A 57,671-nucleotide genomic window follows, 5' to 3' on the forward strand; every position below is an offset into this window, starting at 1 on the left:
AGGCACAATCAAGTTTCGCTTTTTACAGGTATAACCCTACTTCGCTCGGCACATTGCAACGTCTCTACGGTGCGTAACAAATATATTTATTATTAATAAACATAATTATACAATGGCAAACAGAAATCGCAAATTACAGGTCTTTGTATCTTCAACTTTTATTGATTTACAAGAAGAAAGACAAGCGGCTGTACAATCGATTTTGAATGCTGGACATATTCCTGCGGGAATGGAGTTATTTACAGCAGGGGATGAAAGTCAATGGACTATTATAAAACGTTGGATTGAAGATTCGGATGTTTATATGCTTTTATTGGGAGGGAGGTATGGTTCGATTGAACCAAAATCAGGCAAAAGTTATACTCATTTGGAATATGAATATGCTGTTAACCTTAAAAAGCCTCTTTTTGCAATCGTAATGCAAGAACAAGCCCTTGATGAAAAAGTAAAAGAGAAAGGAAAATTTATACTTGAATTGGATAATCCACAAGGTTTAAAAGAGTTTAGGCGAGTAGTAACAGGAAATATATGCTCTTTTTGGAGTGATTTGAAAGACATAAAATTAAGTATAAATGATTCCATAAGAGATATAGAATATCGCTATGAAGGTTCTTTAAAGGGTTGGATAAAAGATGAAGGTATAAATTTTAGTTCAACGTTGGACGAATTAACACGGTTAAGTAAAGAAAACAGTGAGTTAAAACTGGAGTTAGCGAACTACCAAAATAGCGGAGAAAAGATTAATGGTGTTGAGATAGAGAAATTTGCTGAATTACTTAAAAACAAAAAATTGAACCTTTCTCTTTCTTTAGGATTTGATGCTGAAACTCTCTTGATAACCAATGTTTTATCACTTTTTTACCACTATATGAATCAAAGAGATGTGTATTTTACAATCTATAATGCCATAGGCTACGAGATTGAAAGGAATGAGTTGGAAAAATATAATTTAATTATAAATGGAAAACCATCAGAGATAGGTACAAAGCTATTTGTCTATCTGGAAATGAATAAACATCTTTTGGAAATTTAAAATGAAGTCTCATAGTCACTCAGCGAGTAAAGACTGTCAAAAGACTTTATGTCGAAAACAAAACGCATTAAAACAATTAAAAAAATATGTCAGCACCAAAATCATTATTTGACAAAGTATGGGATGCCCACGTTGTTCGTAACATCGAAGACGGGCCCGACGTTTTATTCATCGACCGCCACTTCATTCACGAAGTAACGAGTCCAGTTGCCTTTTTGGGTCTCGAAAGTCGTGGTTTGGGTGTACTTTTCCCAAATCGTACATTCGCAACTGCCGACCATAATACACCAACAATCAACCAACATTTACCAGTTCAAGACCCACTTTCGGCCAATCAGTTGAAAGCTTTGGAAACAAACTCGGCTAAATATGGCATTTCTCACTGGGGATTAGGCCACGCAAAGAATGGTATCGTTCACGTAGTTGGGCCTGAAAATGGTATCACACTTCCAGGAATGACCATCGTTTGTGGCGACTCTCATACTTCTACGCACGGTGCTTTTGGTGCAATTGCCTTCGGAATTGGTACTTCTGAGGTAGAAATGGTACTTTCTTCGCAATGTATCATGCAGCCAAAACCAAAGAAAATGCGTGTAACAATCAATGGTAAATTGGGCAAAGGCGTACTACCAAAAGACGTAACACTCTTTATTATTTCAAAGCTTTCGGCAGCAGGTGCAACGGGTTATTTCTGCGAATATGCAGGCGAAGTTTTTGAAAATATGAGCATGGAAGGACGTATGACGGTTTGTAATATGTCAATCGAAATGGGTGCGAGAGGTGGCATGATTGCTCCTGACGAAACTACTTTCGCTTACTTGAAAGGCCGTGAGCAAGCTCCAAAAGGCGAAGCTTGGGAAAAAGCCTTAGCTTACTGGAAAACCCTCAAAACCGACGAAGGAACAGTTTTCGATATTGAATATACTTTCGATGCTGCTGAAATTGAGCCACAAATCACTTACGGAACAAACCCAGGTCTCGGAACAGGTATTTCTCAAAATATCCCACAAGCTGCCAATGTATTGGATGGTGCTGCTTCTTATGCAAAATCATTGAATTACATGGGCTTTGCAGAAAACGACCAAATCATTGGTAAACCAATTGATTATGTTTTCTTGGGAAGCTGCACAAACGGTCGTATCGAAGACTTCCGTGCTTTTGCTTCAATCGTGAAAGGACGCAAAAAAGCGGATAACGTAACGGCATGGTTAGTACCAGGTTCGCACATCGTAGAATCTCAAATCAAAGAAGAAGGGATTTTGGATATTTTGACTGAAGCTGGTTTTGCTCTTCGTCAGCCAGGTTGCTCGGCGTGTTTGGCGATGAACGATGATAAAATTCCTGCTGGAAAATACGCAGTTTCAACATCAAACCGAAACTTTGAAGGCCGCCAAGGACCAGGTGCAAGAACGCTTTTGGCCTCTCCGTTAGTGGCAGCAGCCGCCGCGGTTACAGGAAAAGTTACTGACCCAAGAGAGTTTTTATAATCAATTTTAAAATTCACCACGAAAGATACTTAAAATACTAAGTTCACCTCTGTGAAACTACGTGTTCTCCGTGCTTCCGTGGTAAAAAATATTCTAAAAAAATGGCTTACGATAAGTTCACTATATTAAAAAGCACCGCAGTTCCGATGCCAATCGAAAATGTGGATACTGACCAAATTATTCCTGCACGCTTCTTGAAAGCAACAAGCAGAGTAGATTTCGACAAAAACCTATTCAGAGACTGGCGTTATAACGCTGACGATACTCCGAAAGCAGATTTCGTATTAAATAACCCTATCTACTCTGGAAAAATCCTTGTAGGTGGCCGTAACTTCGGTAGTGGTTCAAGCCGTGAACACGCCGCTTGGGCAATCTACGACTACGGTTTCCGTTGTGTAGTGTCGAGTTTCTTTGCTGATATCTTCAAAGGAAATGCCCTAAACATCGGTATTCTTCCAGTACAAGTTAGTCCAGAGTTTTTGCATAAAATCTTCACGGCTATCGAGGCAGACCCAAATACTGAACTTGAAGTAAACCTTCCTGCCCAAACTATTACGATTTTGGCAACGGGTGAGTCGGAGAGTTTCGGCATAAACGGCTATAAAAAGAACAACATGATTAACGGCTACGATGATATTGATTATCTCCAGTCTATGAAGTCAGAGATTGCTACTTTTGCTGATAAGAGTCTTTATTAATTTTGAATGATTAAATGAATGAATGAGTGAATGGGTTAAACCATTTTATTATTCTATCATTCTATCATTCGCACATTCAAAATTGAAGATGCGACACATTGAAATAATGGATACAACGCTCCGTGATGGTGAACAAACCAGCGGAGTATCTTTTTCAGCTACCGAAAAACTGGCAATTGCCCAGATGCTACTCACCGAAGTAAAGGTGGATAGAATCGAGGTGGCTTCGGCTCGTGTTTCGGAAGGCGAATTATTGGCAGTACAAAAAATCACAAATTGGGCAAAAGAACACGGTTTACTTGATAAAGTAGAGGTTTTGACTTTTGTTGATGGCGAAGCTTCAATCAACTGGATGCAACAAGCAGGGGCGAAAGTAATGAATTTATTGACCAAAGGCTCGATGAATCATCTGACGCACCAGTTGAAAAAAACTCCCGAACAACACTTTGGCGAAATTGCCCAAGTTATTTCTTTGGCAAAATCAAGAGGTATCGAAGCAAATGTTTATCTCGAAGATTGGAGTAATGGAATGCGAAATTCACAAGAATACGTTTTCCAATTTCTCGATTTTCTGAGTACACAGCCAATCAAACGGGTGCTTTTGCCCGATACATTGGGGGTTTTGACACCTTACGAAACCTACGATTTTATCAAGGCTATTGTAGAGCGTTATCCAAATCAGCATTTCGATTTTCATGCTCATAATGACTATGATTTAAGCGTAGCCAACGTCATGGAGTCCATTCGTGCGGGTGTACAAGGTTTGCATTTGACCGTAAATGGTATGGGCGAACGCACGGGAAATGCTCCATTATCGAGTGTTATTGCGGTTATCAACGATTTCATTCCCGATGTAACTACTTCGGTTGTTGAGCAGTCGCTTTACACGGTCAGTAAGATTGTAGAAACCTTTTCGGGTTTTGGAATCCCTGTTAATAAACCTGTTATCGGTGAAAACGTATTTACGCAAACGGCGGGTATCCATGCCGACGGCGATAATAAAAATAATCTCTATTTCAATGATTTGATGCCTGAGCGTTTCGGACGTACTCGAAAATATGCTCTCGGCAAAACATCAGGCAAGGCCAATATTGAGAAAAATCTCCAAGAAATTGGTATTTCTCTTTCGCCCGAAGAAATCAAGAAAGTTACGCAAAGAATCATCGAACTCGGCGACCGCAAGGAAGTTGTTACGAAAGAAGATTTGCCATACATTATCTCCGATGTGCTTGATAGTGAGGCAGTTGCCGAGCGTGTGCATGTGCTTAATTATGTGATGACTCACTCGAAAAATCTTCGCCCTTCGGCCACTTTAATGGTAAAAATCGACGAGGATATTTTTGAAGAAAACGCCCAAGGCGATGGACAATACGATGCGTTTATGAATGCCTTGAAGAAGATTTATGTGAAGAAAAAACAAAGTCTTCCAACGCTGACAGACTATGCCGTAAGGATTCCACCGGGAGGAAAAACCGATGCACTTTGTGAAACCATCATTAGTTGGGAATACAACGGAAAAAGTTTCAAAACTCGTGGTTTAGATTCAGACCAAACTGTTTCAGCAATCAAAGCTACTCAGAAGATGCTGAATTTGATATAGTTTTTATTTTTTAACCACGGAGATTCACGGAGTTATGGCACTGAGTTACACTGAGAATAATGAGTTAACAGGAGTAATATTGAGAGAAGCATATTCTGTTCATACTGCTTTGGGAGCTGGTTTGCTTGAAAGTGCGTATAAAGAGTGCCTATTTTATAAACTTCAAAAAGCTGGGTTATTTGTTGAAAAAGAAAAAGCAATGCCATTGGTTTTTGAAGATGTAAAGCTCGACTGTGGTTATAGAATTGACTTATTGGTCGAAAATAAAATTGTTTTAGAATTAAAATCAGTTGAGGCGTTGAATGATGTTCATTCTGCTCAGGTACTGACTTATATGAGGCTTGGAAAGTTTAAAATTGGGTATTTGATGAATTTTAATGTAACAAGCCTTAAAAATGGAATAAAAAGATTCGTATTATAAACCCCGTGAAACTCTGTGTTTAACTCAGTGTAACTCCGTGGTTAAAACAATAAAAAATGAAAAAACATATTCTAATCGTCCCAGGTGACGGAATTGGGCAGGAAGTAACTGCCGTAGGTAAAAAAGTAGTAGAGAAAATCGCTGCAAAATTTGGTCATGAATTTACTTATGACGAAGCACTCATCGGTCATGCTGCCATCGAAGCAACTGGCGACCCGCTTCCAGAAGAAACACTCGTAAAAATGAAAGCCTCTGATGCCGTTTTATTCGGTGCAGTTGGTCATCCAAAATACGACAATGACCCTTCGGCAAAAGTTCGTCCAGAACAAGGTTTATTGAAAATGCGTAAAGAATTAGGTCTTTATGCCAACCTTCGACCAATCAAACTTTTTGATGAATTATTAGAAGCATCGAGCATCAAACCAGAGCTATTGAAAGGTGCAGATATTTTGTTCTTCCGTGAATTAACAGGTGATGTTTATTTTGGAAAACGTGAGCGTATCGACGAAGGAAATACCGCTTACGACACAATGATTTATTCAAAATACGAAGTTGAGCGTATCGCCCGCAAGGCATTTGATGCGGCAATGACTCGTGGCAAAAAATTGATGTCGGTTGATAAAGCAAACGTACTCGAAAGTAGCCGTTTATGGCGTGAAGTGGTGCTTGAAGTAGCAAAAGATTACCCAGAAGTACAACTCGAACACCAATTTGTTGACGCAGCTGCCATGCTTTTAATCAAAGACCCTCGTAAATTTGATGTAGTTGTAACAGGAAATCTTTTCGGAGATATTTTGACTGACGAAGCCTCTCAAATCGCTGGTTCGATGGGAATGTTGGCTTCAGCTTCAATCGGTGATAGCACGGGCGTTTACGAGCCAATTCACGGTTCTGCTCACGATATTACTGGAAAAGGAGTTGCGAATCCATTGGCGTCGATTCTATCGGCAGCTTTAATGTTGGATATTTCGTTTGGCTTAAAAGCTGAATCAGAGGCGATTATTGCAGCCGTTGATGCCACTTTGAAAGCTGGTTACCGCACAGGTGATATTGCTGATGCTTCTACTCCGAAAAATATGATTTTGGGAACAGATGCAATGGGCGAGCAAATCTTGTCAAGAATATAAGTAGTCTATAAATAGAACATGTGTGGCATACCTCGAAGGTATGCCACACATCGTTTCACAAAGAGAGGCGGGTTTTTACTCGTCTTTTTTGTTTTTGGCAAAAAATATTCCGTAATTTTGATTAAAAAATCACCAAAACCAAACTAATGAAAAAATCAGTTTTTATCGCTATTATATTATTAATCAGTCAATTAGGGTTTTCTCAAACAGCCAAGCCAGCCACACAAGGACTAAAACTTGCTTATGTTTATGAAGATTATATCCTTCAAAACCTTAATGAAATAAAGAATTTACAGGCCGAAATCGCCTCAAAAAAGGTAAGTCTTGAGACAAAATTGGAGCAAAAAGCCAAAAAATATCAAGAAGAATATGTCGAATATCAAGCAATGATGAAGGATATTACTGGCCTGACGACTGATTCTTTGAATGCAAAATTGAAACGAGTGCAAAACATCAAGAAAGATGCTGATGATTTTCAAGCAAATTCAGAGGCCGAACTTCAAAAAATGATTCAAGATAAGTTTTTGGCAATTCGTGAGAAAGTAAACGCTACTATCAAAACCGTAGCTGCCGAAAAGGGTTATAAGATTGTGTTCAGAAGAAATGCCGATGCATCTAACAACGAATCAAATACCGTAATGCTCTATTCTGCCGATAATGGAAAAGACGACCTTACTGATGCTGTTTTAATCAAGATGGGAACAGTTCCGCCGAAAAAATAACATTCAGTTAAGCTAAAAAATCCTCAAATGCTACATCATTTGGGGATTTTTTTGTTGAACAATTCTCACTAAAGCTAAATCTCAAATGTTTTATTTATATTTGATTATCAACTAAAAACACTTCTATCAATGAACAAAAAGTTTACTAATTATTCACTTTTATCGCTCTTCACTGCAAGTACCTTAGCAATACTTTCTTTTACATTAGTAGTAGGAGCTGTTAATGGGAAAAACTCTTTTGATAAACATTTTCTGAGCGACTCTCTAAAAAAAGACACCACTCAATATGTTCGTTACAAAGATTTACCTTTGAAAGCAACTCGAAAATTCAAATACACCACCTCTGAAGGTACGTGGCTCTCGGTGGATGTGAGTCCCGATGCAAAAAACATTGCTTTTGACTTGGTTGGAGATATTTACACAATCCCATTCGGTGGTGGAAAAGCAACAACTATTACCAAAGGCTTGGCATACGATACGCACCCAAGATATAGTCCAGATGGCAAAAAGTTATTATTTATCTCCGACAGAAGTGGTTCTGATAATATCTGGTACATTGATTTTGATAAAAAAGACACCATTCAAGTAACAAAAGACCGTGACCAAAACTATGCTTCTGCTGATTGGACTCCCGACGGAAATTATATTGTTTTCTCAAAGGGTCGAATGAATGTGCAACTTTGGATGGTACATCAAGATGGCGGAGGAGGCGTACAACTCATCGACCAGCCTGAAAAGTTAAAAACAATTGACCCTGCTGTTAGCCACGACGGTCGATATATTTATTTTTCGCAACGAACAGGGGCTTGGAATTACAATGCCATGATGCCCCAATACCAAATTGGTATTTATGACCGTGAAAATGCCAAACGTACCACAATTACATCAAGATATGGCTCTGCATTTACGCCTACACTTTCGAGCGATGGTAAATGGCTGGTTTATGGCTCACGCTTTGAAGATAAAACAGGTTTGGTTTTAAGAAACTTACAGTCCGGTGATGAAAAATGGCTGGCTTATCCAGTTCAAAGAGATGAACAAGAGTCAATCGCAACTATGGGTGTTTTACCTGCTATGTCTTTCACGCCAGATAATCAAAACCTTATCGTTTCTTATGGTGGTAAAATTTACAAAGTTGCCATTAATGGTGGTAGCTCTACCGAAATTCCATTTGATGTAAACATGGAACTTGAAATGGGGCCTCAGCTCGAATTTAAGTATCCAATCTCTGATACAACCCACGCACTTGTTACCCAAATTCGTGACGCCGTTCCTTCTCCCGATGGCCGTAAATTAGCTTTTACAGCACTCAATCGAGCTTATGTGATGGATTTTCCGAATGGTACTCCTCGACGTCTTAGCAACAATGACTTTACAGAAGCCAATCTTGCTTGGTCGCCAGATGGAACACAATTAGTATTTACAACTTGGACACCAGAAGGTGGAAATCTTTACAAAGCCAATGCAATCGGAGCGGCGAATTTACAAAAACTAACATCAGTTCCTGCCCTTTACAGCCAACCTGTTTGGACACTTAAAGGTGACAGAATTGTATTTATTCGCAGTAAATTACAAAGTTATCGTGAATCTATCGGGCCAGTAGCTAATAATGCCGAAGATGAAATTTGCTGGATTGATGCCAATGGCGGAAATATCACTATCATTGATAAAGCTCGTGACCGCAGTAATCCACACTTTGTAAAAAATGAAGACCGTATTTATTTAAGTGGCAACGAAGGTGCTATTCAATCTATCAAATGGGATGGAACTGATGAAAAAATTCACGCCAAAATTACAGGAATCACTACCTACGGTATGAGTATCGAAGGAGAAGAATTTGTGCATAATTGTATGCTTTCGGAAAAAACTGCCGAAGCAATGGAAGTTAATAAACCTTCGCCCGCTTCGCAAACTTTGATGTCACCAGATGGCGAAAAAGCCTTGGCTCAAATCAATAATGAAATTTATGTAGTGAATATTCCTAAAACAGGTAAAACCGTTAACATCTCTGTTTCTGAGCCTTCGGCTTCGCAGTTTCCTGCAAAAAAGTTAACCGAATTAGGAGGGGAGTTTCCTGCATGGTCGAGCAATGCTCAAAAAGTACATTGGTCTTTGGGGCGTTTTCATTTTGTATATGATTTAGAGAAGTCAAAAGCATTTGATGATAGTTTGAAAACTGCCAAAAAACTGCAAGAAAAACAAAAATCCGATTCACTCAATAAAGCCAAAACCGATTCAGTGAAGCTAAAATCCGATAGCTCGAATGTAAGTAAAAAAGCTACTCCAAAGAAAGAAGACCCTAAATACAAAATTCAAGAAGTAGAAATCAAAATTTTCTATGCAAAAGATGCTCCGACTGGAAATGTTTTATTGAAAGGAGCAAGAATCATCACAATGAAAGGCGATGAAATAATTGAAAATGGAGATATTTTGATAGAGAATAATCGAATCAAAAGCTACGGAAAAAGCGGAACACTCAAGAATACTAATGGGGCAAAAGTAATTGATACTAAAGGGAAAACTATTATTCCAGGTTTTGTCGATACGCACGCTCACATGTGGCCGCAATGGGGCATTCAAAAAAATCAGGCGTGGGTATATTCTGCCAATCTTGCCTATGGAGTTACAACTACTCGTGACCCTCAGACCGCTACCACAGACGTGCTTACCTATTCGGATATGGTAGAGGCTGGCAAAATGGTTGGTCCAAGAGTTTACTCAACAGGCCCAGGAGTTGGGTATTGGTCATATAATATCAAAGATTCAACGCAGGCTATCAATGCTTTACGTCAATACAGCAAATACTATAATACTAAATACATAAAAATGTATTTGACTGGAAACCGCCAAATTCGTCAATGGATTATAAAAGCGGCCAAAGGACAACAATTGATGCCAACAACGGAGGGAGGTTTGAACTATAAGCTAAACATGACCAATATGCTTGATGGATACCCTGGCCATGAACATGCCATTCCTGTTTATCCACTTTATAATGATGTAGTAAAAGCGATTTCTTTTTCAAAAATGTGCGTTACGCCTACGCTTTTAGTTGCTTATGGTGGACCTTTTGCTGAGATTTTTTATTTTGAAACCGAAAATCCTTACCACGATAAAAAGATGCAAAACTTCATGCCTTATGAAGAATTGGCCGAAAAAACTCGTCGTGTGCCAGCTTGGTTTATGCCAGAAGAGCATGTATTCCAAAAACATGCCAAATCAATGAAATCAATGGTTGAAAGTGGAGCTTTAGCAGGAATTGGTAGTCACGGAGAATTCCAAGGCCTGGGCTATCATTGGGAGTTGTGGTCGATGCAAAGTGGAGGAATGAAAAACCATGATGCACTTCGTACTGCCACGATTTTGGGAGCAACAGCTCTTGGACTTGACAAAGATTTAGGAAGTATCGAAAACGGCAAGTTGGCTGATTTACTAATTTTAGATAAAAACCCCTTAGAAAATATTCGTAATTCTAATTCGGTTAAAATGGTTATCAAAAATGGCCGAATTTATGATGGAAATACCCTTGACGAAATTTATCCGACACAAAGAAAACTCGAACGTAGTGAATGGAGTTTTGAAAAACCAGCCCTTAATACTGGTTTGAAAGAATAAAAAATCAAAAAACGCCCAGTTATTTTTCAATAGCTGGGCGTTTTACTAACGACTGCTGTCAGTGGACTATCGACTTATTTAGCTTCTTTCACATATTTCTTCAACCATTCATTTTGCTCCCAAAGCATGTGAAGTAGGTTTTCTTTACCTCGGTAGCCGTGAGCTTCGTAAGGTAAAAACACAAAACGTACCGTTCCGCCGTGCCCTTTGATAGCCGCAAACATACGCTCACTATTAATTGGGAATGTACCAGGATTATCATCAGAGTCGCCATGAATCAATAAAAGTGGTGTTTTGATTTTATCGGCGTAGCTAAACGGACTCATTTTGTAATACAAATCAGGGGCTTCCCAGTAAGTTCTGTCTTCGGCCTGAAAACCGAATGGTGTCAATGTTCTATTGTATGCTCCGCTTCGTGCAATTCCTGCTTTAAATAACTTTGTGTGGCTCAATAAATGGGCAGTCATAAAAGCACCGTAGCTGTGTCCGCCAACTGCCATACGATTTCTATCACCTACACCCATTTCTGCCAAATGATTAACCGCCGCTTCGGCATTTAGTGTGAGTTGCTCAATAAAATTATCGTTTGGTTTGGTATCGCCACCTTTGCTCACGATTGGCATTTCGGCATTATCAAGCACTGCAAAACCTTGCGTTACATAGTAAATCGGGCTTCCCCAAGCAATTGTTATAAACTTATTCTCACTTCCACGCACTTGTGCGGCATCAGCCGCATTATTGAACTCTCTCGGATACGCCCACATATATACTGGCAATGGGCCATCTTTCTCTTTGTTATAACCTTTTGGCAGATACAAATCTCCAGTAAGTTCGATACCATCCTTGCGGGTATATTTTACTTTTTGTTTCGTTACACCCACCAATGCAGGATAAGGGTTTGTAAATGCCGTTATTGGCATATCAGCAATGCGTAATTTCAAGTTTTTGATATAAAAATTAGGCACATCAGTTTTTGATTCTTTACGAGTGATAAACGTCAAGTTTTTAGCATCTAAAACATCTACTATAAACTCATACGTACCTTCGCTGCAACGCCAAAGTTGTTCGGTTTTCTTGGTGTCAATATCAAAAAGGCTCAAAAATGGTAAATCTCCTTTTGGCGAAGAACCAACCACATTATTCAAGAAAATTTTGCTTCCCTCTACCAAAATCACCTGTTTACCAAAACTATTTTTTTCCATTAATGGCGTACCGGGATTACCGTAAGCATCAGTAGTATTTCTTTCAAAAAGTGTAGAAATACTCTTTGTGCTACTATTATATCTACTAACCTTAACTGTTTGTTTGCCTGCAAGACCTTCTGAAACCCACGCAAAGCTTTCATTTCCCCAAGTTATGCCACGGAAACGCATTTTGGTTTTGAATAATTCTTGTTTTTCGGCTTTGAAAGGAGCTGCTTGTGCATAAACTACATCGTGAAACTCTACATTTTTTTTAATCAAACCACTATCAAGCGGCATTGCCCAAACTAAAGTTGCGGCCTCGTCGGCTCTCCATTCAAAACCTCTTGGAATATTCTGCACATTATCATTGCCCGAAGGTCGTGTTTCGGCACTTGGCAAATCTGCTATTTCTTTTACCAATTTCCCAGTAACATCAACTACCGAAACTGATGTTGGAAAACCACTGGCAGTAACCAAATATGAAAATGGTTTCTTCAAAACCTCTAACAAGTAATATTTTTTATCGGGAGATAGCGTATAAGATTCGTAAATGGCAGGTTTACCTATCGGCGTTTCAACACCTCCACGATTAATCACCATTTGAGCGGTTGCCATAAACTCAAAAAGTTGTTCATCGTAAGGAGTTTTAATTAAATCTTGGTAAGTGCGGCCTGGTGCTGCTTTTCCGATATTTTGCTGTACGGTTGGTCCTTTTGGCGTTATTGGCTTTGCAGGTGCGGCACTTGGCAAGCTAATTGCGGTTTTATAGACAATCGAATTATCGTCGAACCAAGTCAAATCAGCACCTAAAACTACGTTTAAGGCCTTTTTATTGACTTTAGTCGCTACTTTGGTAGCTATGTCAACAATGTACAAATCAACTCGGTTGTTGGTGGTATTTGTAAAAGCAATCTTCTTTTCATTCGGACTCCATCTTACATTTCCTGCTAACATATTTGCTGGTAAGCCACTGATTTTAAATTCTTTGCCAGTTTTGATGTTTTTCAGTGTAAAATTATTGATAAAAGTTTGTCGGCTTGGCGAGAAATTATTTGGGTTTAATCTCAAACCTGCAATTCTGATTTCGGGTTGACCTAATTCCTCGACGGTCGGATAAGAATTGCGTTCGCTTTGGAGCATCCATTCGCCTTGACTGTCGATGCTCACATCGGGCGTAGGTTTTGCCAAAAGCAAATCAGCAACTTCTTTAGGTGGGAGTTGGTAGCTTACAGCATCTTGGGCGAAAGCTCCAAAACACATCGCAAAAGCTGCCAATAAAATGACAATTTTCTTGTTCATGGTTAGTAATTTAGTGAATTTGATGAAGGGATGATTTAACGAAGTGAAATTAACGATTAAAAATTATCGACGAATACTTTGGAGACTTAAACTACAAAAAGATAGACGTTTCAGCGGATTTATTCCTTAAAAGTGTTATGCAAGTAGCCTTAAAAGTTTAATTATGGAATTGTTTTTTAAAGAAGAGGGGAACAAAACTAAAATTATAATTGAGGGAGTGAGTTAGTGTGAAAGAAGATTTTTATGTAGCATTTCAAACATGGAATATTATTTAGCACTCCTTGAGACACTTAGAGTGCTAAATAATGTTTCGAACTTCTACTCAATCCGCCACTCGCCGTTTTTATAAAAATCTAAGATTTTTTTCTGTAACAAAAATTCGTATTTGGCTTGTACGAGATTAGATTTTGCTCGGTCGAAATTGGTTTTGGCGAGCATATATTCTAAATAATTGACCGTTCCTGCATTGATTCTGCTCTCTACGGCTTTGATGTTTTGGTCTAAAATAGTTACTTGATTACTTGCTACTTTATAGCGGTCGGCGGCAGCTGTGAGTAATTGATAATTCTGCTCTATGGCTTGGCGGAGCTGAAGTTTTGCCACATTCAACTGATTTTGACTGAGTTGTTGTTGAATTTTTACGGCCGATACTCTCGGAGCATTTTGCAGACGCCCTAAAATCGGAATGCTAATATCTAAACTCAATGACCCACTGCGAGTACCGTTGATTTGCGTAAAGTAATTTTCTGATTTATTCGATGAAGAATAAAACGTACCGTAATTCCCTGATAGACTTATCTGTGGCAAATTAAAAGCCTGCGTAGCTTTAAGCTGGCTATCAAAACTTTTTAGGCGGAGTTCGCCTGCTTTTATTTCGGGGAAATTATTGGCGGCTTGCTCAAAAATACCGTCAATTGTCTGATTATCAATTGTATATTGAAGTGCGTCATCTTTCAAAGTCTCAAAACTTGTTGAATTATTACTTGATTGGTTCATTAACTGAAACAATGCAAGGCGAGCAGCTTTGTTGTTGTTTTGGGCGGTGACGAGCGAAAATTCATCATTGACCAACTGCGATTGGACTTGGAAAAGCTCCGTTTGGCCAACTACGCCCGCTGCCACTTGTTTGTTTACTCTTTCAACTTGAGATTTGGCAGTTTCGACTTGTTGTTTGCTTACTTCGAGTAATTCTTGCGAAGCCAAAACTTGTAGATACGCCTGAATGATTCCGATAATAGTGCGGTTTTTTACGGCTTCGATATTTTTAGCTCCAGCATCACGCAGAAACTCGTTTTGACGAATTTGGTTTTTTATCTGAAAACCATTAAAAACGGGCATCGATGCTTGCAAACCAAAGTAATTGGTGGTATAAACCTGCTCAATATATGCGTTTGTGAAGCGGTCAATGCTTCGGCCTACTCGTACATCCTGCCCTGTGCCAAACCCAATGCGTGGATAAATTTGAGATTTTGCTCTTGATAATTCAATATTGGCACTTTCGCCCATTATCTGACTTTCTCGGTAAGTCAAGTTGTTTTTTATGGCAATATCAACACATTCTTTTAGGGAAAGGCCTTGCCCGAAAACAAAGCCCCCTATCCCCCGATGGGGGAACAAAATGATGATTGTAAGTGAGATTTTTAGTAATATATTTTTCATAGGATATTAGAAATTATAAGAGTTCATCGAAAAAGAATAAAGTTCCCACATCGGGGGTTAGGGGGCTGCTATGCTATCCAACCATCTTTCAATCTTATAATTCTATTACCATATTCGGCGTTGGCTTCGGAGTGAGTTACCTGCACGATAGTTACGCCATCTTTTTGGTTGAGTTCCTTGAAAAGCTCCATGATTTGCTGGGCGTGTTCGGAGTGAAGATTGCCCGTTGGCTCATCAGCAAAGATAATTTTTGGCTCGGCTACAATCGCTCGGGCAATGCCGACGAGTTGTTGCTGTCCACCCGAAAGTTGAGAGGGAAAAAGGTCTTTCTTGGCTACAATATTGAAGCGGTCGAGAACATCTGCCACACGACTTTTTCGTTCGGCTGATGACTGTCCTTTATAAAGAAGTGGGGTCTCGATATTTTCGTAAACCGTCAATTCATCAATCAAATGATAAGCCTGAAAAACAAAACCAATGCTTGTGCGATGCAGTTCGGTGCGTTTTTTTTCTGAAAGTTTCTGAACCGAAATTCCATCTAATAAATATTCTCCTTCGGAAGCCTCTTCGAGTAAGCCTAAAATATGAAGAAGTGTTGATTTTCCCGAACCTGATGGACCCATGATTGATACAAATTCGCCCTCTTTTATTTCGAGGTTGATGTTGCGTAAAACATAGGTTTTGCCGAATCCTGCGGGATAATATTTGGAGATATTTTTTAGTTCAATCATTGGTTTTGTTTTCTGAATATCGCTATCTAAATCTTTCGTTTGAGTTGCAAATAATCCAAGAAATAGATGACTTTGAGTGATAAATTATTATTTTGACTGCTTTGTATGGTATTCTGGAAATTATCAAAGTAACGAGTATTGGCAATATCAGAGTTCGTAAATCCTGCATCTTTCCAAACAATATTTAAGAAACTACCAGGAGCAAATTGCCAAGTATAAACCATATCAATGTTAAAGTAATTGACATTGCGGTTATATTTTTCGGCTAATCCTGTTTTTGTATTCAAAGAACCGTCGGTATTGAGGGTATAAAACTCTTTGTTATCAACCACACTCACGTAGTGTCTGGCTCTGAATGTTAGCCCCATTTTATTGGTAAAGCTATATTTTAGGTTCAAAACATTATCAACTGTACTTACTTTTCTGACCGCAAACAATATGTTGTTGTCGTCGAGCGTAGTAGTATAACCCAAACTTCTTGGACGTGGCATAAAACCAATCTGATGCTCAATCGAAAACTTACTATTAAAACGGTATTTCTGACTTAACGAAATATCGGTTCCGCTAAGATTATAAAAGTTCAAGAAAATACGCTCAAAAACTTCGGCACTAACCGAGTATTTTTTAGCAGCATTTGTTTCTATCCAACCGCCCATTGCAACGCTTTTTCCACGTTTGAAAACATGACCCATATTGCGTGGCTCGTAGAAATCATTTTGGGCTGGATTGAAGTTGGCAAACAAACCAAACCAAATCAACTTCTTTGTTTGTGCATTTAGGTTGAAGTTGATACGAGAGTTTTGATATTTACTTTTTATATCACCTATCGGGGCATATAAATTACTCAAACCACCATTGAGATTAAAGAAAAGTCGATTGTACCAACCTTTAGGCTCGGTGTATCGGTAGCCGACATAAAAGTTATGATTGATAAAGTTATTGTTCGTAAAATAACCCAAATCATTACTGTTATACTTGGTGTCGGTCAGAGCTTGCGAAAGACTAAAATTGAATCTTCCACTGTTTTTTCCGAAACTCACCGTATGGCTGTATCCGAGAGAGTTTTCGCTGTCGGGTGTTTTATATTTCAAATGACTAACTGACGCATTGCCCGACAAATTATAAGTATTTTTCTTGTCGCTGAAACTAAATAATGCTGCACTTACATTGGCATTATAATCGTTTCCGCCTCTTAGTACACTGGTGTTGATAAAACTTACGCTCGAATTATGCTTAAAAGTTTGGTCAAGCACAAAAAGGTTATAATTGGTCGTTGGGTTGGTTTCAAACTTTCTAATCTCGCCAGTTTCTATGTTTTCGATGGTAGCAAACTGTGCTTGCGTAACGGCATTTAAAACCCCAATTCCAAGACCATTTTTGGTGCGTCCCGAAATCTTAGAAGCATTAATTAACTTTGCTTCGGTTGGGTTTTTCAACATCCTTTCACCTGATTTTACGTCGTCATAAGCATCGTACAAATGAATAGGCGTTCCACCGATTCGGCGTGAATAAAACAAATTTCCCTTGTTGAAAAGCTCAGTACCTTCCGTAAAAAAAGAACGATATTCGTTGAATTTGACTTCAAAAGGTGTCAGATTCAACACTTTGTTGTCGCTTTGCACCTGTCCAAAGTCAGGAATCAAGGTGGCATCGAGTGTAAATGCCTGACTTAATCCCAGTTTTAAATCCAGCCCTCCCGAAACTTGATTTGTCCAATTTTTCTGTTCGGCCACATCGCTCGGAAAATGATTGGCATAAACCGAAAAATACGGAAAAAGTTGGAGACGCAAGGGCGGTTTAATATCCGAAATACCAGTCCATTGTCCTTCTTGAGTCAAGAATCCATTGACATTCGGATTGATGGCATTCCATGTATATTGCTGCTCGGTTTTTCGTCGTCGTCGGGTGATATTCAAGCCCCAATTCTGCACTTTGTCTTTACTAAAACGAATGGCCGAGTAAGGCAAAAACATCTCGAAACTCCAGCCTTTGTCATGAATCACAACGGCACTTTTCCAAACGGCATTCCAACTAAAATCTTCGCCGCCATTATTATCATTTTGGTTAGGAGTCATTTTGGCGTCCCATTGCTCGCCAAGTGGCGTCACAAAATACTCAAAACCATTCAATTTGTCATTGTAAGTATCGAAAATCAAACCGATGTAGTCGTTCATTCCGAAACCGTCACGACCAGCGAGTTCTTTGGCAATACTATCAACATTTCGCTCGAAACAAGTTCCACCGAAATAGATTCCCGCATCATCATACATCAAATAAGATTCGGTATGATTGCCTTTTTCTTCTTTTCGACCAATTACGGGTCGGAACTCGGTGTAATCATCAGCTTTGGCGGCATCTTGCCAAGCCAAATCATTCAGTTTGCCATCAATAATTACGGGTTTGTTAGTGCGTTTAGCTTCAAGTGAGCGAGGCGTTGTTGTTTGGGCAAACGCCAAGCTAAAGCCAATGCACAAGTGCATCAGAGTTAGTAAAAAGAGCTTTTTCATAATTGTTGTTTGTAAGTTCAGTTTGTGTCGTAAAAGCTGAGGGCTTTTGCAGTCACAAATTTATTTTTGTTTGGCTTTCGACAAGCATTAATAAATGTTAAGAGGTGTGTTTTTAACAATTATTAATCAATTTGATGTGAATACTTGTCTGGTAAAAAAAGGTTACAAAAAGTAATTATGACAACGACACTCTTTTTACATAAAAGTTGCATGGATTCAAGTTTTGTTTTGAAATAATTTTACTTGTTTAATGTGATAATAGCTTTTTCATAATTTTGTGTATCTGATGCCCTAAACCCTAATTTAGACAGCAATCATATAATGCCAAAAGCTGTGCCATTGTTGTAAGTATTTAATTATCAGCAGTTTGTGTATTTTATATATAAAATAATTGTCCGAAAACGGACATTTTGAGTACGTCTTCGGACAATGCAAAAGGGCTTTTAAACTTATTTTACGAAGCCTATTTTTAGGTATGGATTGAGAGAAATGTTTCTACCGTATTTTGTTGTTAAGCTTTGAATTTGAGTATTTTTATTAGTTGCTAATAATGAAATACCAAAATCGAAAAAAATACGGTTTCTAAATTGATTTTGAATCCCTAAAACGCCACCACCACCATAAACACTACCTGTTTTAATGTTCGTAAAAATGTACTTCCCATCATCATCAGATAATTGATTATTAAAAGCTGTATTAGAAAACATTACCATTAATCCAAGATAAACCCCATTGAAATTTTTTCCAGAACGCCCTTTTTTTACTTCTTTGCCTTTGGTAAAATAATATCTTAGTTGTTCTGATAATTGAATATTTGTATAAACATTGCTTACTTTCTGAGCATTCCAAATAGGAAATTTCTTTCCAAATAGATTACTATTCAGTGTAGTATCAATGAAACCTTTAAAAGAAAAAAACTTAAAGTGATTGAAAATGCCCGTGAATGATGTATTACTTGAAAAATAAGTATTTCCGATTCGATGCTCATAATCAACATCAGCTTTGATAAACTGGGAATATTTATCAATAGAGAATAAATCAGATGCGTTGATTTTTAACAGCTTGTTTTTCTCGAAGTTGTTGTCGGTTATCAGTAACTTTCCAAACTTATCAGTTTTGGTTTTTGGGTAAGAATTACCAAAACTCAATTTTAGATTAGATGCTAAAAACCATGTCTGATTGCTCGGACTTTGGGAGTTATGGATTAGCCTACCTTTGGTATCAGTTGAAACTTCGCTTACGTTTTTCACTCCTGCCGAAACAGATAAGTCTAAAATATTTCCAGCTTGATAACCATATTTTATAGCAAATACGGAGGTTTCGGAGTATGGATTATAAGAGAAAAAATAATATGGTTCATCTTTTAAAATTCCATGATAATATCTAAAACTAATATATTTTCCATATAAATTATAGGCTTGTAAGCCTGCTTTTACTCTTTTTGTCATTTGGAAATACCATCGAGGTTCAATTTCATAGGAAAATGGTTGGTATTCAACAGAATGCTTTAAACTCAATAGAAGAGAAAACTCTTTAAGTATTTTTTGCTCATATGTGAAATTTAAGAAAGAGATATAGTTTTGTATCACAAAAGGACTTGACTCTATTCCTCCTCTTAGTCCAGCTTTAGCAGCACGCATAACACCCAGCTTTTGTGATACACTGATTACTTCAGTTCGGGCAAAAGTATCCACTTTTTCCTCCGAAAAACTAACTTTTACGCTATCGGTTTGAGCGAAACTGAATAGCGGAAAAAATATGAAAATGAGTAGCTTTTTCATGGTTGTGATTATTTAGCGAATCCAAGTTTTAGGTTGAGGTCTATAATAAGTGGTGCCGAATGCTTAGGCAAAAAAGAAATAGCATATTTCCCAATAACCAAACCAATATCCAGAAAAGATTTTTTATTGGTTTGAGTCTGGTATCCATAAGTTATTCCCAAACTTGTTTTTGGCGAATAATAGAGGTTTCCATAAGCATGTGAACTTATATTATCTCTATAACTAAAGTGCAACCCCGTATATATTCCATTTAAGTTATTGGCTGTTTTGCCTTTGCTAATACGTTGTTTCATATAAATGTAGTAGCGAACTTGCTCATGTATTTCAACTATAAAAATGCTGGTGTTTTGTTTCAAAGAAGAATAAACAGGTATAAAAAATCCGCCATTACCAAATTCATTTTTGGTAACAGAGTCTCTTCGTCCTATTTGTTGAAAGGTTCTTTTATTAGTAAATGATAGTACAAGGTTTGAGTTGATAGAAAAGGCAGAGGAGGCAATTTTATGCTCATACGAAATATCCCCTCTGATACTTTGGTTGTATTTATCGGCATAAATGGCATTGTTTATATTTACTTTTAAGAGCTTTTTTACCTCATAATTGCAATGTAAAAACTCGCAGTAGTTATTCGGTAGTTGTTTTTTATGTGGAAAATAAAGCCCCAAACCCATGCGAGAAGTAGTAGATACAAACCACGTATTTGATGTAGGCGAGGAATCATTATTCACTAAATCACCCCTTGAACTAATATAAGTTTCTTTGCCTTGTTTTACTCCAGCCGAAAGTCCAAAATCAAGGTTATTACCAAATTGCTTTCCCCAATTTACACTAAATGCCGCATTCGGTTCAATCATATTATATATATATCCTCCCCCATTTTTATAATAGTTTGGTTCTGAATAAGGACTATAAACCGCTCTAAGACTTAAATAGTTGCCCGTGAGGTTAGCATTTTGAATTTTCCTTTTAACTCTGTTTTTCATTTCATAAAACCATCGTGATTCTAAACCTATATTTAAATTAGAAGATGAAGAAGCAATGCCTTGGCCGCACCAAATTGTAATTGATTTATCATTCCATACTTTTGTTTCAACTTGTAAAGAAAGTATTGGTTTTTCGTCTATGCCTGACTGTAGATTTAATCTAATTGCACTTTTCACAATCCGATTTCCTCCAAAAGCTTTATCATATTCATCCAGTAGCGTGGTTTTTTCAAATTGCTCCACTTTTTCCTCCGAAAAACTAACTTTTACGCTATCGGTTTGGGCGAAGCTGAATAGCGGGAAAAATATGAAAATGAGTAGCTTTTTCATGGTTGTGTTTAGTTTTTAATAGTAATCGAGCCGAACGAGTTATTAATGATGATTTTTGAAGAAAGGGTACTGTTGAGTATGGCCGAACGCTCAGTTTTATCGTTTTGAATCCAGCTAAAATCTGAGGTTAAGGTCATTTTACCAAACCTTGAACTTACATCAAAATAGAAACTTTTGAGCGGAGCTTTTTCAAAATTTATATCAGCTTTTTCGGCATTAATATTCAGCGATTTAAGCCCATCAACCGACTCTATTCGTAGTTTGCCATACTGAGCGTTGATAGTATTTTGTCCGCCCAAGTTACTAAAAATTAAATCTGACCTTTCGGAATTTATTACCGCAACGCCATTGAAAGACTTGCTGATAATTTCACCATAATGCGTGTCGAGTTTGATGTTTCCATTTAAATCATCAAGTTCGATGATACTAAAGTCAGCCTTAATGTTTAGGTTTTTTAAATTACCTTTTACCAAAACTTTTCCAAAACTGTTCTGAATTATTACTTTCATTCCTTCGGGAATTCTGACAGCATACTTTACTTTTAGATTAGAGCTTGGTTTTGTTTTTTCGTTCGGAATCACGAGGTAATTTCTTAGGAAAACCTCTCGACTGGTTTTCTCGGCTACGTATTTAAGCATTTCTAAATCGCTGCTGGCAGTTTTTCGGTCTGGGTGTTTGGCAATTAGGTCGATAGTTGCCTTTATCTCAGATTTTTCCCACGTAAGTATCTCAATATCAGCTTTTTCGGCTTCGATAGTCAATACGCTACTGCCACTAAAAGTCTTTTCGATGCTTTTAGTTACAACCTGAAGAGTCGTTTGGGCTGTCGATGCGTGTGCCAAAATAAACATCATGGCCAGACACATTAGCTTTATTTTGAACAGATAATTCTTCATGTCGGATTAATGAATAAATCTAAATTTGAGCGGCCATTTTTCTGATAATTTCTGATTTTTGCTGCTCAATCGAGGTCAACTGAGCCATCAATTCGGGTTCGGTGTTATACTGCCCAACTACTTCTTTTAGTTGTTTACTTGCCGAGTTCAACTCCTCTAATTCGGTTTTGAGCGATACAAACTCGGGGTTCTGACACACGTAAGTTTGTTGTTTGCAATAAGCCACAATCATTTCATATTGTTGTTGGCTATCATCCACTGGATTGAGTAGTAGGTCTTTATCAATGCGTTCTTCCGAATATCTAATCTGCTGTTTATCAGTGCTTAACCAATAAAAAGTGCCCATAATTATCGCAATCGAAGCCGCTACTGAAACCCACTTCCAAGCTGGGAATTTTATTGTTTTCGGACTTAACTTATCATTAATTTGGCTCCAAATTGCGTCGGTTGGTTCGTAGCTTGGAAGTCTTTCGAGGGCGTTTTGCAAAGCACCTTCACTAAGCTTGGACGCTATGCTGTTCCAAACTTCTTCATTCGGCTCATATTCTGGTAAATTATACATTGCTTTGCTGATATTTAATTGCTTAAAATTTCTCGTAGTCGTTTCTTGGCATAAAAGAGTTGCGACTTCGACGTCCCCTCCGAAATTCCTAAGATTTCGGCTGTTTCTCGGTGTGTATAACCCTCTATTTCTATCAAAATAAAAACCGTTCGGAAGCCTTCGGGCAGCGATAAAATGGCTTTTTCGAGATATTCGGCATCAATACTGTTGCCCCACTCAATCAGGCTGTTTTCATCAAAACTTTCTACGACTTCCCAAATTTTTGGTTTTTCGAGTTTTCGGTAGGCTTTTCTGACTACGATTGTCTTTATCCAAGCCCCGAGCGTGGACTCTCCCCTAAAATTTTCTAATTTTCTGAAAACATCCAAAAAAGCATCTTGTAGCACATCGTTGGCATCATCAAAATCGCTCGTCAGCCGATACGCCAACGTAAACATGGCTCGCTTGTAGCGGTCATAGAGTATGCGTTGAGCAGAACGGTTGTTTTGTATGCAAGCTGAAATGAGTTCGACCTCGGTCATGCAAAGAGTGTTTTTTAGCTTTCTATTATTAAAGTGCCACAATATTTGTAGAATGGTTGTATAGAAAAATATTTTTTGCAGAAAATTTTCTGAACGATATTGTTAAAAGGGTATTTATGAAATCTGAAATTGTATCTTTTCTGAATCTAACGTATATTTGAATGAGTTAGAAAAATTATGAAAAAGATAAACTAAAAAATGAACCGCATAGATAGACTTTTCGGGATTCTTACCTTTTTACAATCAAGGAAATACGTTTCGGCCGAAAAAATTGCCGAGAAATTTAAAATCAGTGTCCGTACCGTTTATCGAGATTTGAAGGCTTTGAGCGAATCGGGTATTCCGCTGAGTTTTGAGCCAAATAAAGGGTATTTTGTGGTGCAAGGGTATTTCCTTCCGCCAATTTCGCTATCAACCGAAGAGGCCAACGCCCTTCTTCTGACCGAATCTTTGGTCTATGGTTTTACTGATAAATCTATTCAGAAACATTATTCCAATGCTCTCAATAAAATAAAGTCGATTTTACCTACGCAGCAAAAAGAAAAAGCCGAGTTTCTAACCAATAATATAAAATATCAAGTCCCAGAACGCCTTACACAAGACTACGAGCATCTCTCAATCTTGCAGCAAACCATTGCCGCCAAAACCATCATTGCGTTTTCGTATCGAAATAATAAAGAAGAACACAGCCGCCGACAAGCCGAGCCAATCGGATTGATTTTCTACGCTTTTGGTTGGCATTTAATTGCGTGGTGTCATACAAGAAACGAATATCGTGATTTTAATGTATCAAGAATGTCTAAAATTGAAGATACGCATCAAGCCTTCAAAAAGACCGACCACATAGAAGTAGGCGAATACATGCCGCAGATTCCTGTAAATTATTAAATGTGGAGCGAACTGGGCGACGGTCGCATCCTGTTCGCTTTGTTGATAAAGTTTTATTTTTTAATGCGAACAGGATGTTCGCTCCACAGAAAAAACTTTTAAAAAGCACTGACATAGGGTTGTCAGTGAGGCATAGTTTCTTTGTGTCATTAACCAAAAATAACACAAAATTATGTCAATGATTACAGCGTTCCTCAAAGAATTAGAACAAGAATCCCTCGTCACTCGTAAGATGTTATCTCTCATTCCCGATGACCAATTCGACTGGCAGCCACACCCAAGAAGCATGAGTTTTCGCCAATTGGGTACGCACATTGCCGAATTACCAACATGGATAACTTTGGGACTCTCAACCGATGAATTAGATTTTGCAAAAACGCCCTATCAACCAAAACAAATCAATAATACGGCCGAATTAGTGGCGTATTTTGAAGAAACATTGGCCGATGGACGCACGCAACTTATTCCAGAAAATGAAGAAAAATTAGCAGAATCGTGGAAATTACGTGCAGGTGACCAAATCTACATGGATGTAAGCAAGGCCGAAGCCATACGTAATGCTTTGAGCCAAACAATTCATCACAGAGCTCAATTAGGTGTTTTCTTGCGTCTCATGGATATTCCGATACCTGGTTCTTATGGGCCAAGTGCCGACGAGACAAATTTCTAAATGAGGGGTTTTCTAAAGACTTTAAGCCAATGAAAATTCATGAAAGGCATATAGCCTACACAAAATTATGAAAAATGCTTTTTTAGGGTAAACGCAATCCACATAACTGAAGAGAGGTCAGAACTTGACCTCTCTTTATTTTTTTGTGCTATCCATTGTTGCTACATTAGCTGTTGCAATTGAATCTTTTTTAAAATAAGCCTTTTTGTCGGCATCGGTTGCTTGTTCGGGCGTGCCAAAAGTAATAAAACCAGCAAAATAAGCTATCGCCATAAGGCCTATTAGTAGGCCAAATCCCCAACCCAAAAGACGTTTGTAGTCAAGTTTGGTTTCTTCTTTTATCTCAGTTTTGTTTTCTAATGCTTTTTTTTGATTAATGTTCATGACAGTAAGGATTTAGTTATACAGTTATTCAGAAAAAATAATACCACAGATTTTCTTATGAATAATGCAACAAATGGAGGAAATTTGGGGATAAACATCAGCATTTGATGATTATTCCACAGAGAAAAACTTAAAAATGAGTATAAAATGACTGAAATTGAGATTTTAGAAAGAAACCTGAATAAGTTTTCGGGAATGAGTAGCGAAGCATTTCAGCTTTCGGCGAAGTATTGGCAAGTGAAAACCTACAAAAAAGGTGATTTTTATAACGATTTTCAACAAGTTTGTAAGCATTTAGGGGTTGTTTTAGAGGGTGTTTTTCGTACTTATTACCTCGACGAAAAATCAGCCGACGAAAAAAATATTTTCTTCTACACCGATAATCAACTGGTGGTTTCCTACGCAAGTTTTATCAATCAAGTGCCGTGTCATTTTTATACCCAGTCAATGGTTACATCAAAGGTTATCTACATTCACTTCGATAATCTGATGTCGCTTTATCGGCAGTCGCACGAGTGGGAGCGACTGGGCAGACTAATTGCCGAACAAGCCTCTAATGTGGCATTGAATCGCACCGAAAGTTTGCTTTTTCAAACTCCCGAACAACGATATTTAGATTTGATTACATTCCACCCCGATATCATGAATAGCATTCCGCTGTATCATATTTCGTCGTATCTCGGCATTCAAGGGCCATCGCTGAGCAGAATCAGAAAAAGACTTTCTGAAAAAAAATAATCTAATTTTTTACGATTTTAACTTGGGTTAAAGTTTTTGTTGTGACTGGTGCCGACCTTTGTATCATCAAATTCAAAATAACAATTTAAACAATAAAGACAATGAAATTTACAAGACAAGCATCGGCAAATTGGAAAGGTACAGGAATGGAAGGCGTAGGAACAGTTTCTACTCAAAGTACAACACTCGATAAGGCTCAATTATCATTCAAAACTCGCTTTGCAGATGGCGTAGGTACAAACCCAGAAGAACTTATCGGAGCAGCTCACGCAGGTTGTTTCTCGATGAAATTTAGTTTCGTTCTGAACGAATTAGGTTTCACAGCCGATAATATCGACACAAATGCAAAAGTTGTGTTTGAAGATGGAAAAATCACGCATATCCATTTAGATATGACTGCTTCGATTCCAAACATCACCGAAGAGCAATTCCAAGAAGCAGCCCTAAACGCAAAAGCAAATTGTCCGATTTCGCAATTATTCAATGCCGAAATCACGCTTACTGCAACTTTGGCTTAAGATTAAATCTCATCAAAACGTATATAAATGTATCGAACACAGGAAGCAATTCCTGTGTTCTTTTTTATTAATGACTATAAATACCGCAACCAAGTTTTTTCGGGGTGTTGGCTTTTATAATTGCTGTACCACTTACAAAGCGGATACATAATCAGAATAACGGCAAACCAAGCCAAATAAACCTGCGAAAGCGTAAGGCCATCGGCAGTTTTAGGTCGACCGAAGGTTTGTTCGGCAAACACAAAATCTGCCCAAGAAAAGCCCTTCGCCAAGAAAACTACTATCAGAATAGCATGAATTAAGTACCAGTGAATGAGGTAATAAAAGAGAGGTACACTACCAAAAACCTTAAAAAAAGCCAGTTTTTCTTCTCCAATTTTTTCAGAAAACCACAAAAGCAAGAAACACATACCGAGCATACAAAGTGTGAAATCGAGCGATGGAGGGTATTTATTGATATTCAGAAAAGAAAGAAGCGTAAAAAATGGTTTCGGATTTTCCGCCCACGGCACAGGGTCGCCGTAGATATTGATAAATCTTAAAATGACGAAACCCACCAGAAATCCTCCAGCCATTTTTATAAAAAATGTCATTCGGGTGTTTTTTTCTGATAAAAAGTATTCGCCCAATCCATAGCCAAAAAGCATAATCGACCACCACGGGATAATAGGATAACCCAAAATTACTAATCTCGAACCGAGCGGAAATACACTAACCGAAAACAGCGGATTTAAGGCAGATTTTGCAGATGATTCAGGCAATAGCACTAATAAACCATAAAAAATCATGATTACGCTACCCACACTTAGTGCAATTTTGGGCGATTTGCCGATAAAAAATGTAAGTAAAATAAACCCTACACCAATGGCCGCAATAACTTGGAATAAGAAAGTATGAAATCCAATGTCGAACCAAATGCCGAGCGTGATGATGGTAAATTCTAAGAATATCAACCAAAGCCCACGAGTGAGTAAAAATCGCTTACTTTCTTTATTGTTTTGTTGTTTTTTTGCTGAAATATAAACCGAAACCCCCGATAAAAACACAAATGTTGGGGCACATAAATGCGTAATCCAACGGCTAAAAAACAGTGCAGGGTAGGTAGTGGCCAAATCGGTTGGATTTTCGGCAAGAGCATTTTGAAGCAATAAATCTCGCAGGTGGTCGAGAGCCATAATAATCATAACAATGCCACGAACGACATCAATCGAAGTAATTCTTTTCATAATTTGTAAGGAAGGTTTTTGTGCTTCCAAATATAATAAAATCGCTATTTTTTTGAAAGCGAATAGTCTTTTTGCGAAAAAATATAATATTTCTTTTTAAAAGAACGAACATTCATTTATATTTGCAACTGATATGAGAATTCGTGACGAACATAAAGAACAGATTGTCAAACAAAAGGCCCTTGAGTTGCTCGTGAGCCAAGGTTTTGAGGGTTTTAGTATGCAGAAACTGGCACGAGCCGCCAATGTTTCACCTGCTACGCTTTACATTTATTACCGAGACAAAGAAGACCTTGTGATGAGTATTGGCCGTGAAATTGGCAAACAACTTAACCAAGCGATATTCAAGGGTTTTAACCCAGAGGCGGCTTTTGAGGAAGGAATGAGAGTACAATGGCGAAACAGAGCCAATTTTATGTTGAGCCATGAACTTGAAATGACATTTTATGAGCAAATCAAAAACTCGACTTTTAGGGAAGCGGTTTCGGCTGATATTGTAGCTGAGTTTAAAGAAAAAATGAGCATTTTCATGAAAAATGCTATCGAAAAGAATGAAGTAAAAGCCATGCCGATAGAAGTTTTTTGGTCGGTGGCGTATGCTCCGTTGTATAATCTACTGCGTTTTCATAGCGAAGGAAAAAGCATTGGTGGACGACCATTTGTTTTTTCTGAAGAAATTATGTGGCAAACGTTCGATTTAGTGATGAAAGCTCTTAAAAATTAAAAAATTTACCCGAATAATAAACGAACATTTATTTAATAATGGATAATAAAGCAACTTCGACTTTTACAAGATACCAGATATTTATTATTGCGATTCTGGCAATCTTACAATTTACACTGATTTTAGATTTTATGGTTTTGTCGCCTTTGGGTGCGATTTTGATGAAAGAATTGAGCCTTCAACCAAAACAATTTGGACTTGTAGTTTCGGCTTATGCCTTTAGTGCGGGTGCCTCAGGACTTTTGGCTGCTGGATTTGCGGATAGATTCGACCGTAAAAAACTACTACTTTTCTTTTATGTGGGTTTTATTTTCGGCACAACGCTTTGTGCGATGGCAGATAGCTATGAGTTTTTGTTGATAGCTCGAATCGTGACTGGGATTTTTGGTGGCGTAATTGGCTCAATTAGCTTTGCAATTATTTCAGATTTATTCAAACTCGAAATGCGTGGGCGTGTGATGGGTTTTGTGCAAATGGCGTTTTCGGCAAGTCAGATTTTGGGTTTACCGATTGGTTTATATTTGGCCAATGCTTTTGGGTGGCATTCTCCGTTTTGGATGATTGTGGGTGTTTCGATAATCGTCGGAATTGCGATTGTTATTTATATGCAACCCGTTACTGAGCATTTGAAGGTTCAAAATGACCGCAATCCTTTTGAACACCTCTGGAAAACGCTATCAAAACCAGATTATTTTAAAGCATTTTTGGCTACAATTTTATTGGCTACGGGTGGTTTTATGCTCATGCCTTTTGGTAGTGCATTTAGTATCAATAACCTAAAAATTGACATCAAAGATTTGCCGATGTTGTATTTGGTAACTGGCGTGTTTTCTATTGCCTTTGGGCCACTTTCGGGTAGATTGAGCGATAGTCTTGGAAAATATAAAGTGTTTTTTGTGGGAACAATCATTACGATTATCATGGTTTTGATTTATACTAATTTAGGTCAAACGCCGCTGTGGTTAGTGATTATTCTGAATGTGTTGATGTTTGCGGGTATTACGGCCCGAATGATTTCGGCTTCTTCGCTCATGACGGCTGTGCCGCAAATGCAAGACCGTGGAGCTTTTATGAGTATCAACTCATCGATTCAGCAGATTTCGGGTGGTGTTGCGGCTGCATTGGCAGGGGTGATAGTTTCGCAAGGAAGCGATGGTAAAATGCAGAATTACCCAATTTTAGGGCTGGTAGTGGTAGCCTCGATGGTGATAGCACTCGTGATGCTTTATATACTTAATGCACATATTAATAAAAAAATAAGCAAATAATTTTGGGATTGACTGACATAGGGCTGTCAGTAGCTTGTATTTACTTTGTTTATCCTTCCAAATTCAAACCTAAGAATAGTCATGATTTGGGTATTCAAAACTACGATTAAAAATAAAATACAGGTACGGAAAGTAGCTCCATTGCTCAACGAACTTGTTTTGCCGCACGGAAAATGGAACTTTGATTTAGAAGATTGTGATAAAATCTTGCGAATCGAAAACCAAAAAATGGAGATTTGCGAAAGCTACATTGTGGAGCAATTAAGTGCTTCGGGATACGGAGTTGAGGTTTTAGAGTAAAACAAAAAGCCATCAGTGTTTAAATCTGATGGCTTTTTTAGTGGAAAAGGTAAGGGTTTTATTTATTCATATACTTCTTGCCGTTTGAGTATTTCATATCAATACCAGCCTTGAATTTGGTATTATCGAAATTGGCATCATTACGAAACTCGGCATATTTGAAATCTGCTTGGTTGCTGAAAGCCGTGCTTTTGAAAGTTACACGTTCGCCGAAATTGGCGTACTTAAAGTCAGCGTAATTTTTGAATCGTACATCAAAGAAATCAGCATCTTGCTTGAATGAGGTATATTTGAAATTGGCGTATTCGTCAAAATCTGACTTAGCAAAAATTACTTCTTGTTTAAAATCGGCATATTTGAAATTGGCATCTTTCGAGAATTTCGCTCCACCAAACGAGGCTTTTTCGGCAAAATCAGAATATTTAAACTCAGTTTTTCCTGCGAAAGAACAGTTTTCAAAAACCACTGCTTTTTCAAAATCAGTTGTGTAGGTTGTTCCATCACCAATATTCCAGTTTACGCTACCATTGCCAATTTTACGACTCTTTTCTTCTTCTAAGTTTTTGTAGGCAATAATATCACCTTTGAACGTACAGTTTCTGAACGATATAGGCACTTCTACGTAGCTTTTATATTCTTCGTAATTGCCTTTGTTTTTGATGCGTTTACGATTTGAAAGTTCGGTTAAATCCAAGTCTCCAACAATTGTAGCATCTTGATAGTCAACAGTTTGTCCTTTGTCGATTGCTTCAAAAATAGTTTTTGCCGAAACCTCTTTTTGAGCTGAAGCCGTCGTGCCGACGAAAGCAAAAAGCATTAAAATTAGTATCTTTTTCATAAAATAATTTTGATTGATAGTATGATTGAATGATAGAATATCAATACACAAATTTATTCATTGATATAAACACCGCCAGAGTTTGCATCCATTCTTACGGCAATTCCACCACCGTTGAGCGAGCCTTTCACACGGTCTTTTTCAACAGTTCCGCTGAATTTAGATAATGTTGGTACTTTTACTCTTTGTCCATCAAGGTCTAAATCCATGCCTTTATCCATTGGCATTCTTACGTGAATGCTCCCTGCACTGGTCGAAAGCGAAAGGTATTTGCCAAGTGATTTAATATCGGCACTAATTCCACCGCCCGAAGTTGAGGCTTTTACGCTGGCTGTAATATCTTCTAATTTGATTGAACCACCCGAAGTCGAAGTTACGAAATCACCACTGATTTCCTCGGCTCTGATTCCACCACCACTTGTTGTTGCTTTGATTGTACCGTCGAGTTTTTTGAGCGTTAAACCCCCACCCGAAGTACTTAGTCTGATGTCACCTTTGCAACCCTCAGCATCAATTCCCCCACCACTGGTTGCCACATCAATATTATCACGGCAACCGCTGATATTGATTCCACCGCCCGAAGTGCGACCTTTTACATTTCCGCCCAAGTTTTGGAGTTTCAAGCCACCACCACTGGTTGTGAAAACTAAATTTCCTGTAAGATTTTTGAGAGAGATTCCACCGCCACTGGTTACTAAATCGGTAGAGATTTTTTCGGGAGTGTAGATTTTGAAAGAAATACTGAGGCCATTTTTCCAGTTGTTCCAACCGCCTTCGCTTTTGCGTTTGGCAACACACGAAATGGTTTCACCTTCTTTTTTTACGCTTAATTCGTATTCTTTCAAACGGTCTTCGATTTCTTCTTTGCTGAGGTTACTTCCGCCGTTGTTTCCTCTTACATAAACCTCTACACGAGCTTCGTCGCCCGCACCACCTGTTACCGAAATTCCGCCACCCGAAGTGCGTACATTAAGGTTTTTTACTTCTGATGATTTGTAGGTTTTTACGAAGTAAGGCGTTTCTTTATCTTGAGCCAAAGAAACCGTTGAAATGGATAATCCTAAAATAAATAATGAGAGTAGCTTTTTCATAAATTGCGTAATGTTAAGATTTCATAATTATTGTTGTCTGAACATAAGATGCAAAACATGAAACGAGCGTTGCAGAAAATAGGAATTATTTTCAAAATAAATCCATTGGGTCTTCGACGACTCTTAGGTTTTCGTTGAAAGTATCAATAAAATTCATGTCTGTTTGACTAATTTCAAAGTCGAAAACATCAAAATTTTCTTTGATTCGCTGCAAATTGGCCGATTTTGGAATACTCGAAACGCCATGCTGCAAAGCCCAACGCAAAATAATTTGGGCGGGAGTTTTATTGTATTTTTGAGCAAGACCTTGAAGTTTTGGGTCATTCATACGCATCCCACGCACAAGTGGGGTATAGGCTTGCAGTTGGATTTTCTTTTGTTTACAAACTTCTGCCAAATCTTTCAAATATAAATACGGACTAAATTCAACTTGATTAACGGCAGGAATAATACTGGCGTAGGTCTCGAGTTCAGTCAGAAAAGGCACGAGATAATTTGCCACGCCGATTGCCTTAACTCGACCGTCAGTGTAGAGTTTTTCGAGAGCCAGCCAAGTGTCTTTTCTGGTTGCTTTGATTGGCCAATGTATCAAATAAAGGTCAATGTAGTCGATGTTGAGTTTTTTTAGACTTTCATCAAAAGCTTTTAATGTTTTATCAAAACCTTGGTCGCCGTTGTTTACTTTGGTTGTTACGAAAAGTTCGGTTCTATTAATACCACTTTCACGCACTGCATTGCCAATTTCGGCTTCGTTTTTATACATTTCGGCAGTATCAATGAGCCGATAGCCAGTTTCTAAAGCCCATAAAACTGCCTGTTCGGCTTCACGGTTATACATATCATAAACGCCCAAGCCGAGCAGTGGCATTTGATGGCCGTTGTTGAGAGTAGTATAGAGTTGGGTTGACATATTTATTTTAGATTTTTCTACGCAGAAATACAGAGTTTAAAGACTCTGTATTTCTGCTTTCTTGAGTGAAGATAGAATTAAATCACCATTTTTCTAAACCCAAAAGTTTTTTTCCTAAATCATTTAACTCAGCTGTATCATACTTTGTCTTTTCCCAATTACGAGGGTCGCCAGGGAAAGCGTAGCCTTCGGGTGAAATACGATTTTTCCAAGAATTTACTCGCCAATCACGCAAGTCGTCGTTGTCTTCTTCGGCTGGCATCATCGAGATATATTGAGCGATTCTGACCTTATCTGTCGAATTATTTGGACGAATACCATGCGGTTGACTGCTATTGAAAATCAATAAATCACCTGCTTCGAGTTTTACCTTTACGAGATGTTCTTCAAAACCACTTACATCGGGTTTGAAACGATTGCGGTCTTCGGGTTGGGTTAATTTCCAAGTATCATAAGTGCGAAATAACTCTGGAATACACTGAAAACCGCCCATGTTTTCGTCGGTTTGGTCGGCCAAAGCCAATACTCCTTGTACATTTTGTGGTTTTGTTTCGGGGTCATAGTCCCAGTGGATAAATCCTTTATATTCAAACCCAGGGCGTAGCGGAAAGTTGAGATTCGCACGGTCAATGGTTACCCAAAGTTTTTCGGTTCCCCAAATATCAACAAAAGCATCATAAACTCGTTGCATTTGGCGGTTATTCCAAAGGTGTTGGTTGTTATAGACTTCAACCATTCCCGTGCCAGTGAGTTCCTTCATTTGCATTTCGGCACGTGGGGCTGTGTACCAAGTGCTTGGGTCGTTGGGAGATTTTTCTTCAAATTCCCAAATGAAATCGGCTGTTTGAAGTGCTTGTTCTCTCGGCACCGCATTCTTTATAATTACGTAGCCGTTTTCTATCCAAAACTTCCAATCGTCTTCGCTCAAAACCTTGAGTTGACCACCTTCTGCAAGGCTTGTGCGTAATTTAACTTGACTGCTCGTAGCAGTTGAAGGATTACCGGGCTTATCAGTATGGTTTTTATTGGGCATCATGGTTGGTGCTGCCATTGTTGGTGCCATTGTCGGTATCATTTGCATAGCCTATATTTATTTAATGATATTAAAGATTGAAATAATGATACAAATTTAGATGCTAAAATATCGCTATACTTTACCTATAATTGCTATTTTTTGAACAGTATTGATTTTATGTGGATAATTATGTGGATGATATATGAAAAATGTGCAAATTTGATAGAAGTAGGTTTTTGGAATACGGCAAAAATGAAAATTGTTTTAGAAGAGTTTACGATTGACTCCGAAAGCTCGTTTCGGGTTTTTAGGCCACGATTGAGTCAGATTTTTTATTGGCATTTTCACCCCGAGTTTGAATTGGTTTTTATCGAAGGAACTGACGGAACTCGGCACGTTGGCGAACATATTTCTCGCTTCGTGGACAGCGATTTGGTTTTCATTGGCTCAAATATTCCGCACCTCAATTTTGATTATTTGGTAAAGAAGGATTACGAAAAAGTGGTACTGCAAGTGCGGCAAGATTTTCTGCAAAACGCCATGCTCGAAACTCCCGAATTGGCGGCTATTCAGCAACTTTTTCAACGCTCACAATATGGAATTGCCTTTGGAGAAAAAACAAAGAAAATGATTGGTGAACGAATAAAACAACTTGAAGGCTTGAGCTATTTCGGACAATTTTTGGAGATATTGAGTATTTTTCAGCTTTTGGCAACTACTCAAGATTATGTGTTGCTACACGAGCAACCTGTTGAAAATCAATACAATAAAAAAGACCAAGAACGCATCAAACGCTTGTATCAGTTTATTGATGAAAATTATCAAAGAAAAATTGATTTACAGGAAGTAGCTGATTTGAGTAATTTGAGCGAAGCCGCTTTTTGTAGGTATTTTAAGAAAATGACGAAAGTAACGTTCACCGAATTTCTGAATCATTACCGAGTCAATCAGGCCAAAAACTTACTTTTATTGGATAAAAATGTAACCGAAACTTGCTTTGATTGTGGTTTTGAAAGTATGTCGTATTTCAACAGGACTTTCAAAAAACTGACTGGAGAAAATCCTTTGGCTTTTAAGAAACGGTATTTTACGAAATAAAAATATAATGATTTAATAAGAGTTTTTCATTGCCGTGAGTTTTAACTGACGGGTACTTTTAAATGTAATCAGATTCGACTTTAGTCTAAATAAATGGTTAGACTAAAGTCAAACTTGTTCTTTTTTACAGTTGTCCGTCAGTTAAAACTCACGGCAATGAATTCTTTTTATAATAAAATTCGGGATAACTAATGTGTCCGCATTCATTTCCCCAAAACAATCCAACGATTGAGGTTATTATACGGCATTTCGATGACGATTTTATAAAACTGCGAAGGCAATTTACTGACATCAATCGTAGCTTTTTCGGCATCAACGGCTACTTCTTTGATTAATTGGTAAGTATCTTTTCCGCCCGTTTCAAAATTATTGGTAGTAGCCAGCCAAATCTTTGCTTTGCCTTTTTTGTCGATGGCTTTCCAAGTTAGTTCGATATTGCCACCTTTCAATGTTGCTTCGGGCGAAATGGCTGAAATTTTGCCAGTTAATGGTATTCCATCAATTTCAAAATGCTGCTCACGAGGAAATTTGACTCCCAAAAATGTCCCAATCGAAGGCATAATGTCAACAATAGCAGGTTGATTTTGCTTGAAATATTGATTTAGATTCTTGGCGTTGGTCACAATCCATGTGGCACGCTCTCGGTCTGATTGTCCACCGTGACCTCGACCCGTTTTGGCATCTCGGCCGTGGTCGGTCGTAATGTAAATCACCCAATCTTCTTTAAAATTTGCTTGACGATATTTGATAGCCTGCCAGATTTTTCCCACTTGCTTATCCATCGTTTCGATAGCCGCATAAAACTCTGGACTATCGCCGTGTTTATGACCCATATCGTCCGTAAATTCTAAATATACCCAACTCAAATCGGGGGCATCGGTTTTGATAGATTTTGCCGCAGCGGCAGTTACTTCTTCATCAATTCGATTGATGTATTTACTCTGTTTATCGTGCGGATAGCGAGCGGTATCCAGTTCTAAGCCATCGAAATGGAAATCGGTTGTGAGTTTACCAGTTTGTGGTAAATTATCGCCTACGAGTTTGGTTCTGTTATCAAGCCAAGTCGAAAATACGGCGGTTTTCTTTTCTGGATATTGTTGTTTGAAGAATCGAAAGATTGTCCAATAATTATAATTCGGTGCTTTGATGTCGTTGTCCCAAACGTTGTGTTTATTTACCCAAGTTCCTGTGAGTAAACTATTGTATCCAACTGCCGAAATCGTAGGTGTTTGTGAATAACTTTTGCGTTCGCCACCCACATACGCACGAGCGTAGCCACCCACTTGGGCAATTGAATCAAGGTTAGGTTTTTTGAGTTTTTCAATCACATCGGCAGGAATGCCATCGACAATGATAAAAACTGCTTTTTTCTTGGTTTGGGCTGAAAGATTTAGTGTAGAGAGGAAACAAATTAAAAGAAATACCTTTTTCATGCGGAAGGATTATAGAGGTTGAGATGATTTATTGTTCACAAATATAGGCAGACACTTTTGATTTTGAGATGAAGGATTTGTTAAATAAAAAGTTTTTGAAGACTAACTTTAGAAATTAATATCACGTATTTAGCTTAATTTTTAGTGGTTTTTAATATTTTTATCAAAAATAACCGTCCCATGTATCGTCCGATGCGAATTTTGATTGTGGATGACCACGAAATTTTCTTGGATAGCCTCTCGCTTTTAGTGGCTACTTTTGCTGATGTGGAGGTATTAGGGAATTGTAAAAATGCGTCAGAAGCCATCAGTTTTATCGAAAAAAATGAGATTGATTTGCTGATAACCGACTACAAAATGCCACAAATGACAGGCATTGAGTTGACCATTTTTGTGCGTCAACATTTTCCTAATATTAAGGTTTTGATGCTTTCGGTTTCAGAAGAAGCCGAGATGATTCGTGAGGCTTTTCAGGCGGGAGTTTGGGGCTATATGATGAAGCGAGCGGGTAAGGCCGAACTTCAAAAGGCGATTCAGACAATAGCCAACGGACAAAAGTATTTTAGCGAATCGGTGGTTTTTGAGTTGATGCGTTTGGGGCTAACCGATAATGTGCCGAAAGAGGAAATTTCGCAAGAGTTTACACAATTAACCGAACGAGAAATTGAGATTATTCGACTGATTACCAAAGAGTTGTCGTCGCAAGCGATAGCCGAAAAATTATTTATAGCCCCCAAAACCGTAGAAACCCATCGACACAATATTTTGAAGAAATTAGGTGTGAAAAATACCGTAGGAATTATTAAATATGCCATTAAAAATGGCCTTGCAGAGTGAATTTTGTATCAAAAACTATTGTTGTTATATTTGTAAAAACGAAAGTATCATGACAGAGCAAGAAAAATATGAAAAGTGGAAAAAAATAGCAGAGAAAATGCTAAATGAAAAGCAGATTATTCAGGAAGTAGGAGTAGAACTTGCCCAAAAAGAGTATGGAATTGAATTTAACGAACTTAGACCACCACGAATTCGAGAAAAAAAATAATATTTATCAGTTCGTTAACGATTTCGGTGTTATATATCAGGTTTATTTTACAATAGGGGCAGATTATTTTCCTGATACTTATTTTAAAAATTATCTTAAAACTTTCGGTTTTCTCCCCATTTCCTCAACTGATTTTTCTTTCGACAAAAAAACTTCAGAAACGATTATCTACATTTTGGCAGATTTTTTGAGCCAAGGTGATTACATTGTAATGTTTGTTTGTGATGAAAAAGACAACAAACAGTCAGTCCGAAATCGCCTTTTTAATACTTGGTTTAAAAAATACAATGATGGAAGTTTTGATAAGTTTGACTTAGTTTTTGAGAAAACAACGTTTGTTTCTGCCATTATTTCAAAAAATAATCCCTTCTATATAGACTTCAAAAATTCATTTCCTAACTTGGGTAATGAGTACAAATAAATCAAACAGGTATTTCAATCTGAACAGCCGTACCTTCATTACTTTCAATTTTTATCTCTCCTCGCAAAGATTCGATTCTTGAATGAATATTCTTCAAACCCAAACTTTCAAAGTTAATAGCTTGATTATCAAATCCTTTTCCGTTGTCAACTACTAAAACTTTTAAGTGCTTTTCTTCTTCGATAATCGAAATCATGGCATTTTTGGCTTCGGCGTGTTTCAGAATATTATTTACCAATTCGAGAATGATACTATAAATCTCGTATTCTAATCTTGGCGAAAAACGAGCATGATTTATTTGAATTTGAGCCTCAAAATGCGTTTTTCCAATCAAATTCAGTTTTTTTATTAAATTTTCAATGGCAATTTTTAAACCTTGTTTTTCTAATTCATCAGGCAGAAGATTGTGCGAAACCAGCCTAATATCAGAATAAACTTCATCAATAAAACCCAAAGTAGCATCGAAATTTGTGCGTTCTTTGGCTGTGAAGTTCTCGTTTTCGAGTAATTCAACTCGCATTTTTACCCCCAAAATCTTGTTTGAAATATTATCATGTAGCTCTGATGCCATACGTTTACGCTCCATCGTTTGGCCTTGTAGGAGAGCTTCTTGTATTTCTTGGTTTTTCTTTTTGAGCTTGCGGTTGCTCCAAAATACGTAGGCAATGACGCCTAATCCTAAAATTCCAGCCAGTAAAAGGAAGTTTTTTGTTTGTATAAGTTGTTGGTTTTCAAGTGTTTGTATTTGATTTTTTTGTTTTTCATCTTCATATTTCAGTTGCCATTCTAAATACTGTCCCATTACTTCCTTGTGGTGTTCTTCTTCTTCGTATGCTCGCATTTTTTCAAAGTATTCCAGTGCTTCTTTGGGTTTATCAAGGTTTTTATACGCTTCATAGAAAATCTTATTTACCGCATAATCAAAGGTAGATAGTTTCATACTTTTAAGGGCCGATTCTGCTATTTTTGCTTCGTTTACGGCATTCTGATAAGCCTTTTTCTCAAGAAAATAGTTGCCAAGTGTTAGCCCATTATTTAACTGAAAAAACTTCTCCATGCCATCTTTTCGGGGCTTTTGTGCAATAGCCTTGATTTGGTTCATTATAGCAAAACCTTCATTGGTTTTACCCAAATATGCCAAGCAGAGTCCTTCGGTCCATTTGCCGCCGTAGTGTTGATAATAGTATTTTTCGGTGTCTGCTTGGGTTACTTCAAAAGCGTTAATTCCATGTTTTTTTGCTTCTTCATAATTTTTATGTCGAAGAAAATAAACCACTAAACTCAAATTCATATTGGCTATCAATAGCGGGTCGCCTTGTTTTTTGGTTAGGTCCAAGCCTTCTAATAAATAGCTGAGATATTTCTTTTCGGTTGCTTCGTCGGCTACGGGTTTACTGTAAAAAAAATTTGCTATGATTACCGAAAGGTTTGAATAAGCCAGCGAATACATTTTTGTGTTCTGAAACTGCTTGAACAGCTTTGTGGCCGTTTCCATTTCTTTAAAAGCAAGTGTAGTGAAACCCTTAAAATGAAAATTTCGGGCATTGGCAAAGTGGCTATATGCCTCACTTTGTCTCCATTTTGAGTTTTTGCTAAAATGTATCAATGAATCTGTCCAAGTTTGGCGAAGTTCAGGCTCGGTCAAAGAGACATTACTGCAAATAGAAGCCATCGTGATGGTCAGAATCGAATCTCTCTGAACAGAAATCGGCTTGCCAAATTGCAGTTGTACGACATTTTTAAGACTATCTAATTTGGGCGTTTGAGCCAAAATGATAGTTGGGAGTATCAAGAGCAGTATGAGGGTTATTCTTCTCATTTTTATACAAAATAATAGTCGAATGTAGTGGTATTTTGTAGGATTTGCCAAATTTTCGACAAAAATACAGATTTACCACTAAGCCCACTAAGGGTTTTTACTTAGATAAAATACAGACTTCCACCGATTTACTTAGGGTGTTTTTCTTGGGAATTTTGTAGTGCAAAAAACGATTTCCCATGAAAAAACTATTCTCGATTTTCATATTGCTTTTCTACCAAAATGTTTGTTCTCAAACCTTAAATTGGGTGAAACAAATTGGCTCGCCAACAAGAGCCAATTATGGTTATGCAATTGTAGCAGATGCTTCGGGTAATACCTATGTAACTGGCAATTTCACAGGTACTGCCGACTTTGGCGGAACAGTTCTGACTGCATTCTTTCAAGATATTTTCGTTGCTAAATACAACAGTAGTGGTACCCTACAGTGGGTAAGACAAGCTGGCAGAGCAGGTGCTTTTAATACAGGCAAGGGTATTGCAATTGATGGCTCTGGTAATGTTTATGTAACGGGTTACATTACGGCCGATACTGACTTTATAGCACCCAATATAACCATTACGCTTAATAGAATAGGGTCAAACGATTTATTTATAGCTAAATATGCCAACGATGGCTCTCTTCAATGGGTTAAACAAGCAGGTGCCACAAGTAAATATGTTAATGGAAATGCTATTGCTGTGAATGGCTCTGGAAATATCTATGTGACGGGTTATTTTGAAGGAACAGTTGATTTTGGTGGAACATCGCTTACTGCCAGTACAAACAGAAAAGATATTTTTGTGGCAAGCTATAATAGTTCTGGAACACTCGTATGGGTTAAACAGGGCGGTTCAACATCAAGTGGCAATAATTCCTTTGGTATTACGGCTGATGCTTCGGGAAATATTTTTGTTACTGGGGTAGTGACAGGCACTGGCAATTTTGCGGGAACAAATTTCAGTTTTGTGGGTAGTGACTATATGTTTATGGCCAATTTTAATACGATTGGTTCGCTGCAATGGGTAAAGTTTTACGGGAAACCTGCGGTTTTTATTAATGGGATTTACTATGGCTATTCGGTTGAAGGGAGGGCAATAAGCACAGATAATAATGGCAATTTCTTCGTTGCAGGACGGTTCGCTACCGATATTAATTTTGATGGAATCACCCTGACTCCAACCACAACAAGTTCAAATAATATTTTCATACTCAAATATAATAGTCTTGGAAATATTTCATGGGCAAATCAGATGTGTGCTACAGGTACTATTAATTTGGGCGTAGGTATTGCATCTGATGCTTCAAGCAACTGCTACGTAACGGGTACTTTTGGTGGTTCAGGCAATTTTAGTGGGTCAACCTACACTTCGGTTGGTACTCAAGATGCTTTTGTTAGTAAGTATGACAATGCCGGTACACTAAAGTGGGTAAAGACGGCAGGAGCTACAAACAAATTTGCAAGCGGATACGGAATAAGCATTGCCAACGCCAATGTTTATACAACGGGATTTTTCTCAGGTACTACAAATTTTGGCGGAACAACACTGGGCCTCATAGGTAATCAAGATGCTTATGTTTGGGTTTTACAACAGACAACTTGCCAATCTACACTCTCACCCACTGGTACAATCACGAGTAATCAGAAAGCCGCTGCTTCAGTAACGTCATTAGGAACGAATACCATTCCAAATGCTTCAAATGTAATTTATCAAGGCGGAAATTTCGTGCAACTCAATGCTGGTTTTTCGGCTGTAAGTGGCAGTGTTTTTACAGCAAAAATATTAGGTGGGTGTTTGTAGAATCTATATTATCAATGATTTAATGAAAATACTCCATGAAAAAGACACTAATTATATTCATTTTATTTCTCTTTCAATACAATTTGTTTGCTCAAACGGCTACGTGGCAAAATCCACTACCGCAGGGAAATAAACTAAATGATGTTTATTTTATTGACACAAACGTTGGCTGGGCGGTTGGCGATGGTGGCGTGATTATGAAAACCACCAATGGCGGAACGACTTGGACGGTTTCCTATCATTCTACCTGTATAGGTTTGAACAAAGTGTTTTTTATCAGTAATTTGGTAGGCTGGGCAGTTGGATTATATGGTACAATTATAAAAACTACTGATGGCGGACAAACTTGGGTAGCACAAAATTCGGGCATACAAACCAATCTTTTTGCTATACATTTTACTAACACTTCTGACGGAATAGCTGTTGGCGACCTTGGCGTTACGTTACGCACCAGTAACGGCGGAGCAACTTGGACGCTTGGCGGGTCGGTTAGCCTTAACCCAATATTGAATGATTTATATTCGGATAATGCTGGAAATTCGTGGGTGGTAGGTACTGCTGGTCGAATTGCCAAATCTACCGATGGCGGAACAACTTGGGAGGATATGGTGAGTGGTACTAACACAACTCTGAGAACCATCCAATTTAAAACTTCATTGATAGGCTGGACAGCAGGAAATTTGGGGGTGATTTTGAAAAGTGTCGATGGTGGAGCAACTTGGACAAACTCAAATGGTAGCCTTTCAAATGCGTATAATTTTGTTGATATTGCTTTTTTAGACCAAAGCAATGGTTTTGCGTTAGATACAAAGGGGTTTATCTTCAAAACCACCAATGGAGGAGCTAATTGGAGTATAGTTTTAAACGGAAATCTCTCATCTACGATTACGATTTTAAGTGCAATTTCTCTGCAAAGTATCACTAATATTATTGCAGTAGGTAATAAGGGGAATATTCAAAAAAGCACTGATTCAGGTGTTTCGTGGACATCTATTTCATCGGGAGTATCAACCAACAATACCAGTAGCTCAGTTTTTTTTACCGATGCTAACAATGGGTGGGTTGTAAGTAGAGGCTCAACCAACGAAAAGTTATTGAAAACCACTAATGGCGGAAGCACATGGACGGCTAAATTAAGTAATGCGAATCTCCAACTTAATAAAGTATTCTTTATTAATACCACGATAGGTTGGGTTGCAGGCGATAATGGCATTTCGGCCAATGGTAAAATTTTTAAAACCATTGATGGAGGCGAAAATTGGGCTGAACAAGTACTTACGGGTTCAACAGTTATAACCTTATATGATGTTCAATTTATCAATACCACTACTGGTCTGACAGTTGGGGCTGGTGGTAAAATATTTCTCACTACTGATGGCGGAGCTACTTGGAATAGCCAATCAAGTGGTATTACGGAAAGTATTTATTCAGTCTTTTTCTTAAATACCAATACTGCTTGGTGTGCTGGGGCAAACGGCAAAATTCTGAAATCTACAAATGGTGGCATCAATTGGTCGGAACAAACAAGTGGGCTTACTTCTAACATTCGAGATATATTCTTTTTAGATGCCAATAATGGGTATGCCGTTACCGAAAACGGGAGCTTTTTGAAAACAACCAATGGCGGAACTTCTTGGACATCACAAAATTTAGGCCCAAGTAGTATTGGGGGCTCAGTTACACTAATTTCTGTCAAATTTTTTGATTTAAACAACGGTATTACCTTTGGTTTCGATTCGCTGAGGGGTATTTATTATACAACTACTAACGGCGGAATAACTTGGACACCCAACTACATACCAATGCTTGGTGGTTTGACGCCACTTAATTCATTTATTAAAGACTATTTTGTGTTGAATCAAAATACGTTTTTCATGACAGGAAATTTTAGTTCGATACTAAAATTCGGTATGACAACTTGCCAATCCACACTCATACCCACAGGTACAATCACCAGTAATCAGAAGGCCGCCAATAGTGTCAGTACGACGGGTATAAATACCATTCCGAATGCTTCCAATATAATTTATCAAGCAGGAAATTTTGTGCAGCTCAATGCTGGTTTTTCGGCAGCGAGTGGTAGTGTTTTTACAGCACGAATCTTAGGGAATTGCCAGTAACTCAAAACAACTTTTATCTATGAAAACAACCGAAATTGCTATCGGAGGACGAAAAAAAGTTTTGCCTCATGATGTAGTTCTATTGGTAGCCAATCAAAACTACACAACTCTTTTTCTTGAAAATGGAGATAGGGTTTTAGTGGCCACTACACTCAAAAAATTAGAGAAACGATTCTCAGAAATAGAATATTTCTTTCGAGCCCACAAGTCGTTTTTGATTAACCTTAATTATATTGAAAGTTTTACTGAAAAGACATCTTTAAAAATGATAAATCAACAAACCGTAACGGTGTCTCGACGTAAGCAATATTTGCTCAAAAAAGCACTTGCAAGCGGAATTTCTTACAGTTGACCAACGATGACATATTTTTTAGTTTCATTAATAATGTTCATTTTCAATCCCAAAGAAACTGAACGTACTTTATGGAGTTGTAGTACTATATACACACCCGCCGATTTTAGCTGAAAAGATTGTATTGGTAGAGGTTCTAAACCCTGGATTGAGTTGGATGTATTTTTTAGCCAATAGATTTTGGGTTATCGAAGAATTTACAATTGCACTTGTTTTAACAGCATCAATGGCTTCTGTGGTTGAATTGCTGGTAATTGTACCACTTAAAACCTCTTCATTTTTGCACATTTTAAAAACATGGATAAACTCTCTGAAACTTGCATCATAGGTTTTCATATAAATCAAACCATTAGATGCTACCATATTTATTGGATTAGAATTTGAACTACCAGCAATAACATCGCCTACATTTCTAACCGATGCCCCATCTGTTTCAACTTTATAAGGTTCATTTCCTGTACTTGGAAAAGAGGTTGTAAAATAAACTCCTGTATTGGTTGCTAACGCATCGAACGTGCTGATACTCGTTACAGAGTCAGTTCCTGCGGCAGTTAAATCTGATTTGAAAAGGCCTCTACCACTTCCTTTATTTGCCGTAAACAAAACATTACCATTATAAAAACTAAACTGACCTCTATTTGTATTATTTATGGGTGAACTTGAGTCATTTCCAGGAAAAATATCTTTTACCATTACAGTGCCAACAGCTGTGCCATCAGATTTCCATAGCTCTTCACCAGTTGTTAAATCGCCTCCACTAAATACTAAATGGGTATCATTAAAATTTGAAAGATACGAAGGGGCATAACTATCAAAACCAAAGGTTTTTAGAAGCGTTGTATTGACGGATGTTCCATCAGATTTATAAAGTTCAAAACCCGTTGAGTTATTGTATAAAACATAATAAAGATTATTGCCTACTCGCCTAATTTTATTTAAATCTGATGCCGAATTATTGCCCGTTTGGGCATCTTTTACTAAACTTATCGTTGCCCCATCGCTCACAAATAATTCTTGCCCGTAGGTATAATGATACCCCAAGAAATATAATTTGTTATTGACCAATTCGAGGCCTACAATAGAGTTATAATCACCTTCGTAGAGTGGGTCAACAACCCCAATGCGTGTTGTTCCTGCAACTGTTCCGTCTGTTTTCCAAAGTTCATTAACCACTGTAAAATATACTAATCCACCCATTACGTTAAAGAAATTTGTAGCTGCATTAGTCAGTTTATAATTAGTGATGAGTTTTGTTGGAGGATTAATACCATCAGTAACCCATACACCATCTGACGTAACAATGTAAATTTTGTCATTGTAAGCATACATATTGACGAAAACCGTTGAAGTCGTATAATAATCGTAGGAAGTATTAGGAGCACTCAGTCCTTCAGGTGTTGGATATTTATTGAATTCAAAGAAAAGTGAAGTACCAGTCTGCTTACCATTTGTTTTCCATAATTCTAAACCATTTTTCCCATCATTCGAAATAAAAAATAAACCTTGAGAATTGGTAGCATTGATTGTAGGATGAAAGTTTGAATTATTCGTATTAAATACTGAAGTTTCAATATCTTTTACCAACGAATTTGTTGTTCCATCTGTCCGATAAAGCTCATAGCCACTGGTGGCATTATATGCCGAGAAGTAGAGATAACTACCCACTTTAGCAATCGGATAGAGATTCGAAATATTTAAGGCGGGTGTATAGTTTTTAACTAACGTAGGTGTTGCACCATCATTGGTTTGGTAACAATCGTATTGATTTGAAGCATTATTGACAACAAAAAACAAACGACTTCCTACGGTTTTCAGATAAGAATAATCGCCACCATTACTTCCCGAAACAGCATCTGTTACCCTATTCGTAGAAACATAATCCCCTCCCGAAATCCATAATTCAGTGCCGCTGGTTCCATCATTCGCAAAAAAATATACCTTGTCGTTATCTGTCGGAGTCAATTTTCGTTTTGAAGCATCGATTGGAAAAGGGTCAGCAGTTCCTGTGTTTATATCTCTTGTATCTCTTGCAAGCGAAGGAGCGTAGGATTCAATGCAATAAAGACGAGCTTCTCCATTCAACCACTTTGAAATTAGGTAAAGTCTATTTGCAGTTGGCGTGAGTTGTTCAGCATTCAAAACATTGGTTCCTCCTGTATAATAATTCACGAAAATCGGAAAACCTGTACCATCATCAACATACAACAAATTAGTATAGCTTCCATAGTTATTTGTAAAAAACAATTTATTGTTGAAAGCCGTAAGATTCGCAGGGTTCGGATAAGAAGGCCCTAATGTTTGGGTTCCAGCCGTGGTTCCGTCAGTTCTGTAAAGTGCAAAGTTCACGCCATTTGTACCGTCTTTTACATTCAAAAAGGCGTACGTTCCCAATGCTATAATTTTGCTAATGCCTTGGTCAACCGAATTAGTAATACCCGAATATATATCTTTCAATAATACTGTTCCTGCTGTAGTTCCATCTGTTTTCCAGAGTTCAATTCCATTTGTTCCGTCATTGGCAAAAAACAACACATTCGTACCCAATTGTTCAAAACCAAACGGATTTGAACTTGCCGAACTGCTGTTTATATTCTTTAGCAGCTGTGTACCAGCGATTGTCCCATCAGTAATCCAAAGTTCTTGACCATCAGTTGGACTATATGCCGAAAAAAGAGCTTTTGTAACTCCGCCGAATGTAACAACTTTTATATTGCTAATATTTGAGCCGCTCGAACCAGGGTAGATGTCTGCTAATCGGAATGTTCCTGCTGAAGTACCATCAGAAACCCACAATTCTTGGTCGAAACTGGCAGCGGTTGGGGCAGCAATTAGTAGTGCTTTGGTTCCGAATGGGAAAATAGTTTTTATGTTATTAAACTGTGGAGAAGGTCCTGTGCCTGAAGCCGCCGCAATGACCGTTGTTCCTACACTTGTACCATCTGATTTCCAAAAGCTTTGTTGATACGTTTTTCCTGAAACGAAGAAAAGTTTATTGTTTATATCAACACCATATCTTGGGTGAGAGTTATTATTGGCAGCTTGAATTTGTAGGAGCTGAGAAGTTTGTGAAAACACTATAAAACAACACCCAGTGAGTATAAAAGTTAATATTGTTTTCATAACAAATTAGTGATTTTGGCTGAATAATATTCCGTTTTAAAATTAAACGGAATAGGCTATTCTAACAATTCAAAATCTAAAATTGTTAGAATCTATTTACTGAGCGGTTTTTTATATCTAATTTGTCCAAAAATAAATTGATTTTTAGACTCACGAATTGAATTAAAACAAAAATAGAGGCTCGAAGCCTCTATTTTTGTTTGTTAAAATATTTATCTTACTCATCCAAAATACTCTCTTCCATTGTAGAGTTACCGCCGTGCATGATTTCAATCAGTTGTTTGATGTTATACACCGTACGGTTATATTTATTACTGAGTAGAATTATCACAAAATCTTCACGAGGGTCAAAAAACATAATAGTATTGTAGCCTTTCCACCAACCCGTATGATACACGTAGTCGGTTTGTTGTTTGGCGTTTACCCAAAGTCTGAATCCGTAGCCATAATTTCTTAGTCCTGGAAATTCAAAGCTACGAGGCATAATCATTTCACGGAAAGATTCCTTACTGATGATTGTATTGTTTTTGAGAGCTTCGTACCATTTCAGAAGGTCGTGTAGGGTAGAGTAAACGCCTTTATCGCCCGAAATATCATCGTAATAATCTTTTGGTAATTTACGCCCAAACTGATACCCAACCGTGCGATTGATATTGATAGAATCGTTTTTGGTAGTTACGATATACGAATCTTTCATGCCAATCGGGCCGAAGATGTTTTCTCGCATATATGTATCAAAATCTTTACCCGTAACTTTCTCAACCAAAGCGGCTAAGATGGCAAAATTGGTATTATTATAGCCAAAATAATGGTCGGGTTGATTAAACATTTTTGGTGTTGGCTGCACGGTTGCAAACCATTCCATAATTTGTTGATTAGTAGGGTAAATCTTAGTTTCTCTGACCGTCTTATCAAAAGTATATTGGTAGAAAGGCAAACCCGAGCGGTGGCAAAGCAAACTACGAATCGTGATGCCATCGTACGGAAAATTTGGATAATAATCTTTTACGGTATAGTCAAGGCCGAGTTTACCTTGTTCGGCCAATTTCATGACTGCTACCGCCGTAAATGTCTTAGAGAGCGAAGCGAGCTGAAACTTCGATTGAAGATTATTCTTAACCGAGTCATTGGCAAAACCAAAAGCATTTTGATACACAATTACTCCTTTTTGAGCAACCAAAACGTTTCCATTGAAACCCTGAGTTAATTTTTGCTGAATAACTTGTTCAATCAAAGCTGCTTTTTTATCAGCATTAATTTCTTTTCTGATACGAGCTTCTTCTTTTTTTAAAGCAGCACTATCCACTTTTTTCTCGCTCTTACTTGAGCCAACATTCTGACACGAAAAAACACTTGTAGCGAGTAAACAAACAACAATATAGTAGTAACTACTGAAAGGAAAGCTTTTAGTCAATTTCATCATAATATCTCACAAATCCGAATCAAACAAACGAAGTAAAAAGGCTATAATTTAAGTAGGACAGAAACTAAAATCTGTCAAATCGTGTCGAAAAATAATAGGTGATGTTGTAAATTAAGTAGTGTAGAAAAATTGTGCATGGAAACTTAATTTCCACGCACATATTGCAAAATGATAATCAAAAACGTAGTAAAAATAACGCTGCAAATAATTTTCAGAACCGTAATCAAGAAAAACTGAAAACCGCCTGCTTCTACAAAAAACAACATTGAGTGGTGAATTATTGTAAGTATAGCCACGTATCTTACAAAACGCTCGCCACCCATATCTTTCAACGAAATCGTGATTTCATTTTCAACGCCTTTGGTAGGGAATAAAAACTTAATGATATAGCCTCTCAAATACCCAATCATTACACTGGCAGAGGCGTGAACACCTGCGGTATTATAGAAAATATCGACCAACAAACCTATCAGAAAACTTATCAAAATCACCCAAATTGGGTCAACTTCGTCAGGTAAGAGTAAAATACACGCAATATAAACAAAGCAAAACGCCACATCGAAGAATACAAAATTGCGGAGAACCACAATTTGTAGCACTAAGTAGATGACGAATGTAAGGACTAATTTTATGACCGTTTGAGAATTCATTTCTTTTCTTCGGTGGTTGATTGCTCTAATAAATCTTGTTCTTTTTTCAGCTTATTGTTTACGATGTAAACATAAGATAAATTGCGGAAGTCAGTTGCCAACTCCACTTCAATATCAAAAAACGCTTGGTCTTGCTTGGCACTCAGCTTACGAATTTTACCAATCATTGTTCCTGACGGATAAATTACGTTTTGCTCAGAAGTAACCACCGAGTCGCCTTGTTTGATTGGCTTAAAGCGGTCAATCGTATTCAAATTAATGATTTTCGGATTCAGACCACCCCACTCGGCAATACCCAAGGCTTTATCGTTTTTAGTACGAAGCGTCAAGTTTTTGATTTCCGACGAAACTTTCGACTCTGAGTGTAGAATCGAATATACACGAGAGAAATGCTCAGAGCATTGCATCACCGTTCCGACAACTCCTTGTGGGCAAATTACGCCCATTCCAGGCTCAATGCCATCGAGCGTTCCTTTATCAATCGTTAGGTAGTTTTTCGATAAACCAACTGTGTTATTAACAACTTTCGCTACTTTAAACTCAAAACGACGAGCAAAGGCCGAATCAACTTTATAGTAATCTCCTTCTCTTGGCTTAAACGATTGCATGGCCGACACTGCTTTTTTGAGTTGAGCATTTTCGGCAATCAATTGGTCGTTTACGTTACCAAGATTCATGTAGTTTTTTACATAATTCGAGCTTTCGAGGGTCTTGGCTGCGTAGTAGTTGGAAGTATTAAAAAACGAAACATCCCAGTAGTGATTGTTCTTCACGAGCAACCAAAAACTGACGAGTTCGAGAATAGCAAACAAAAGAAAATTTCGTATGCGAAATATAAGTCGGAAGAGTTGCGACATGTTTTTAAGTTCTGAGTTCTGGGTTCTGAGTTCTGAGTTGTTAAAACTAAGTTGTAATCACAATTAAAGTGAAAGCAGTTGAATGGTTTATACATTCAACTGCTTTGTGGAATTTATACTTAGAAGAATCTGAGTGATAGATTTAATTACTCAGAACTCAGCACTCAGAATTCAGAATTAGTGAATTACTGAACTATAACTGCTCTATATTTTTCTATATTTTTCAAAATCTCGCCAGTTCCACGCACAACCGCACGAAGTGGGTCGTCAGCTACGTGAATCGGAAGTTTTGTTTTAATAGCCAAACGCTTATCTAAGCCATGAAGCAATGCTCCACCACCTGTCAAATAAATACCGTTTTCGTAAATGTCGGCCGAAAGTTCTGGTGGCGACATCTCCAATGCACGCATAATTGCTTCCTCAATTTTTGAAATTGATTTATCAAGAGCGTAAGCAATCTCGCTGTATGTTACCTTGATTTCTTTCGGAATACCAGTCATTAAGTCACGACCACGAATTTCGATGTCAGCAGGTGGATTATCCAAATCTGGTAAAGCCGCACCAACCTGAATCTTGATAAACTCGGCCGAACGCTCGCCAATAAGCAAGTTATGCTCACGACGCATATAATCAACAATATCTCTCGTAAATAAATCACCCGCAATACGTACCGAAGCCTCGCAAACGATACCCGAAAGAGCAATAACCGCAATCTCAGTTGTACCACCACCGATGTCAGCAATCATCGAACCGTTTGGTTGCTCAATGTCGATACCGATACCGATAGCCGCAGCGATTGGCTCGTGTACCATGTAAACTTCTTTCGCACCAGCGTGTTCGGCTGAATCTTTTACGGCACGTTTCTCAACCTCGGTGATACCTGATGGAATACAGATAACCATGCGGTGAGAAGGCGAGAAAAACCAACTACGACCCGTCTCAATCATCTTAATCATACCACGAATCATTAATTCAGCGGCAGTAAAGTCGGCAATTACACCATCTTTGAGTGGACGAATAGTTTTTATATTTTCATTGGTTTTTTCGTGCATTTGCATTGCTTTATGACCTATCGCCAACACTTTTCCAGTAATTTTGTCTAAAGCAATAATAGAAGGTTCATCTACAACGATTTGGTCTTTGTAGATAATGAGGGTATTTGCCGTACCCAAGTCAATCGCGATGTCACTCGTGAGGAAGTTAAACAGTCCAGCCATTTTGAGCTTTATGGGTTAATTTTTTTTAAATTGTCCGCAAATTTACAACTATTATTTACAAAATATTTCTAAAAAGTTGAAAAAGTATTGAAAAAGAGAAAAGTATAATCGCTATTAGTTAGCTTTCAAGGGTAATGTGTCGCTTTTTCAATAAAAAACTTGTGTTTTGAGCATATTTACTCATAAAATCAGGTATTTAACTCGAAAAACTACTTTTGTTGATATAGTTCAAAAAATACTTGTTTTCGTAATATTATGAGTTTTTGGCTCACCAAAACCCTCAATAAATAGCGAAACAAAAAAAACTATTATCTTTGCCTCGTTGCAAATTATCTAACCAAAGAACTGAAATATAAATCATTAAAAATGGGAGTTCGTTCGATACTCAGTAAACCCATAGCAGCTTATGTGGTTGCACAGCAGAAAAAGTGGATGGCTCGCTCGGCAGAAGTACAGGCCGAGTGGCGACAAAAGTTGGTAAGCCAAGCTGCTCAGACGGTTTTCGGTCGTGACCATCATTTCAATGATATTCGCTCTTACGATGACTTCAAGCAGGCTGTTCCTATCCGTGACTACGAAGACCTAAAACCTTATGTAAACCGAGTAGTTGAGGGCGAAGAAAATATTCTTTGGGCAGGAAAACCACTTTATTTTGCCAAAACTTCGGGTACGACTTCAGGTACAAAATATATTCCTATCTCAAAGGATTCGATTCATAATCACATTGATTCGGCTCGAAATGCCTTACTCAATTATGTAAACGAAACAGGTAAATCGAAGTTTTTAGACAATAAACTCATCTTTTTGTCAGGAAGCCCCGAAATGACCGAAAAAGCTGGCATCAAAACTGGCCGACTTTCGGGCATTTCTACGCATCATGTTCCTGCCTATTTGCAAGCGAATCGCTTACCATCTTACGAAACAAACTGTATTGAAGATTGGGAAACCAAACTCGAAAAAATCATTGATGAAACCATCAATCAACCCATGAGTTTGATTTCGGGAATTCCGCCGTGGGTGCAAATGTATTTTGATAGAATTCAGGCTCGCACGGGCAAGAAAATAAAAGATGTTTTTCCCGAATTTGACTTATTTGTTTACGGTGGCGTAAACTTCGAGCCTTACCGAGCAAAACTTTTTGAATCCATAGGCAAAAAAGTTGACTCTATTGAGTTTTTTCCTGCGTCTGAAGGCTTCTTTGCTTACCAAGATAAGCAAAACAACGAAGGAATGTTGCTACTCCTTGATACTGGTATTTTCTACGAATTTATTCCTGCCGAAGAGTTTTTCAACGAAAACCCGACTCGTTTGAGCATCGAACAAGTCGAATTGGGCAAAAATTATGCACTCGTTATCAATAATAATGCTGGACTTTGGGGCTATTCGATTGGCGATACTGTAAAGTTTGTTTCGCTCGACCCTTATCGTGTGATTGTTTCAGGAAGAATCAAGCATTACATTTCGGCTTTCGGCGAACACGTCATTGGCGAAGAGGTAGAAAAAGCCATGAAATATGCTTGTGAACGTCAACCCGAAGTTGAGATTGTAGAATTTACGGTTGCCCCGATGGTTACACCCAATGAAGGATTGCCTTACCACGAATGGCTCATTGAGTTTGCTGTTCCGCCCAAAAATGTGGAGCAGTTCAACAATGATTTAGACCAAAAGATGACCCAACTAAATGTCTATTACGATGACTTAATTACGGGTAGCATTCTGCGGAAATTGGTTATTACACCATTGCAAAAAAATGCCTTCATCGACTATATGCGTTCGCAAGGAAAACTTGGCGGACAAAATAAAGTTCCTCGTTTATCAAACGACCGTAAGATTGCCGATGCCTTGAAAAAGGTATAATTTATTAGGCATTGGTGTGGTTTGATAGATAAATTGATAGAGACAAGGCGACCGTCGCTCGGCATGCCTTGTCTCTACGTCGTAAATGACAACACAATCTTTAATACATCATATATCATACATCACACATAAAAATCCCCATCTATCAAAAACTAAGATAAATTTCTGTATATACATATATTTTTGTAGTCAGAAAAAAAGAACTAAACTATAAGCCGTATTATGTTACAATTTTTGAAGTATGTTTTCGCTACTATTGTCGGGATTTTCCTGTTCACAATTTTGAGTTTTTTTGTGTTGATAGGAATCGGAAGTTTAATGTCGAGTTCGGAAACTAAAACCGAAGTTGCGTCTAACTCGGTTCTTAAACTTGATTTAAACCAAGTTATCAGAGAGAATGCAGCTGAAGAAGACCCTTTCACCGAAATTCTATCGGGTGGAAATAGCCCAGGTCAAGTGAGTTTACCACAAATCAAAGAAGCATTGGCAAATGCTAAAATCGACCCAAATATAAAAGGGATTTATCTCAAAGCCGAAAATCCAATGGCTGGAATGGCAACTTTGAAAGAGGTGAGAGAATATTTATTAGATTTTAAAAAATCGAAAAAGTTTATCTATTCTTATGGCGAAACCATGACCGAAGGCTCAATTTACCTTTGTTCGGTGGCCGATAAAAGTTATTTAACACCTGCTGGTGGCTTAGATTTCAATGGTTTGAGTGCCAATTATTCGTTCATGAAAGGCTTATTTGAGAAAATCGGTGTAAAACCCGAAATTTTCAGAGTCGGTGAATATAAAAGTGCCGTTGAGCCATTCTTCTTGACAAAAATGAGCGATGCCAACCGTGAGCAAACACAATCGTTTATTTCTGACATCGCTAACAGTTTTTACGGAGATATTGCGGCTTCTCGCAAAATTCCGATGGAAGAATTAAATAATATTCTGAATAATGCCTTGATTCAAGAACCAACCGATGCCGTAAAATATAAGTTGATTACAAATACTGGTTATTGGGATGAATTCGAGACTGCTCTTCGCCACGAATTAGGTTTCAGTGCCGATAAAAAAATCGAATACATTGGCTTAAATAAATATTTGAAAGCCGATAAATTGGTAGAAGAGGGCAGTAACTCAAATCGAATTGCGGTAATTGTGGGTGAAGGTGATATTCTTTCGGGCGAAAGTCAAGACGGAACAATTGGTTCGGAAACCATCGTAAAAGAATTACAAAAAGCTCGCAAGGATTCAAAAATCAAAGCTATTGTATTGCGTATCAATTCGGGTGGTGGAAGTGCCTTAGCCTCTGATGTAATGTGGAGAGAAGTTGAATTGACCAAGAAAGTAAAGCCAGTTATTGCATCAATGGGAGACTACGCCGCTTCGGGTGGCTATTATATGGCTATGGGTTGCGATACGATTGTGGCTCAACCAACAACCTTGACAGGCTCAATTGGTATTTTTGGAGTATTGTTCAACGTAGAAAAACTCATGAACGAAAAACTCGGAGTTACATTTGATGGTGTAAATTCACACAAATATGCCAACTTCCCATCGGCAACTCGTACAATGACCGATGCTGAGAAAAACATGATTCAGAATGGTGTAAATAAAGGCTATGAAAGCTTTACATCTAAAGCTGCCAAAGGCCGCCACATGAGTATTGAAAAACTTAAAAGTATTGCCAGCGGTAGAGTCTGGACGGGTACTCAAGCCAAAGCAAACGGGTTGGTTGATGTTTTGGGTGGTGTAGATGATGCTATCAGAATTGCAGCTAAGAAAGCTAAATTAAAAGATGGCGACTACCGTGTAAAATATTTACCAATTAAAAAATCGAGCGTTGAAACCATATTAGAGAAATTTGGTAATGACCAAGAAGACGCAAAATTAAAAGCATATTTAGGCGATTTCGCACCGTATGCTAAGCAGTTGAAAAATCTTCAAAGCATGGATAAAGTTCAGGCAAGAATGCCTTTTGAATTGGAAATAAAATAATGCTGAAAAGGCATTTAACTAAAGCCTAAATCAAACTTTATCATCAAAAGGAGAAAGAAATTAGTACCTTTGTACGAAATTCTTTCTCCTTTTTGACTTTCGTAGGACAAGTTTCTATCGGAGTTGCGTACAACCTTGTCACAGAGCGAGAACAAGAAATAAAAGGTGATACGTTAGCAATATGAAAAATACAAAATTAATAGAAGCAAAATTTGTCACGAGTGCGGCAGATTATCGCAAATGTCCGCCACCCGAAAAACCAGAATATGCCTTTATTGGCCGTTCAAACGTAGGTAAATCGTCGTTGATAAATATGTTGGTGGGCAATAAAAACTTAGCAAAAACCTCTCAAACCCCTGGAAAAACACAATTAATCAACCATTTTGAAGTAAACAAAAAATGGTACATTGTCGATTTACCTGGCTACGGTTTTGCCAAAGCACCAAAAGGCGAGCGAGACAAATGGGGCGAAATGATTGGAAATTATTTGGTCAATCGTGAAAACCTTATGTGTGTTTTTGTATTGATTGATATTCGCCATGAGCCACAAAGAGTTGACTTAGAGTTTCTTGACTTTTTGGGGGAAAAAGATGTGCCGTTTTATCTGATTTTTACGAAAGCTGATAAAGTTGGAAGTGTAACCGCCGAACAAAATGTTGAGTCATTTAAGAAAACGATGCTTTTAAGTTGGACGAAAGTTCCGCAATATTTTATCACTTCTTCGGAGCGACGAACTGGCCGTGAGGAATTATTGAAAGCAATCGAAGAGTTGAATCTGTCTTTTACGAAATAATTTGTACTTTTGCAGCGTTATTTCGTAGGTCTAAAAACTTTGATATAAAATTATTTAAAATTGTCGTCTATCGTCTATTGACCATAGACTAAATAAAAAACAATATATTTTTCAAATGGAATTATTAAGAGATATTGCCCACATTTCTGGAAAAAGTGGTTTGTATAGAATTTTGAAGCCAGGGCGTGGTGGCGTAATCGTTGAAACACTTGACGAGAAAAAACAAAAAGAAATGGTTAGTTCAAATGCCCGTGTATCGGTTTTGAAAGACATTTCGATTTATACAGAAGACCCAAACAAATCAACTCCACTGGGAGATATTTTCTTGAAAACTCGTGAACTTCATGGCGAAAAAGTAGAGTTTGATTTCAAAACAGCATCAAACAATCAAATATTTGATTTATTTGCTACTGTTATGCCTGATTTTGACCGTGAGCGTGTGTATGCTTCCGACATCAAGAAAATCGTAAATTGGTATAATATTCTTTCGGCTACAATGCCAGAACTTTTTGTTCCTGCTTCAGAAGAAACTACTGAGGAAGTTGCCGCAGTGGACGCTGCTACCGAAGAAGCAAAAGCGTAATTCTTGAAATAAGATATTTTAGAAAGCCCATCGGAAACGATGGGCTTTCTTTTTATAGAAAATACCAGTTTTTTTTAATTGTTATTGTCATGCTGAAAGCATCTGTTATTGTGTTACAAGTTCAACGTTAACGGATGCTTACAGCATGACAGAAATTTAATCATAAATGCTTCATACTTACTTCAACACAACCGTCTTCCCAGTTTTTGAAGATTTCACGGCAGCATCTAAAATCTCCATTGCCACCATATTGATTTTCAGCGACCCTAAATCATTTTCTGACTTTACTTTACCTCGTGCTACTGCCGCAAAATAAGTAAACGCATCATTCATGGGACTTTCAAGTGGCTTTACCGCAATTTTCTCTTCGGGCAAAGCATTTCTATCTCCTTTTCTGACAGTCATCTGTGCCGATTTATCAGCAAAAATATAGCCTGTTTTGCCATAAACTTCAATATCTTTTCTATCAAAAGGCCAATTCCACGAGCCCTGAAAAATACCTTGTGCTTTTGGATAAGTTACTACGATAGTTGCTTCATCATCAACGTTTGGATAAATTTCTGGCTTGATAGTCTGCGTAATGGCCGTTACCGAAGTTGGTCGTTCGCCTTTCATCAACCACGCCATAATATCTGCTCCATAGCAACCAAAATCAATGATTGCACCACCGCCATTTTTCACGGGGTCAGTTAACCAACTCAAAAACTCTTTGCTCACACCAATTTCTTTCGGCCCACGGTGTCCGTCATGAATTACTACTTTTCTAATATCGCCAATAGTATTTTCGGCATGAATCATTTCGTAGGCTTGATGGTTACTCGCATACCACGTGGTTTCGTAATTAGTCAAGAGTTGAATATTGTGCTTTTTTGCTAAGGCTGCCATTTGTGTAGCATGAGAAAAATTCACCGCCAAAGGTTTTTCAACCATGACGTGAACGCCTTTTGGGGCACATTTCTGCACAGTTTCGAGATGCTCGATGATGCTTCTGAAATCACAAATGGCTTCGGGCTTGGCTTTTTCGAGCATTTCGTCGAGGCTGGCGTACCAAAGGCTTTCGGGTAGATTATATTTTTTCAATAATCTTAGAGCCAATTCTTTATTTGGCTCGGCAAAACCAATGATTTCTACACCCGCACGGTTGGGATTATTCAAAATCTGATAAACGTGGTCGTGCGTCATGCCCGCAATGCCCATTCTGACGGGTTTTTCTTGAGCAAATACAAATGTTAGGCTTAGGAATAAGCCCAAAAAGAGGAGTTTTTTCATGTTAGATAGAAGGTTGAATCAATCAAATTTAGCCAAAAACCATCATTAAGACTATTTTTTAAGAAAAGTTTTCATCAGAAAACCTATTTTTGCGTTATAGTTGCAAATAATTACA

49 protein-coding genes are annotated in these 57,671 nt (G+C 37.9%); 26 read left to right on the top strand and 23 right to left on the bottom strand.

The features are described 5' to 3' along the window. Window positions 1-112 precede the first annotated feature (112 nt). The 8 genes from IEX65_RS26260 to IEX65_RS26295 all read left to right on the top strand — a co-directional run bounded on the left by IEX65_RS26260 (window position 113) and on the right by IEX65_RS26295 (window position 10,703). Entirely contained in the window at window positions 113-1,033 is a 921-nt protein-coding gene (locus IEX65_RS26260; protein WP_188771080.1) for a DUF4062 domain-containing protein, read from the top strand. Between the two features lie 86 nt (window positions 1,034-1,119). After that, window positions 1,120-2,520, top strand: coding sequence for a 3-isopropylmalate dehydratase large subunit (gene leuC, locus IEX65_RS26265; RefSeq protein ID WP_188771082.1), 1,401 nt, complete (start codon window positions 1,120-1,122; stop codon window positions 2,518-2,520). A 101-nt stretch (window positions 2,521-2,621) separates the two neighbouring features. Continuing rightward, window positions 2,622-3,218, top strand: a complete 597-nt coding sequence (leuD, locus tag IEX65_RS26270) for a 3-isopropylmalate dehydratase small subunit (RefSeq protein WP_188771084.1) — start codon at window positions 2,622-2,624, stop codon at window positions 3,216-3,218. Between the two features lie 106 nt (window positions 3,219-3,324). After that, a complete protein-coding gene (locus IEX65_RS26275; protein ID WP_229250916.1) occupies window positions 3,325-4,818 on the top strand; it encodes a hydroxymethylglutaryl-CoA lyase-like TIM-barrel protein in 1,494 nt (497 codons plus the stop codon). 34 nt (window positions 4,819-4,852) lie between these two features. Further along, window positions 4,853-5,239 carry a GxxExxY protein gene (locus IEX65_RS26280; protein WP_188771089.1) on the top strand — a complete coding sequence of 129 codons (387 nt, stop codon included), beginning with the start codon at window positions 4,853-4,855 and terminating at the stop codon, window positions 5,237-5,239. Between the two features lie 56 nt (window positions 5,240-5,295). Then, a complete protein-coding gene (leuB, locus tag IEX65_RS26285) occupies window positions 5,296-6,366 on the top strand; it encodes a 3-isopropylmalate dehydrogenase (RefSeq protein WP_188771091.1) in 1,071 nt (356 codons plus the stop codon). 146 nt (window positions 6,367-6,512) lie between these two features. After that, window positions 6,513-7,088, top strand: a complete 576-nt coding sequence (locus tag IEX65_RS26290; RefSeq protein WP_188771093.1) for an OmpH/Skp family outer membrane protein — start codon at window positions 6,513-6,515, stop codon at window positions 7,086-7,088. Window positions 7,089-7,217: 129 nt separating this feature from the next. Beyond that, window positions 7,218-10,703, top strand: a complete 3,486-nt coding sequence (locus IEX65_RS26295) for an amidohydrolase family protein (protein WP_188771095.1) — start codon at window positions 7,218-7,220, stop codon at window positions 10,701-10,703. 74 nt (window positions 10,704-10,777) lie between these two features. Here IEX65_RS26295 and IEX65_RS26300 read toward each other — a convergent pair whose 3' ends face one another. The 9 genes from IEX65_RS26300 to IEX65_RS26340 form a co-directional block, all read right to left on the bottom strand. After that, window positions 10,778-13,186, bottom strand: coding sequence for an alpha/beta hydrolase family protein (locus IEX65_RS26300; protein ID WP_188771097.1), 2,409 nt, complete (start codon window positions 13,184-13,186; stop codon window positions 10,778-10,780). Between the two features lie 318 nt (window positions 13,187-13,504). Next, window positions 13,505-14,845 (bottom strand): TolC family protein, encoded by a 1,341-nt coding sequence (locus IEX65_RS26305; protein WP_188771099.1) that lies wholly within the window; start codon window positions 14,843-14,845, stop codon window positions 13,505-13,507. A 68-nt stretch (window positions 14,846-14,913) separates the two neighbouring features. Beyond that, the gene (locus IEX65_RS26310) at window positions 14,914-15,576 is read right to left on the bottom strand and encodes an ABC transporter ATP-binding protein (RefSeq protein WP_188771101.1); all 663 of its coding nucleotides are present in this window, start codon (window positions 15,574-15,576) and stop codon (window positions 14,914-14,916) included. Window positions 15,577-15,602: 26 nt separating this feature from the next. Continuing rightward, the gene (locus IEX65_RS26315; protein WP_229250918.1) at window positions 15,603-18,083 is read right to left on the bottom strand and encodes a DUF5916 domain-containing protein; all 2,481 of its coding nucleotides are present in this window, start codon (window positions 18,081-18,083) and stop codon (window positions 15,603-15,605) included. A 449-nt stretch (window positions 18,084-18,532) separates the two neighbouring features. Continuing rightward, a complete protein-coding gene (locus tag IEX65_RS26320) occupies window positions 18,533-19,864 on the bottom strand; it encodes a hypothetical protein (RefSeq protein ID WP_188771106.1) in 1,332 nt (443 codons plus the stop codon). 8 nt (window positions 19,865-19,872) lie between these two features. Beyond that, on the bottom strand, window positions 19,873-21,177 hold the full coding sequence (locus IEX65_RS26325; protein ID WP_188771108.1) for a hypothetical protein: 1,305 nt from the start codon (window positions 21,175-21,177) through the stop codon (window positions 19,873-19,875). Window positions 21,178-21,185: 8 nt separating this feature from the next. Beyond that, window positions 21,186-22,073, bottom strand: coding sequence for a DUF4097 family beta strand repeat-containing protein (locus IEX65_RS26330; RefSeq protein ID WP_188771110.1), 888 nt, complete (start codon window positions 22,071-22,073; stop codon window positions 21,186-21,188). Window positions 22,074-22,092: 19 nt separating this feature from the next. Continuing rightward, window positions 22,093-22,635 (bottom strand): hypothetical protein, encoded by a 543-nt coding sequence (locus IEX65_RS26335; protein WP_188771112.1) that lies wholly within the window; start codon window positions 22,633-22,635, stop codon window positions 22,093-22,095. Window positions 22,636-22,649: 14 nt separating this feature from the next. Beyond that, complete coding sequence (locus tag IEX65_RS26340; protein ID WP_188771114.1) at window positions 22,650-23,156, bottom strand: RNA polymerase sigma factor; 507 nt, start codon at window positions 23,154-23,156, stop codon at window positions 22,650-22,652. 198 nt (window positions 23,157-23,354) lie between these two features. On the opposite strand from IEX65_RS26340, the gene IEX65_RS26345 reads away from it, so the two are divergent. Further along, a complete protein-coding gene (locus IEX65_RS26345; RefSeq protein WP_188771115.1) occupies window positions 23,355-24,044 on the top strand; it encodes a helix-turn-helix transcriptional regulator in 690 nt (229 codons plus the stop codon). 172 nt (window positions 24,045-24,216) lie between these two features. After that, window positions 24,217-24,714: a DinB family protein gene (locus IEX65_RS26350; RefSeq protein WP_188771117.1), complete on the top strand. Its 498-nt coding sequence runs from the start codon at window positions 24,217-24,219 to the stop codon at window positions 24,712-24,714. Window positions 24,715-24,849: 135 nt separating this feature from the next. Here IEX65_RS26350 and IEX65_RS26355 read toward each other — a convergent pair whose 3' ends face one another. Next, window positions 24,850-25,098: a hypothetical protein gene (locus IEX65_RS26355; protein ID WP_188771119.1), complete on the bottom strand. Its 249-nt coding sequence runs from the start codon at window positions 25,096-25,098 to the stop codon at window positions 24,850-24,852. Between the two features lie 147 nt (window positions 25,099-25,245). Here IEX65_RS26355 and IEX65_RS26360 point away from each other — a divergent pair, with 147 nt between their 5' ends. Both IEX65_RS26360 and IEX65_RS26365 read left to right on the top strand, forming a co-directional pair. After that, a complete protein-coding gene (locus IEX65_RS26360; protein WP_188771121.1) occupies window positions 25,246-25,836 on the top strand; it encodes a Crp/Fnr family transcriptional regulator in 591 nt (196 codons plus the stop codon). Window positions 25,837-25,937: 101 nt separating this feature from the next. Beyond that, on the top strand, window positions 25,938-26,354 hold the full coding sequence (locus tag IEX65_RS26365) for an OsmC family protein (protein ID WP_188771123.1): 417 nt from the start codon (window positions 25,938-25,940) through the stop codon (window positions 26,352-26,354). 74 nt (window positions 26,355-26,428) lie between these two features. Here the strand turns inward: IEX65_RS26365 and IEX65_RS26370 are convergent, their stop codons facing one another. Continuing rightward, window positions 26,429-27,580, bottom strand: a complete 1,152-nt coding sequence (locus IEX65_RS26370; RefSeq protein WP_188771125.1) for an acetyltransferase domain-containing protein — start codon at window positions 27,578-27,580, stop codon at window positions 26,429-26,431. 133 nt (window positions 27,581-27,713) lie between these two features. Here IEX65_RS26370 and IEX65_RS26375 point away from each other — a divergent pair, with 133 nt between their 5' ends. The 3 genes from IEX65_RS26375 (at window position 27,714) to IEX65_RS26385 (ending at window position 29,872) form a co-directional block, all read left to right on the top strand. Continuing rightward, window positions 27,714-28,304 (top strand): TetR/AcrR family transcriptional regulator, encoded by a 591-nt coding sequence (locus tag IEX65_RS26375; protein ID WP_188771127.1) that lies wholly within the window; start codon window positions 27,714-27,716, stop codon window positions 28,302-28,304. 38 nt (window positions 28,305-28,342) lie between these two features. Beyond that, window positions 28,343-29,572, top strand: a complete 1,230-nt coding sequence (locus tag IEX65_RS26380; RefSeq protein ID WP_188771129.1) for an MFS transporter — start codon at window positions 28,343-28,345, stop codon at window positions 29,570-29,572. A gap of 81 nt (window positions 29,573-29,653) precedes the next feature. Continuing rightward, window positions 29,654-29,872 carry a hypothetical protein gene (locus IEX65_RS26385; RefSeq protein ID WP_188771131.1) on the top strand — a complete coding sequence of 73 codons (219 nt, stop codon included), beginning with the start codon at window positions 29,654-29,656 and terminating at the stop codon, window positions 29,870-29,872. Between the two features lie 58 nt (window positions 29,873-29,930). Here the strand turns inward: IEX65_RS26385 and IEX65_RS26390 are convergent, their stop codons facing one another. From IEX65_RS26390 to IEX65_RS26405, 4 genes are all read right to left on the bottom strand, one after another. Beyond that, window positions 29,931-30,710, bottom strand: a complete 780-nt coding sequence (locus IEX65_RS26390) for a pentapeptide repeat-containing protein (protein ID WP_188771133.1) — start codon at window positions 30,708-30,710, stop codon at window positions 29,931-29,933. A 53-nt stretch (window positions 30,711-30,763) separates the two neighbouring features. Then, window positions 30,764-31,801, bottom strand: a complete 1,038-nt coding sequence (locus IEX65_RS26395; protein WP_188771134.1) for a DUF4097 family beta strand repeat-containing protein — start codon at window positions 31,799-31,801, stop codon at window positions 30,764-30,766. 91 nt (window positions 31,802-31,892) lie between these two features. Then, window positions 31,893-32,711 carry an aldo/keto reductase gene (locus IEX65_RS26400; RefSeq protein ID WP_188771136.1) on the bottom strand — a complete coding sequence of 273 codons (819 nt, stop codon included), beginning with the start codon at window positions 32,709-32,711 and terminating at the stop codon, window positions 31,893-31,895. 82 nt (window positions 32,712-32,793) lie between these two features. Next, window positions 32,794-33,792 carry a phytanoyl-CoA dioxygenase family protein gene (locus IEX65_RS26405; RefSeq protein ID WP_229250920.1) on the bottom strand — a complete coding sequence of 333 codons (999 nt, stop codon included), beginning with the start codon at window positions 33,790-33,792 and terminating at the stop codon, window positions 32,794-32,796. A 93-nt stretch (window positions 33,793-33,885) separates the two neighbouring features. Between IEX65_RS26405 and IEX65_RS26410 the strand changes: the two genes are divergently transcribed. Further along, on the top strand, window positions 33,886-34,824 hold the full coding sequence (locus IEX65_RS26410; RefSeq protein WP_308424974.1) for a helix-turn-helix domain-containing protein: 939 nt from the start codon (window positions 33,886-33,888) through the stop codon (window positions 34,822-34,824). 203 nt (window positions 34,825-35,027) lie between these two features. On the opposite strand, the gene IEX65_RS26415 is transcribed toward IEX65_RS26410, so the two are convergent. Continuing rightward, window positions 35,028-36,257, bottom strand: a complete 1,230-nt coding sequence (locus IEX65_RS26415) for an alkaline phosphatase family protein (RefSeq protein ID WP_188771139.1) — start codon at window positions 36,255-36,257, stop codon at window positions 35,028-35,030. Between the two features lie 180 nt (window positions 36,258-36,437). Between IEX65_RS26415 and IEX65_RS26420 the strand changes: the two genes are divergently transcribed. The 3 genes from IEX65_RS26420 to IEX65_RS26430 are packed head-to-tail and all read left to right on the top strand — an operon-like array spanning window position 36,438 to window position 37,723. After that, complete coding sequence (locus tag IEX65_RS26420; protein WP_188771141.1) at window positions 36,438-37,094, top strand: response regulator; 657 nt, start codon at window positions 36,438-36,440, stop codon at window positions 37,092-37,094. 49 nt (window positions 37,095-37,143) lie between these two features. Then, window positions 37,144-37,302, top strand: coding sequence for a hypothetical protein (locus IEX65_RS26425; protein ID WP_188771143.1), 159 nt, complete (start codon window positions 37,144-37,146; stop codon window positions 37,300-37,302). After that, complete coding sequence (locus tag IEX65_RS26430) at window positions 37,250-37,723, top strand: DUF6169 family protein (protein WP_188771145.1); 474 nt, start codon at window positions 37,250-37,252, stop codon at window positions 37,721-37,723. The genes IEX65_RS26425 and IEX65_RS26430 overlap by 53 nt, the downstream gene beginning before the upstream one ends. A 1-nt stretch (window position 37,724) precedes the next feature. Here the strand turns inward: IEX65_RS26430 and IEX65_RS26435 are convergent, their stop codons facing one another. Beyond that, window positions 37,725-39,542, bottom strand: coding sequence for a sensor histidine kinase (locus IEX65_RS26435; protein WP_188771147.1), 1,818 nt, complete (start codon window positions 39,540-39,542; stop codon window positions 37,725-37,727). A gap of 179 nt (window positions 39,543-39,721) precedes the next feature. On the opposite strand from IEX65_RS26435, the gene IEX65_RS26440 reads away from it, so the two are divergent. The 3 genes from IEX65_RS26440 to IEX65_RS26450 are packed head-to-tail and all read left to right on the top strand — an operon-like array spanning window position 39,722 to window position 43,795. After that, window positions 39,722-41,323: an SBBP repeat-containing protein gene (locus IEX65_RS26440; protein WP_188771150.1), complete on the top strand. Its 1,602-nt coding sequence runs from the start codon at window positions 39,722-39,724 to the stop codon at window positions 41,321-41,323. A 35-nt stretch (window positions 41,324-41,358) separates the two neighbouring features. After that, on the top strand, window positions 41,359-43,443 hold the full coding sequence (locus IEX65_RS26445; RefSeq protein ID WP_188771152.1) for a WD40/YVTN/BNR-like repeat-containing protein: 2,085 nt from the start codon (window positions 41,359-41,361) through the stop codon (window positions 43,441-43,443). A 19-nt stretch (window positions 43,444-43,462) separates the two neighbouring features. Continuing rightward, window positions 43,463-43,795, top strand: a complete 333-nt coding sequence (locus IEX65_RS26450) for a LytR/AlgR family response regulator transcription factor (protein WP_188771153.1) — start codon at window positions 43,463-43,465, stop codon at window positions 43,793-43,795. Between the two features lie 69 nt (window positions 43,796-43,864). On the opposite strand, the gene IEX65_RS26455 is transcribed toward IEX65_RS26450, so the two are convergent. The 5 genes from IEX65_RS26455 to IEX65_RS26475 form a co-directional block, all read right to left on the bottom strand. Then, window positions 43,865-46,915 (bottom strand): 3-coathanger stack domain-containing protein, encoded by a 3,051-nt coding sequence (locus IEX65_RS26455; protein WP_188771155.1) that lies wholly within the window; start codon window positions 46,913-46,915, stop codon window positions 43,865-43,867. 217 nt (window positions 46,916-47,132) lie between these two features. Further along, window positions 47,133-48,335 carry a serine hydrolase domain-containing protein gene (locus IEX65_RS26460; RefSeq protein ID WP_188771157.1) on the bottom strand — a complete coding sequence of 401 codons (1,203 nt, stop codon included), beginning with the start codon at window positions 48,333-48,335 and terminating at the stop codon, window positions 47,133-47,135. 146 nt (window positions 48,336-48,481) lie between these two features. Beyond that, the gene (locus tag IEX65_RS26465) at window positions 48,482-48,988 is read right to left on the bottom strand and encodes a hypothetical protein (protein WP_188771159.1); all 507 of its coding nucleotides are present in this window, start codon (window positions 48,986-48,988) and stop codon (window positions 48,482-48,484) included. Next, the gene (gene mreC / locus IEX65_RS26470) at window positions 48,985-49,845 is read right to left on the bottom strand and encodes a rod shape-determining protein MreC (protein WP_188771161.1); all 861 of its coding nucleotides are present in this window, start codon (window positions 49,843-49,845) and stop codon (window positions 48,985-48,987) included. The genes IEX65_RS26465 and mreC overlap by 4 nt, the downstream gene beginning before the upstream one ends. A gap of 185 nt (window positions 49,846-50,030) precedes the next feature. Beyond that, window positions 50,031-51,062 (bottom strand): rod shape-determining protein, encoded by a 1,032-nt coding sequence (locus tag IEX65_RS26475; protein WP_015028530.1) that lies wholly within the window; start codon window positions 51,060-51,062, stop codon window positions 50,031-50,033. A 366-nt stretch (window positions 51,063-51,428) separates the two neighbouring features. On the opposite strand from IEX65_RS26475, the gene IEX65_RS26480 reads away from it, so the two are divergent. The 4 genes from IEX65_RS26480 to IEX65_RS26495 all read left to right on the top strand — a co-directional run bounded on the left by IEX65_RS26480 (window position 51,429) and on the right by IEX65_RS26495 (window position 56,287). After that, window positions 51,429-52,919: a GH3 auxin-responsive promoter family protein gene (locus IEX65_RS26480; protein ID WP_188771163.1), complete on the top strand. Its 1,491-nt coding sequence runs from the start codon at window positions 51,429-51,431 to the stop codon at window positions 52,917-52,919. Between the two features lie 222 nt (window positions 52,920-53,141). Next, window positions 53,142-54,911 carry a signal peptide peptidase SppA gene (gene sppA, locus IEX65_RS26485; RefSeq protein WP_188771166.1) on the top strand — a complete coding sequence of 590 codons (1,770 nt, stop codon included), beginning with the start codon at window positions 53,142-53,144 and terminating at the stop codon, window positions 54,909-54,911. A gap of 181 nt (window positions 54,912-55,092) precedes the next feature. Further along, the gene (yihA, locus tag IEX65_RS26490) at window positions 55,093-55,704 is read left to right on the top strand and encodes a ribosome biogenesis GTP-binding protein YihA/YsxC (RefSeq protein WP_188771168.1); all 612 of its coding nucleotides are present in this window, start codon (window positions 55,093-55,095) and stop codon (window positions 55,702-55,704) included. A 115-nt stretch (window positions 55,705-55,819) separates the two neighbouring features. Next, the gene (locus tag IEX65_RS26495; protein ID WP_188771170.1) at window positions 55,820-56,287 is read left to right on the top strand and encodes a DUF5606 family protein; all 468 of its coding nucleotides are present in this window, start codon (window positions 55,820-55,822) and stop codon (window positions 56,285-56,287) included. A 177-nt stretch (window positions 56,288-56,464) separates the two neighbouring features. Here the strand turns inward: IEX65_RS26495 and IEX65_RS26500 are convergent, their stop codons facing one another. Beyond that, a complete protein-coding gene (locus IEX65_RS26500) occupies window positions 56,465-57,556 on the bottom strand; it encodes a Gfo/Idh/MocA family protein (protein WP_188771172.1) in 1,092 nt (363 codons plus the stop codon). Window positions 57,557-57,671 lie beyond the last annotated feature (115 nt).

The organism is Emticicia aquatilis (genome assembly GCF_014644295.1).
Classification (GTDB): Bacteria; Bacteroidota; Bacteroidia; order Cytophagales; family Spirosomataceae; genus Emticicia; species Emticicia aquatilis.

Coding starts and splice junctions, on each gene's coding strand:
- IEX65_RS26380 (WP_188771129.1), top strand. CDS start 28,343: ATGGATAATAAAGCAACTTCGACTTTTACAAGATACCAGATATTTATT.
- IEX65_RS26460 (WP_188771157.1), bottom strand. CDS start 48,335: ATGAAATTGACTAAAAGCTTTCCTTTCAGTAGTTACTACTATATTGTT.
- IEX65_RS26340 (WP_188771114.1), bottom strand. CDS start 23,156: ATGACCGAGGTCGAACTCATTTCAGCTTGCATACAAAACAACCGTTCT.
- mreC (WP_188771161.1), bottom strand. CDS start 49,845: ATGTCGCAACTCTTCCGACTTATATTTCGCATACGAAATTTTCTTTTG.
- IEX65_RS26420 (WP_188771141.1), top strand. CDS start 36,438: ATGTATCGTCCGATGCGAATTTTGATTGTGGATGACCACGAAATTTTC.
- IEX65_RS26395 (WP_188771134.1), bottom strand. CDS start 31,801: ATGAAAAAGCTACTCTCATTATTTATTTTAGGATTATCCATTTCAACG.
- IEX65_RS26405 (WP_229250920.1), bottom strand. CDS start 33,792: ATGCAAATGATACCGACAATGGCACCAACAATGGCAGCACCAACCATG.
- IEX65_RS26415 (WP_188771139.1), bottom strand. CDS start 36,257: ATGAAAAAGGTATTTCTTTTAATTTGTTTCCTCTCTACACTAAATCTT.
- IEX65_RS26260 (WP_188771080.1), top strand. CDS start 113: ATGGCAAACAGAAATCGCAAATTACAGGTCTTTGTATCTTCAACTTTT.
- leuB (WP_188771091.1), top strand. CDS start 5,296: ATGAAAAAACATATTCTAATCGTCCCAGGTGACGGAATTGGGCAGGAA.
- IEX65_RS26335 (WP_188771112.1), bottom strand. CDS start 22,635: ATGTATAATTTACCAGAATATGAGCCGAATGAAGAAGTTTGGAACAGC.
- IEX65_RS26325 (WP_188771108.1), bottom strand. CDS start 21,177: ATGAAAAAGCTACTCATTTTCATATTTTTCCCGCTATTCAGCTTCGCC.
- IEX65_RS26425 (WP_188771143.1), top strand. CDS start 37,144: ATGACAGAGCAAGAAAAATATGAAAAGTGGAAAAAAATAGCAGAGAAA.
- IEX65_RS26500 (WP_188771172.1), bottom strand. CDS start 57,556: ATGAAAAAACTCCTCTTTTTGGGCTTATTCCTAAGCCTAACATTTGTA.
- leuD (WP_188771084.1), top strand. CDS start 2,622: ATGGCTTACGATAAGTTCACTATATTAAAAAGCACCGCAGTTCCGATG.
- yihA (WP_188771168.1), top strand. CDS start 55,093: ATGAAAAATACAAAATTAATAGAAGCAAAATTTGTCACGAGTGCGGCA.
- IEX65_RS26430 (WP_188771145.1), top strand. CDS start 37,250: ATGGAATTGAATTTAACGAACTTAGACCACCACGAATTCGAGAAAAAA.
- IEX65_RS26330 (WP_188771110.1), bottom strand. CDS start 22,073: ATGAAGAATTATCTGTTCAAAATAAAGCTAATGTGTCTGGCCATGATG.
- IEX65_RS26435 (WP_188771147.1), bottom strand. CDS start 39,542: ATGAGAAGAATAACCCTCATACTGCTCTTGATACTCCCAACTATCATT.
- IEX65_RS26355 (WP_188771119.1), bottom strand. CDS start 25,098: ATGAACATTAATCAAAAAAAAGCATTAGAAAACAAAACTGAGATAAAA.
- IEX65_RS26315 (WP_229250918.1), bottom strand. CDS start 18,083: ATGAAAAAGCTCTTTTTACTAACTCTGATGCACTTGTGCATTGGCTTT.
- IEX65_RS26300 (WP_188771097.1), bottom strand. CDS start 13,186: ATGAACAAGAAAATTGTCATTTTATTGGCAGCTTTTGCGATGTGTTTT.
- sppA (WP_188771166.1), top strand. CDS start 53,142: ATGTTACAATTTTTGAAGTATGTTTTCGCTACTATTGTCGGGATTTTC.
- IEX65_RS26385 (WP_188771131.1), top strand. CDS start 29,654: ATGATTTGGGTATTCAAAACTACGATTAAAAATAAAATACAGGTACGG.
- IEX65_RS26290 (WP_188771093.1), top strand. CDS start 6,513: ATGAAAAAATCAGTTTTTATCGCTATTATATTATTAATCAGTCAATTA.
- IEX65_RS26455 (WP_188771155.1), bottom strand. CDS start 46,915: ATGAAAACAATATTAACTTTTATACTCACTGGGTGTTGTTTTATAGTG.
- IEX65_RS26295 (WP_188771095.1), top strand. CDS start 7,218: ATGAACAAAAAGTTTACTAATTATTCACTTTTATCGCTCTTCACTGCA.
- IEX65_RS26350 (WP_188771117.1), top strand. CDS start 24,217: ATGTCAATGATTACAGCGTTCCTCAAAGAATTAGAACAAGAATCCCTC.
- IEX65_RS26400 (WP_188771136.1), bottom strand. CDS start 32,711: ATGTCAACCCAACTCTATACTACTCTCAACAACGGCCATCAAATGCCA.
- IEX65_RS26320 (WP_188771106.1), bottom strand. CDS start 19,864: ATGAAAAAGCTACTCATTTTCATATTTTTTCCGCTATTCAGTTTCGCT.
- IEX65_RS26375 (WP_188771127.1), top strand. CDS start 27,714: ATGAGAATTCGTGACGAACATAAAGAACAGATTGTCAAACAAAAGGCC.
- IEX65_RS26465 (WP_188771159.1), bottom strand. CDS start 48,988: ATGAATTCTCAAACGGTCATAAAATTAGTCCTTACATTCGTCATCTAC.
- IEX65_RS26275 (WP_229250916.1), top strand. CDS start 3,325: ATGGATACAACGCTCCGTGATGGTGAACAAACCAGCGGAGTATCTTTT.
- IEX65_RS26480 (WP_188771163.1), top strand. CDS start 51,429: ATGGGAGTTCGTTCGATACTCAGTAAACCCATAGCAGCTTATGTGGTT.
- leuC (WP_188771082.1), top strand. CDS start 1,120: ATGTCAGCACCAAAATCATTATTTGACAAAGTATGGGATGCCCACGTT.
- IEX65_RS26475 (WP_015028530.1), bottom strand. CDS start 51,062: ATGGCTGGACTGTTTAACTTCCTCACGAGTGACATCGCGATTGACTTG.
- IEX65_RS26495 (WP_188771170.1), top strand. CDS start 55,820: ATGGAATTATTAAGAGATATTGCCCACATTTCTGGAAAAAGTGGTTTG.
- IEX65_RS26345 (WP_188771115.1), top strand. CDS start 23,355: ATGAACCGCATAGATAGACTTTTCGGGATTCTTACCTTTTTACAATCA.
- IEX65_RS26360 (WP_188771121.1), top strand. CDS start 25,246: ATGACTGAAATTGAGATTTTAGAAAGAAACCTGAATAAGTTTTCGGGA.
- IEX65_RS26450 (WP_188771153.1), top strand. CDS start 43,463: ATGAAAACAACCGAAATTGCTATCGGAGGACGAAAAAAAGTTTTGCCT.
- IEX65_RS26365 (WP_188771123.1), top strand. CDS start 25,938: ATGAAATTTACAAGACAAGCATCGGCAAATTGGAAAGGTACAGGAATG.
- IEX65_RS26445 (WP_188771152.1), top strand. CDS start 41,359: ATGAAAAAGACACTAATTATATTCATTTTATTTCTCTTTCAATACAAT.
- IEX65_RS26440 (WP_188771150.1), top strand. CDS start 39,722: ATGAAAAAACTATTCTCGATTTTCATATTGCTTTTCTACCAAAATGTT.
- IEX65_RS26305 (WP_188771099.1), bottom strand. CDS start 14,845: ATGAAAAATATATTACTAAAAATCTCACTTACAATCATCATTTTGTTC.
- IEX65_RS26310 (WP_188771101.1), bottom strand. CDS start 15,576: ATGATTGAACTAAAAAATATCTCCAAATATTATCCCGCAGGATTCGGC.
- IEX65_RS26390 (WP_188771133.1), bottom strand. CDS start 30,710: ATGAAAAAGATACTAATTTTAATGCTTTTTGCTTTCGTCGGCACGACG.
- IEX65_RS26280 (WP_188771089.1), top strand. CDS start 4,853: ATGGCACTGAGTTACACTGAGAATAATGAGTTAACAGGAGTAATATTG.
- IEX65_RS26370 (WP_188771125.1), bottom strand. CDS start 27,580: ATGAAAAGAATTACTTCGATTGATGTCGTTCGTGGCATTGTTATGATT.